This is a genomic window from Achromobacter sp. 1012554356 (assembly GCF_059760815.1).
This window is the reverse complement of sequence record NZ_JCBANC010000002.1, coordinates 112,337-170,007: the sequence shown is the minus strand read 5'-3', so window position 1 is coordinate 170,007 and position 57,671 is coordinate 112,337. Positions and strand designations below refer to the sequence as shown.

At 67.5% G+C, this 57,671-nt stretch carries 44 protein-coding genes and 1 pseudogene (2 of these 45 running past the window's edge); 20 read left to right on the top strand and 25 right to left on the bottom strand.

From position 1 onward, the window contains the following. The 4 genes in view from AC6LJW_RS01765 to AC6LJW_RS01750 are tightly spaced (at most 25 nt apart) and all read left to right on the top strand, a layout consistent with a single transcriptional unit that may run on beyond the window. Positions 1–1,595, top strand: partial view of a baseplate J/gp47 family protein gene (locus AC6LJW_RS01765; protein ID WP_498086328.1) — the 3' portion only. It extends 862 nt beyond the left edge of the window; only the last 1,595 of its 2,457 coding nucleotides appear in the window; its start codon lies beyond the left edge, outside the window; it ends in the stop codon at positions 1,593–1,595. Beyond that, entirely contained in the window at positions 1,592–4,753 is a 3,162-nt protein-coding gene (locus AC6LJW_RS01760) for a putative baseplate assembly protein (protein WP_498086327.1), read from the top strand. The genes AC6LJW_RS01765 and AC6LJW_RS01760 overlap by 4 nt, the downstream gene beginning before the upstream one ends. Then, positions 4,750–6,852: a phage tail protein gene (locus tag AC6LJW_RS01755; protein WP_498086325.1), complete on the top strand. Its 2,103-nt coding sequence runs from the start codon at positions 4,750–4,752 to the stop codon at positions 6,850–6,852. The genes AC6LJW_RS01760 and AC6LJW_RS01755 overlap by 4 nt, the downstream gene beginning before the upstream one ends. Before the next feature lie 25 nt (positions 6,853–6,877). Further along, positions 6,878–10,003 carry a DUF6519 domain-containing protein gene (locus AC6LJW_RS01750; protein ID WP_498086324.1) on the top strand — a complete coding sequence of 1,042 codons (3,126 nt, stop codon included), beginning with the start codon at positions 6,878–6,880 and terminating at the stop codon, positions 10,001–10,003. A gap of 11 nt (positions 10,004–10,014) precedes the next feature. Here the strand turns inward: AC6LJW_RS01750 and AC6LJW_RS01745 are convergent, their stop codons facing one another. Further along, complete coding sequence (locus tag AC6LJW_RS01745; RefSeq protein WP_162253539.1) at positions 10,015–11,406, bottom strand: YadA C-terminal domain-containing protein; 1,392 nt, start codon at positions 11,404–11,406, stop codon at positions 10,015–10,017. A gap of 491 nt (positions 11,407–11,897) precedes the next feature. On the opposite strand from AC6LJW_RS01745, the gene AC6LJW_RS01740 reads away from it, so the two are divergent. Next, positions 11,898–13,118: an MFS transporter gene (locus AC6LJW_RS01740; RefSeq protein WP_056558534.1), complete on the top strand. Its 1,221-nt coding sequence runs from the start codon at positions 11,898–11,900 to the stop codon at positions 13,116–13,118. A gap of 344 nt (positions 13,119–13,462) precedes the next feature. Next, positions 13,463–15,544 carry a DUF8189 domain-containing protein gene (locus AC6LJW_RS01735; RefSeq protein WP_498086323.1) on the top strand — a complete coding sequence of 694 codons (2,082 nt, stop codon included), beginning with the start codon at positions 13,463–13,465 and terminating at the stop codon, positions 15,542–15,544. Between the two features lie 34 nt (positions 15,545–15,578). Here the strand turns inward: AC6LJW_RS01735 and AC6LJW_RS01730 are convergent, their stop codons facing one another. Continuing rightward, positions 15,579–16,370, bottom strand: a complete 792-nt coding sequence (locus AC6LJW_RS01730; RefSeq protein WP_498086322.1) for an enoyl-CoA hydratase — start codon at positions 16,368–16,370, stop codon at positions 15,579–15,581. 145 nt (positions 16,371–16,515) lie between these two features. On the opposite strand from AC6LJW_RS01730, the gene AC6LJW_RS01725 reads away from it, so the two are divergent. Continuing rightward, positions 16,516–17,130: an ABC transporter ATP-binding protein gene (locus tag AC6LJW_RS01725; RefSeq protein WP_498086321.1), complete on the top strand. Its 615-nt coding sequence runs from the start codon at positions 16,516–16,518 to the stop codon at positions 17,128–17,130. 21 nt (positions 17,131–17,151) lie between these two features. Here AC6LJW_RS01725 and AC6LJW_RS01720 read toward each other — a convergent pair whose 3' ends face one another. The 7 genes from AC6LJW_RS01720 to paoA form a co-directional block, all read right to left on the bottom strand. Further along, entirely contained in the window at positions 17,152–17,928 is a 777-nt protein-coding gene (locus tag AC6LJW_RS01720) for a hypothetical protein (protein ID WP_498086320.1), read from the bottom strand. Between the two features lie 85 nt (positions 17,929–18,013). Then, a complete protein-coding gene (locus AC6LJW_RS01715) occupies positions 18,014–19,468 on the bottom strand; it encodes a DUF1254 domain-containing protein (RefSeq protein WP_056558547.1) in 1,455 nt (484 codons plus the stop codon). A 481-nt stretch (positions 19,469–19,949) separates the two neighbouring features. After that, a complete protein-coding gene (locus tag AC6LJW_RS01710) occupies positions 19,950–20,999 on the bottom strand; it encodes a hypothetical protein (protein WP_056558549.1) in 1,050 nt (349 codons plus the stop codon). 201 nt (positions 21,000–21,200) lie between these two features. Further along, entirely contained in the window at positions 21,201–21,650 is a 450-nt protein-coding gene (locus AC6LJW_RS01705; RefSeq protein ID WP_498086319.1) for a DUF6389 family protein, read from the bottom strand. Positions 21,651–21,680: 30 nt separating this feature from the next. Further along, positions 21,681–23,882, bottom strand: a complete 2,202-nt coding sequence (paoC, locus tag AC6LJW_RS01700) for an aldehyde oxidoreductase molybdenum-binding subunit PaoC (RefSeq protein WP_498086318.1) — start codon at positions 23,880–23,882, stop codon at positions 21,681–21,683. A gap of 4 nt (positions 23,883–23,886) precedes the next feature. Next, on the bottom strand, positions 23,887–24,837 hold the full coding sequence (locus tag AC6LJW_RS01695; RefSeq protein ID WP_427985084.1) for an FAD binding domain-containing protein: 951 nt from the start codon (positions 24,835–24,837) through the stop codon (positions 23,887–23,889). Continuing rightward, positions 24,834–25,469 (bottom strand): aldehyde dehydrogenase iron-sulfur subunit PaoA, encoded by a 636-nt coding sequence (gene paoA, locus AC6LJW_RS01690; protein WP_498086317.1) that lies wholly within the window; start codon positions 25,467–25,469, stop codon positions 24,834–24,836. The genes AC6LJW_RS01695 and paoA overlap by 4 nt, the downstream gene beginning before the upstream one ends. A 175-nt stretch (positions 25,470–25,644) precedes the next feature. Here paoA and AC6LJW_RS01685 point away from each other — a divergent pair, with 175 nt between their 5' ends. Next, the gene (locus AC6LJW_RS01685) at positions 25,645–26,295 is read left to right on the top strand and encodes a nucleotidyltransferase family protein (protein WP_498086316.1); all 651 of its coding nucleotides are present in this window, start codon (positions 25,645–25,647) and stop codon (positions 26,293–26,295) included. Positions 26,296–26,341: 46 nt separating this feature from the next. On the opposite strand, the gene AC6LJW_RS01680 is transcribed toward AC6LJW_RS01685, so the two are convergent. From AC6LJW_RS01680 to AC6LJW_RS01665, 4 genes are all read right to left on the bottom strand, one after another. Further along, positions 26,342–27,517, bottom strand: coding sequence for a hybrid sensor histidine kinase/response regulator (locus AC6LJW_RS01680; protein ID WP_498086315.1), 1,176 nt, complete (start codon positions 27,515–27,517; stop codon positions 26,342–26,344). A 20-nt stretch (positions 27,518–27,537) separates the two neighbouring features. Then, entirely contained in the window at positions 27,538–28,119 is a 582-nt protein-coding gene (locus AC6LJW_RS01675) for a chemotaxis protein CheB (protein WP_498086314.1), read from the bottom strand. A gap of 77 nt (positions 28,120–28,196) precedes the next feature. Next, positions 28,197–29,036, bottom strand: a complete 840-nt coding sequence (locus AC6LJW_RS01670; RefSeq protein ID WP_498086313.1) for a CheR family methyltransferase — start codon at positions 29,034–29,036, stop codon at positions 28,197–28,199. 33 nt (positions 29,037–29,069) lie between these two features. Then, positions 29,070–32,492 carry a response regulator gene (locus AC6LJW_RS01665; protein WP_498086312.1) on the bottom strand — a complete coding sequence of 1,141 codons (3,423 nt, stop codon included), beginning with the start codon at positions 32,490–32,492 and terminating at the stop codon, positions 29,070–29,072. A gap of 312 nt (positions 32,493–32,804) precedes the next feature. Between AC6LJW_RS01665 and AC6LJW_RS01660 the strand changes: the two genes are divergently transcribed. Beyond that, entirely contained in the window at positions 32,805–33,248 is a 444-nt protein-coding gene (locus tag AC6LJW_RS01660) for a response regulator (RefSeq protein ID WP_235511993.1), read from the top strand. A 106-nt stretch (positions 33,249–33,354) separates the two neighbouring features. Here AC6LJW_RS01660 and AC6LJW_RS01655 read toward each other — a convergent pair whose 3' ends face one another. The 7 genes and pseudogenes from AC6LJW_RS01655 to AC6LJW_RS01625 all read right to left on the bottom strand — a co-directional run bounded on the left by AC6LJW_RS01655 (position 33,355) and on the right by AC6LJW_RS01625 (position 40,379). Further along, entirely contained in the window at positions 33,355–34,134 is a 780-nt protein-coding gene (locus tag AC6LJW_RS01655; protein ID WP_056558573.1) for a 1,6-dihydroxycyclohexa-2,4-diene-1-carboxylate dehydrogenase, read from the bottom strand. Positions 34,135–34,146: 12 nt separating this feature from the next. Further along, positions 34,147–35,490: an MFS transporter gene (locus tag AC6LJW_RS01650; protein WP_498086311.1), complete on the bottom strand. Its 1,344-nt coding sequence runs from the start codon at positions 35,488–35,490 to the stop codon at positions 34,147–34,149. Between the two features lie 84 nt (positions 35,491–35,574). Further along, positions 35,575–36,510, bottom strand: coding sequence for a catechol 1,2-dioxygenase (catA, locus tag AC6LJW_RS01645; RefSeq protein WP_427986851.1), 936 nt, complete (start codon positions 36,508–36,510; stop codon positions 35,575–35,577). Between the two features lie 88 nt (positions 36,511–36,598). Beyond that, positions 36,599–37,744, bottom strand: coding sequence for a muconate/chloromuconate family cycloisomerase (locus AC6LJW_RS01640; protein WP_498086310.1), 1,146 nt, complete (start codon positions 37,742–37,744; stop codon positions 36,599–36,601). 222 nt (positions 37,745–37,966) lie between these two features. After that, positions 37,967–38,146, bottom strand: a pseudogene (locus AC6LJW_RS01635) (cation:proton antiporter domain-containing protein); the annotation flags it as partial. Positions 38,147–38,193: 47 nt separating this feature from the next. Beyond that, positions 38,194–39,156 (bottom strand): Bug family tripartite tricarboxylate transporter substrate binding protein, encoded by a 963-nt coding sequence (locus AC6LJW_RS01630; RefSeq protein ID WP_498086309.1) that lies wholly within the window; start codon positions 39,154–39,156, stop codon positions 38,194–38,196. A gap of 80 nt (positions 39,157–39,236) precedes the next feature. Further along, positions 39,237–40,379, bottom strand: a complete 1,143-nt coding sequence (locus tag AC6LJW_RS01625; RefSeq protein ID WP_427986856.1) for an L-talarate/galactarate dehydratase — start codon at positions 40,377–40,379, stop codon at positions 39,237–39,239. Between the two features lie 238 nt (positions 40,380–40,617). Between AC6LJW_RS01625 and AC6LJW_RS01620 the strand changes: the two genes are divergently transcribed. The 8 genes from AC6LJW_RS01620 to AC6LJW_RS01585 all read left to right on the top strand — a co-directional run bounded on the left by AC6LJW_RS01620 (position 40,618) and on the right by AC6LJW_RS01585 (position 50,479). Then, on the top strand, positions 40,618–41,619 hold the full coding sequence (locus AC6LJW_RS01620) for a LacI family DNA-binding transcriptional regulator (protein ID WP_498086308.1): 1,002 nt from the start codon (positions 40,618–40,620) through the stop codon (positions 41,617–41,619). A gap of 190 nt (positions 41,620–41,809) precedes the next feature. Then, the gene (locus AC6LJW_RS01615) at positions 41,810–42,724 is read left to right on the top strand and encodes a GAF domain-containing DNA-binding protein (protein ID WP_235511994.1); all 915 of its coding nucleotides are present in this window, start codon (positions 41,810–41,812) and stop codon (positions 42,722–42,724) included. A gap of 152 nt (positions 42,725–42,876) precedes the next feature. Then, on the top strand, positions 42,877–44,022 hold the full coding sequence (gene ampH, locus AC6LJW_RS01610; protein WP_498086307.1) for a D-alanyl-D-alanine-carboxypeptidase/endopeptidase AmpH: 1,146 nt from the start codon (positions 42,877–42,879) through the stop codon (positions 44,020–44,022). After that, positions 44,019–45,188 (top strand): hypothetical protein, encoded by a 1,170-nt coding sequence (locus AC6LJW_RS01605; protein ID WP_498086306.1) that lies wholly within the window; start codon positions 44,019–44,021, stop codon positions 45,186–45,188. Before ampH ends, AC6LJW_RS01605 begins: the two co-directional genes overlap by 4 nt. Before the next feature lie 7 nt (positions 45,189–45,195). Further along, entirely contained in the window at positions 45,196–46,773 is a 1,578-nt protein-coding gene (locus AC6LJW_RS01600; RefSeq protein WP_498086305.1) for a serine hydrolase, read from the top strand. Positions 46,774–46,960: 187 nt separating this feature from the next. Next, the gene (locus tag AC6LJW_RS01595; RefSeq protein WP_056558595.1) at positions 46,961–47,908 is read left to right on the top strand and encodes a sensor domain-containing diguanylate cyclase; all 948 of its coding nucleotides are present in this window, start codon (positions 46,961–46,963) and stop codon (positions 47,906–47,908) included. 185 nt (positions 47,909–48,093) lie between these two features. Beyond that, positions 48,094–49,890: a methyl-accepting chemotaxis protein gene (locus AC6LJW_RS01590; protein ID WP_498086304.1), complete on the top strand. Its 1,797-nt coding sequence runs from the start codon at positions 48,094–48,096 to the stop codon at positions 49,888–49,890. Between the two features lie 202 nt (positions 49,891–50,092). After that, a complete protein-coding gene (locus AC6LJW_RS01585) occupies positions 50,093–50,479 on the top strand; it encodes a VOC family protein (RefSeq protein ID WP_427985589.1) in 387 nt (128 codons plus the stop codon). Positions 50,480–50,515: 36 nt separating this feature from the next. Here the strand turns inward: AC6LJW_RS01585 and AC6LJW_RS01580 are convergent, their stop codons facing one another. The 4 genes from AC6LJW_RS01580 to AC6LJW_RS01565 form a co-directional block, all read right to left on the bottom strand. Then, positions 50,516–52,144, bottom strand: coding sequence for a caspase family protein (locus AC6LJW_RS01580; protein ID WP_498086303.1), 1,629 nt, complete (start codon positions 52,142–52,144; stop codon positions 50,516–50,518). A 68-nt stretch (positions 52,145–52,212) separates the two neighbouring features. Next, the gene (locus tag AC6LJW_RS01575; protein WP_498086302.1) at positions 52,213–52,887 is read right to left on the bottom strand and encodes an anti-sigma factor family protein; all 675 of its coding nucleotides are present in this window, start codon (positions 52,885–52,887) and stop codon (positions 52,213–52,215) included. Beyond that, a complete protein-coding gene (locus tag AC6LJW_RS01570; protein WP_056558603.1) occupies positions 52,887–53,552 on the bottom strand; it encodes an RNA polymerase sigma factor in 666 nt (221 codons plus the stop codon). Before AC6LJW_RS01570 ends, AC6LJW_RS01575 begins: the two co-directional genes overlap by 1 nt. 49 nt (positions 53,553–53,601) lie before the next feature. After that, positions 53,602–54,186 carry a hypothetical protein gene (locus AC6LJW_RS01565; RefSeq protein WP_498086301.1) on the bottom strand — a complete coding sequence of 195 codons (585 nt, stop codon included), beginning with the start codon at positions 54,184–54,186 and terminating at the stop codon, positions 53,602–53,604. A 307-nt stretch (positions 54,187–54,493) separates the two neighbouring features. Between AC6LJW_RS01565 and AC6LJW_RS01560 the strand changes: the two genes are divergently transcribed. The 3 genes from AC6LJW_RS01560 to AC6LJW_RS01550 all read left to right on the top strand — a co-directional run bounded on the left by AC6LJW_RS01560 (position 54,494) and on the right by AC6LJW_RS01550 (position 57,547). Further along, positions 54,494–54,949, top strand: a complete 456-nt coding sequence (locus AC6LJW_RS01560; protein WP_056558609.1) for a hypothetical protein — start codon at positions 54,494–54,496, stop codon at positions 54,947–54,949. 91 nt (positions 54,950–55,040) lie between these two features. Next, the gene (locus AC6LJW_RS01555) at positions 55,041–55,940 is read left to right on the top strand and encodes a hypothetical protein (RefSeq protein WP_235511998.1); all 900 of its coding nucleotides are present in this window, start codon (positions 55,041–55,043) and stop codon (positions 55,938–55,940) included. 2 nt (positions 55,941–55,942) lie between these two features. After that, positions 55,943–57,547 (top strand): hypothetical protein, encoded by a 1,605-nt coding sequence (locus AC6LJW_RS01550; protein WP_498086300.1) that lies wholly within the window; start codon positions 55,943–55,945, stop codon positions 57,545–57,547. A 3-nt stretch (positions 57,548–57,550) separates the two neighbouring features. Here AC6LJW_RS01550 and AC6LJW_RS01545 read toward each other — a convergent pair whose 3' ends face one another. Continuing rightward, on the bottom strand, positions 57,551–57,671 hold the final stretch of the coding sequence (locus tag AC6LJW_RS01545) for an HpcH/HpaI aldolase family protein (RefSeq protein ID WP_056558612.1). Its footprint extends 668 nt past the window's final position; the window shows 121 of its 789 coding nt (coding positions 669–789); its start codon lies beyond the right edge, outside the window — the gene reads right to left on this strand; it ends in the stop codon at positions 57,551–57,553.

The window sequence follows — 57,671 nt, the reverse complement described above, 5'->3', positions numbered from 1 at the left end:
AGACGCTGCACGACCTGACGCTGCACGCCGCACACAGCCGCATATTTCTGCATGACTTCGCCGATCCCGCCTACTGCCTGCCGCGCGGCCAGACGCAGGCGGCGCTGATGAACGATCCGCCGCTGGCGCTTGCCCCCGGCGACGTGCTGGTGTTCGAAGAAACGATCGACCCGTTGACGGGCCGCAAGGCCGACGCGGACCGCACGCATCGCGTGGCCGTGCGCCTGACCGAAACCCGCGCCGGCCGCGACGACCTGACCGGCACCGACCTCCTGCTGATCGCCTGGCATCCGGACGACGCGCTGCCGTTTCCGCTGTGCGTCAGCCGCGAATTCGACGACGGCGGCGCGCTGGTCAAGCGGGCGGTATCCGTGGCGCGCGGCAACGTTGTCCTGGCCGACCACGGCATGCAGCGCGACTGGACGCCGTTGCAACCAGACACCGCGACCGCGCGCGACGCGCCCGCCTCGCGGCCCTACCGCCCCCGCCTGCCTGACCCGGGCCTGGCCTGCGCCGAACCCTACCGGCATGACCTCGCCGTGTCCGCCCTGCTGCCCGCCGGCGCGGCGCTGGCGCAGGACCCTCGCCGCGCACTGCCCAGCGGCATGTCGCTGCAGGCGGACGACGCCAATCAGCCCGGCGACGTGCCCGCCCCCGCCAGCCCGGCGTGGTCGCCTCAGCGCAGCCTGCTGGCCAGCGCCCGTGACGCGCGCGAGTTCGTCGTCGAAACGGAAACCGACGGTGCGGCGTGGCTGCGGTTTGGCGACAACCGCTACGGCGCCGCCCCCGTTGCGGGCGAACGCCTGCTGGCGCGCTACCGGCTGGGCGGCGGCTCGGAGGGCAACGTGGGTGCCGAGGCCATCGGCGCGCTCGTCACCGACGATGCGGACCTGATGCTGGGCGTGGCGCGCGTGCGCAATCCGCTCCCCGCGCAGGGCGGCGCGGCGCCGGAACCGGCCGACGCCATCAAGCTCAACGCGCCCGAGGCCTTCCGCGTGCAAGAGCGCGCGGTCACGGCCGACGACTACGCGCGCCTCGCGGAGCGCCATCCGCAAGTGCAGCGCGCGGCGGCCCGGCTGCGTTGGACGGGCAGTTGGCACACCGTGTTCCTGACCGTGGACCGGCGCGGCGGGCTCGCGGTGGACGCGCCCTTCCGCGCCACGCTGCGCGCCTTCATGGAGCGCTTCCGGCTGGCCGGGCAGGACCTGGAATTCTCCGATCCCGTGCACGTGCCGCTCGACATCCTGGTGCGCGTCTGCGCGGCGCCGGGCCACTTTGCCGCGGACGTCAAAGCGGCGCTGCGCGATGTCTTCACCGCGGGCTTGGACCGCGCGGGCCGGCCGGGCTTCTTTCATCCCGACCGCTACACCTTCGGCACGCCGCTGGCGCTGTCGGCGCTGATGCGCGCCGTCATGGCGGTGCCGGGCGTGGCATCTGCGCGGGCCGAACGCTTCCAGCGCTGGGGCCGCGACCCCGCGGGCGAGCTGGACACGGGCCGCCTGCTGGCCGCGCCACTGGAGGTGCTGCGTGCCGACGGCGACCCGAACTTTCCCGAGAACGGCCGCATCGACTTCATCGTGGAGGGCGGATCATGACAACCCCCGCCGATTGCGGCTGCTGCGCCGGCCAGCCTGCGCTGACGCCATCAGACCTGGACAACCCGCCGGGCCAGCCCGCCTTGCGCCTGCGCATCGGCACGCATGGCCGCTTTCTTGCCAGCCTGACGGCGGACCTGGCGCGATCGCCGGCGCTGGCCGCGCTGACCACACGCGACCGCGACGACCCCGTCATCGCCCTGTTCGACGCGTGGGCCGCGGTGCTGGACGTGCTGGCGTTCTATCAGGAGCGCATCGGCAACGAGGGCTATCTGCGGACCGCGACCGAGCGCCGCTCGGTGCAGTCGCTGGCGCGGGCCATTGGCTATGAACTGCGGCCCGGTGTGGCGGCAACGACGTGGCTCGCTTTCTCGCTGGAAACCGCGCCGGGCGCGCCGTTGCGCGCGCGGGTCGAGCCCTGGACGCGCGCGCAAAGCGTGCCCGCGCAGGACGAACGCGCGCAGACATTCGAGACCCTGCAGGCGGTCGAGGCGCGCGCCGCCTGGAACGCGCTGGAACTGGCGTGGCTCGAACCGGCGATGCCGCGCTTCGGCGCGCGCACACTATGCCTGGCCGGCGCCGCCACGCGCCTGAAGGCCGGCGACGCCGTGGTGATCGTCGGCGACGAACGCGCGCGCGACCCGGGCAACGAAAACTGGGACTTCCGCCGCCTGACGCAGGTTCGCGAGTACGCGCCGGGCCCCGGCGAAGACGGAGCGCCCGCCTACACGCTGATCTCGCTGGAACGCGGCTTGGGCAGCGCGGCCCCGCACGTGCAGCCCGCCCGCCGCAATCCTCGCTGCTACGCGCTGCGCGCGCAATCGCGGCTGTTCGGCTACAACGCGCCCGACTGGCGTGCCATGCCCGCCACCCTGCGCGCGGCCTATCTGGGCATGGCCGACGACGCCAAACCGTCCTTCGGCCAGTTCCCGCAATGGCCGGGCTACACGCTGGCCGAGATCTCCGATCCGCCGGGCGCAAGCGGCGCGGGGTCGGGACTGTACGGCGAGTATTACCGCGGCCGCAGCTTCAGCGAACGGGTAATGACGCGCACCGATCCGCAGCTGGATTTCCGGTGGGCCGCGGGCGGCCCCGGCGATGGCATGCCGGCGGACAACTTCTGCGTGCGCTGGACCGGATGGGTGCGCGCGCCGGGCAGCGGCAGCTACACCTTCCACGTCACGGCCGACGACGGCGTGCGACTGTGGGTGGACGGCAACCTGCTCATCGACCAGTGGCGCGAGCAATCGCCCACCGAATACAGCGCCAGCGTCCGGCTCACGGCGGGACGCAAGCACGACATCCGCATCGACTACTACGAAGCCAGCGGCGACGCCACCCTTGCGCTCGCATGGTCCGGGCCCGGCCTGGCGCGCCAGACGATACCCGCGGCCAGCCTGTTCCCCGGCGACGTGCACGGCGTGCATCTGGATGCCGTCCATCCGAAATGGGTGGCCGGCGGCTGGGCCGTGCTGTCCATGCCGGGGTATGAAGAGCTTTACCGCATTGCCGACGCCGGGCCCGACGCCCGGACGGGCTTTGCGCTTGCCGGACCGACCACCCGCCTGACCTTGCGGGGGGAACGCCTGCGCGAACAGTTCAACGACGCCGTGCGCGAGACCACCGCCTATGGCGAATCCGACGCGCTGGATTGGGGCGTGCGCCCCGCGTCCGGCCTGACGCAGGGCCATGCGCTGGTGCTGGCCTCGTACGAGCCCGACCTGCCGCACGAGCGCGTGCTGGCGGTGTCGGGGCTGATCCTGGACGAGAGCGACGCCGCCAACATCGCGCCGCGCGAACGGCTGTTGCGCGGCGACGCGCTGGCCAGCGTGCGCGTGGCGCGCGACCGCGCCAGCGCGGATCTGGAATTCGAGGACGGTGCGCGCGCCACCGTCACGCTTTCTGACGCCAGCGACATCGTGCGCATCCAGCGCAACGACAGCGCCGGCGGCCGCACGTCGCTGCTCCTGGACGCCGATCTGGCGCACGCCTATCTGCCCGCCACGGTACGCATCAACGCCAACGTCGCGCCGGCCAGCCACGGCGACAGCCGGCAGATGCGCATCCAGCCCGAGGTGCTGGGCAGCGGCGCCGGCAACCGGGCCTTCCAGCGCTTCACGCTGCAGCAAAAGCCGCTGACGTTCGTGCCCGCGCCCACGGCGAGCGGCGCGGCGAGCAGCCTGGAGGTTCGCGTGGATGGCCTGCTGTGGACCGAGGCGCCGCGCATCACGGAACTGGCGCCGGACGATCGCGCCTATCTGCTGCGGCTGGACGACAGCGGCGGCGCCACCGTGCAGTTCGGCGACGGCCTGCACGGCGCGCGCCTGCCATCCGGCTCCGGCAACGTGGAGGCGCGCTATCGCGTCGGCCTGGGCCGCGAAGGAAACGTCGCGCCCGGCCAGTTGAGCGTGCTGCTCACGCGAGCGCCCGGCGTCAAGGCGGTCGTCAATCCGGCGCCCGCGACCGGCGGCGTGGATCCCGAAGCCGGCGACGCCGCCCGGCGCAATGCGCCGCTGCGCGTGCGCACGCTGGACCGCATCGTCTCGCTGCGCGACTTCGAGGATTTTGCCGCCGCGTTCACAGGCATCGGCAAGTCGCAGGCGGTGTGGCTGTGGGATGGGGAACAACGGCTCGTGCATCTGACCGTCGCCGGCGAGGATGGCGCCGCGCTGGACCCCGCCGGCGCGCTGTACCGCAACCTGCTCGCCGCCATCGACGGGGCGCGGCCGCCCTATCAGCCGCTGCGCGTAGCGCCGTGCCGCTACCTGGATTTCGGCCTGCGGGCCGGTCTGGGCATCGATCCCCGCTACGAGACGCCCAAGGTATTGCAGGCGGCAGGCGCCCGCGTGCTGGAGGCCTTTGGCTTTGCCGCGCGCGCATTCGGCCAGCCGGTGCACGGCGCGGAAGTGCTGTCCGTGCTGCAAGGCGTGCCGGGCGTGCAGTGGGTGGACCTGGATTCGCTGGTGCTCGATGGAGGACTGGATGCGGGGCTGAGCGCGGGGCCAGGTTCGGCGTTGTCCCGTTTCACCGCGCGGCGCAGCAACGGGCCCGACGCCACGCTGCCCGCCCGCACCGCGCGGTGGCAGCAAGACAGCCTGCAACCGGCCGAACTGCTGCGCCCGAACCCGGCTGGCATCCTGTTATCGGAGCGCACATGAACACCCGCCTGGATGCCGATGCGCTGATGGCCTTGCTGCCGGCCTTCTACCGCGAGCGCGACGCGGCGGCCGGCGGCCCGCTGCGCGCGCTGCTCGACGTGCTGGCGCGCCAGGGCGCGCTGGTGGACGCCGACGTGGACCGGCTCTACGACAACTGGTTCATCGAAACTTGCGACGACTGGGTGGTGCCGTACCTGGGCGATCTGCTCGGCGTGCGCGCGCTGTACCCCGTAGGCACCGCCTTCTCGCCTCGCGCGCTGGTGGCCAATACGCTGCGGCTGCGCCGCCGCAAGGGTACCGCGCTGGTGCTGGAAGAGCTGGCGGCCGACGCCACGGGCTGGCGCAGCCGCGTGTCCGAGTGCTTCGAGCGCGTCGCCACCACGCAGCACGTCAACCACCCGCGCCCGCACGCGCTGCGCACACCGGACCTGCGCGATTCCCGGGCGATGGAGCGGGTCGATGGTCCCTTCGGCGCCGAGCTGCACACGGCCGACGTGCGCGCGCTGCCTGCGGGGCGCTACAACCTGCCCAACGTCGCGCTCTTTCTGTGGCGGCTGCAGTCGTACACCGTGCAGCGCGGCAACGCCGCCCCCGCCACGACGCGCGACGGCTTCTATACCATCGACCCTTTGGGCCGCGACCAGCCCCTGTTCAACCGGCCCCGCACGGAGACCGACATCGACCATCTGGCCGAGCCGGTCAACGTGCCCGAACCGCTGTCCTGGCGCGATCTGCATGCCGAACTGCAAGCGCGCCGCCAAGCCCTGACCGACGGCGACGCGCCGCCGCAAGGGTGGTTTGCCGCGGGCGGCGGCGGCCCAGTTGTGCAGGTGTGGCTGGACGGACAGGCCGTGCCGCCCGAGCATCTGGTCATCTGCAACCTGGCGCCCATTCCCGGCGTCGCCCCCGAGGACTGGCGCCGGCCCGACGCCTCCCTGCTGGTCAAGGCGCGCAAGCCCGGGCGCCCGGACCGCAGTTTTCCCGCTACGGGCGGCGTGCTGGTGGGACTGGACCCGCGCCGTGGACGCCTTGCGCTACCGCCCGGCGTCACGGCGCAATCGGTGCAGGTGCGTTATGCGTATGGCTTTCCCGGCGACATCGGCGCGGGCCCGTACGACCGCAGCGTCCCGGCTAGCGATGATGCACACGCGGCATTCGAAGACGCCTTCGACATCGAACTGCGCGTGCCCTCCGCGGCAACGCCCACGTTGGCGGCGGCGCTGACCGCGGTGCAGGCGGGCCAGCGAGTGCGCATCGTGCTGGACCACGACGGCACGGAAGCCATCGCCCCCGATCTGGTGCTGCCCGACACGCATCTGTCGATCGAGGCAGCCCCACTGCGCCGGCCCGTGCTGCGGGGGGATTGGCGGCTGCGCGGCAATGCCAGCACGCGCGTGCGGCTTGACGGGCTGCTGGTGGACGGGCGCCTGCGGCTGGAAGGCGCGTTGCGTGCCGTGGCGCTGCGCCACTGCACGCTGGCGCCCGCGCGCGGCGGCGTGCGACACAGCGGCGCGGCACCTGAACTGGAGCTGAGCCTTACTCGCTGTCTCTGCGGGCCGGTGCGCTGCGCCACGCCGCTCGCCTCGGTCGAACTCGACGCGTGCCTGATCGACGCGCAAGGCAGCGCCGCGGCTGCCGTCGACGTGGACGACAGCGCCTTGCGCGTCCTGGCCTGCACACTGTTTGGGCGCGTGGCGGCCGGACGGCTCGACGCGTCCAACACGCTGTTCGGCGGGCCGCTCGCCATCAACCGTCGCCAGGAAGGGTGCGTGCGCTATTGCCACGTGCCCATGCCGTCGGTCACGCCGCGGCGCTACCGCTGCCAGCCGGACCTGGCCATGCAGGACCTGGGCGCTGCCGCCGCAAAACGCGCGGCGGCGCGCGTGGCCCCGTCGTTCACGTCCACGCAATTCGGATCGCCCGCGTACGGCCAACTGGCGCGCGGCTGCGCGCTTGAGATCCGCGAAGGCGCGGACAACGGCGCCGAAATGGGCGCCTGGAATTTCCTGCTGCAAGCCCAGCGCGAAGCCAATCTGCGGCAAGCGCTGGAAGAGTATCTGCGCTTCGGACTCGAAGCGGGATTGATCCCCGTGAACTGAGCCCCCTGTCTTCGGGAACAACACCATGAAAGCCGATCTCAGCCGCCTCACATTCGACCCCGTCCGGCGCTACCGGGCCGTCCGCATGCAGCAGGGCCGCGTGCAGATGGATTCGGACTGGAACGAGCAGCAGGACATCCTGAACCGCCGCATCGAAACCGAGACGGCGGACATCGTCGGCCCCGTGGGCGTGCCGCTGGAGGCGCCGGGCTTTGCGCTGGCCCCCGCGGGCAAGGACCTGTCGCTATCGGCCGGCCGCCTGTATCTGGACGGGCTGCTGTGCGAAAACCCGCAGCCCGCCACCGTGGCCAAGCAGCCCGACATGCCGCCGACGGCTTCGCCCGTGCTGCCGGCTGGCGCGTCCGTCCTGCCGCTGCCGCCGCCCGCCCTCACGCCGGCCGACATCGACGGCGTCGTCGTCTTTGGATCGGGCGGACAAGCCGCGCCGCCGCCGGAGGGCATGTACCTGGCCTATCTGGAAGCGTGGCAGCGCCACCTGTGCACGCTGGACCTGCCTGCCGGCGACACCAGCATGCGCGAAGTCGCGCTGGGCGGCCCCGACACCGCCACCCGCGAAAAGACGGTGTGGCAGGTCAAGCTGATGCAGGTGGGCGCGCCGGACGCCGCCCTCACCTGCCTGTCGGCGTTGCCGGCGTGGGATGCGCTGACCGCCCCGCCCGATGCGCGCATGGCCGCGCGCGCCGAAGCCAGCGTGCCGCCCAAGACACCCTGCCAGTTGCCGCCCGACGCGGGCTACCGGCTGCTGGAAAACCATCTTTACCGCATCGAGATCCACCACGACGGCGCCGGCGCGGGCAAGGCACGCTACAAGTGGTCGCGCGAGAACGGCAGCATCCTGTCGCGCGTCGTGCGCTGGCTGGACGACCCCGTAGCCAACGAATTCGAGGTCGCCAGCATCGGCCGCGACGACGTGCTGGCCATCACCGCGGGCTGCTGGGTCGAGTTCCTGGACGACACGCACGAGCTGCTGGGACAGCCGGGCCCGCTGGCGCAGGTGGTGCGCACCGACGGCAACACGGTCACCATCGACCCGGCCAGCCTGATTGGTCATCCGCTGGACGCGGCGCGTTTTCCGTCCAATCCGCGCGTGCGTCGTTGGGACGGCGTCGCGGAAATCACGCCCGCGCCCATCAACAGCGCCAACGCCGGCTGGGTGGAGCTGGAGCAGGACGGCGTCGAGATCAAGTTTTCCCCCGGCCGCCTGCGCGTGGGCGACTACTGGCTGATTCCCGCGCGCACCGCCACGGCCTCCATCGAATGGCCGCAGATGCCCGACGGCAAGCCCGCCTTCAATGCGCCCGCCGGCGTCCTGCGGGCGTTTGCGCGGCTGGCCCTGCTGCGCTGGCAGGGCGGCGCATGGACCGCCGTCAGCGACTGCCGCCCGCTCTTTCCCGCGTTGACGGAACTGACGCAGCTTTACTACGCGGGCGGCGACGGACAGAGCGTCAAGCCCAATCCCGCCATGACGCCCGACGTGGTGCCGCTGCCCGCCGAATTGCGCGCGGGCGTGGCCAACGGCAGCGTGCCGGTGACAGGCGCCGTGGTGCGCTTCACCGTGGACGCCGGCCGCCTGCCCAATGGCACAGCCACACAGGACGTGGCCACCGGCGCGGATGGCGTGGCATCCATTGCCTGGTCGCTCGCGTGCGATGCCGCCCGCCCCGTGCAACGCGCCACCGCGCAACTGCTGCGCGCGGGCCTGCCCGTGTCCGACCGCTACCTGCCGCTGCGTTATACGGCGACCCTGGCGCTCGCATCCGAGGTGGCCTACGACCCCCGAAACTGCGCGGACCTGCTCGCGGAGCAAGCCTATTCGGTGCAAGAAGCATTGGATGCGCTGTGCCGGCGCACGCACGGCGGCGGATGCTGCCTCACCGTTGGCCCGGCAGGCGATTTCCCGACGCTGGACACCGCGCTGCGCACGCTCATCGGACAGGACCGCATGGACATCTGCCTGTGCCTGACGCCGGGCGAACACAAGCTGGATGACGACCTCATCATCAAGGGGCCGCGCGTGCGCCTGATGCTGCATGGGTGCGGAGCCGCCAGCCGGCTGTTTCTGGAAGAACGCATGTTCAGCCTGGACGGCTTTGCCAGCGTTTCCATCGCCGACCTGGTGATCACGCGGCGCGGCCAACCCGGCGCGATCGCCTTCAACCAGTGCGCCGACCTGCGGCTGTCGCGCGTCGATTGCGCGGGACCGGCCGGCCCCGGCAACAGCCTGGTGCGTGTCGACGGCAGCCGGCGCGTGCAGATCGAGACCTGCCGTCTTTATGCCGCGGGCCGCGGCAATGCCGAACGCCTTGACCAGCTCTTCACCCGCGCCCCGACGCTGGCCGCGCTGAAGCGCGCGCTTTCCCCCGATACGGTGCTGGACGATGACGACGATCGCGCCGCCTCGGCGCTGTCGCGCCAGCCCATGGACGCGCGCAAGGCCATGACCACCGAGATCGCCGCGCTGTTGCGCGCCGGCGCCGCCGGCAATGCGTTGACGATGACGCCACGCATCCAGTCGGCGCTGACGACGCTGGCCACGCAACTTGGCCGCGAAACGCCCGCAGCCAAACGCTTGCGCCCCGCCATCGCCGCGCTTGCCGCCGCGCTGCTGGCCGATCCGCTGTCCTGCGCGCTGGCGCTGCTGGACAACGACGCCGACACCACGGTGCGCGACAACCGGCTGCGCGGCGGCATCGCGCTCTTTGCGGAGTCAGGGGATTTTCCGGAGCTGACGACAGATCAGTTGAAGCTGCTGGGCGGCGGCATCCGCACGGGCAAGATGGTGCCGGAAGGCGACGGCACGTTCATGCTGCAAAGCAACCAGCTGTCCAGCCTGCGGCTCGGGGCCGAGGCGGCGCGCGCCATGCTGAACATCATTCAGACAGGCGGCGAATTTGCCGCGTGGCGCTGCCTGCGCGCGGCCGACAACGCGCTGGAGGCCTACAGTCATTTCCCCGCGTTCGACGCCGCCGTCACCGGCAACAACCTGCTGACCAACGGCGACGCCGGCGCCCTCATCGCCACGCAGGCCAAGGTGATCGGCAACTTCGCGCATAACGATTTCCGGTTGTTCGTGTCGGGCGCGAATCCGGAAGTCCTGGCCAATGGCGGGTTGAATGTGGTGACGGTGTGATCCCGCGATCATCACCACTGCATCGAAGCCCCGATCCCCGCCGTGGGTCCGCCCGAGGCCATGCCCACGCCGGCCTTCAGCTTGACGCGGTCGTTGACACGCGCCGACGCGCCCACCGCAACCGCTTGATAGCCGCGATACGTGGCCGCGCCCACACCCAGTGCGAACCGCTTGCCCGGGTCGACTTCCGGAATCATGGTCAGCGCCGTGGTGGCCGCAATGCCCGAATAGGCGTTGCGCGCGACTTCGTCGATGGCGCGGTTGGTCTGATCGATGCGGTTGTCCAGGCGGGCCAGCCCTTCGCGGTTGCGCTGCACGGTGGTGTCCAGCGAGCCGAGCGCATCGCCGACGTTGTAGTACGTCTGGCCATCGAGCTGATACGCCGGGCCGGTGACGGCGCCGGTGGCCGCGTCGATATGAGCGCCGCCGCCCAGGCCGGCCACCACGGGGTTGAGTTGACCCACATTCACGGCATCGGTGCTTTGCGTGCCCGCGGACACGTTGGTCACCTGGCGCTCGGCGCCTTGCGCACCCACCGAGACCGAGTTGGCGCGGTCAGCCACCGAGCCCCCACCCAGCGCCACGCTGTTGGCCGCAGCCGCCGATGCGCTTGCGCCGATGGCCACGCCGTTGGACGCGGTAACCGTGGCGTTGGCTCCAACCGCCGTGCCCATCGTGCCCGCGCCTGCAGCGGCGTTGTCGCTGCCATCGCCCGCCCCATCGACGCTGACGTAGGCATTGGCGGCGTTCAGTTGGCCGACCTGTTGCGAAAGGGCGTAGAGCTGGCTGCCATTGACGGCGTCCGTGCTGGTCGCGGAGATGACCCCGCTGGCGACGCCCGTGATGGTGCGCGTGCCGTCCGTGCCCGCCATGTCGATGACATTGCCGCCCGTGGAGGCGGCCACGGAGATGGCGCCGGTGACCGCATCCTGCCGGACCAGGCCGACGGTGCCGTTGTTGAGGTTGGTGGTCAGCGTGTTCAGGTTGGCCGTGTTCTGCGCGACTGTTGTGCCCAACGTCGTGATGGCCGCGCTGTTGGACTGCACTTGCTGGTTGGTGGCGTAAAGCTGCGATCCATTCACCGCCTCCTGACTGGTGGAAGACAGCACACCCGCGCCAACCTGCGTGATCCGGTTTCCGTTCATGTTGACGCCGTTCAGCATGAAGATGCCATTCTCGCCCTTCAGTTCCAGCGTGCCATCGGCGTAGCCGGTGATCCGGACCGTCGCGGCGGTCAAGCCTTCCTCCGTATTGAGGCTACGGATGTTTTGCAGGGTGAAGGACGGGCTGCCGTCGGGGCAGGGCAGCAAAGAGTTCGGGCTGCCGACATTCAGGGCGTTCCCGAACGCCGTGTCGGGACTGCATAGCTGCAATTGGCCGCTTGCGTGGGTATTCGTTGCCAATCCCAGGCTGCCCGCGCAGGCTAGCGCAACCGTTGCGACAGAGGCAGCGCACCGCGCCCTGCAGGGCGTGCCCCGTCGGCGCATGGCGGAAGACAAGGCCTGATGCGGGCTTTGCGCGGGGATCGGGGTTGTATTCGGGACGTACGTAAAGATGTCATTCATGACGATTCCACCCAGCGCCGGAGCGCGCTCATTGCCGAAAAAGCGGCTTTAAGAAAGCCCCTTAACCACTTGAGGTATAAGGTTTTTTTCAATCTACTTTTCGACCAGCGACGCAACCATCGAAGCTTTCTTATTGTTTGGGCGAGCGATGCAACAAATATCAACAAACGTCAAGATCGTCACTCGCGCCCCCGACAAGACCTTTCCACGCATCGCCGTTGACACTGGATGACCATGTCCGGATTGCCCGACATGCAAATGACAGGTTCGGCCCTCTACAATGGCCCTGTTGCATCGCAGCATTCCGCAATCCTCTCTTCGTAGTCTCCATGTCCCATTCCGTTTCCGCGCAGCACCGGCCCGCCCTGGTGCTGCTGGCGCTTGCCGTTGGCAGCTTCGCGATCGGCACCACCGAATTCGCGACGATGAGCCTGCTTCCCTATTTCGCCCAATCGCTGGGCATCGACGCCCCCACCGCCGGCCACGTCATCAGCGCGTACGCGCTGGGCGTCGTGGTGGGCGCGCCCATCCTGGCCGTGCTGGGCGCGCGCATGCCGCGCCGACGCCTGCTGATCGCGCTGATGGGCCTGTTTGCCATCGGCAACGGCCTCAGTGCCATCGCGCCGAACTACCACTGGATGCTGTTTTTCCGGTTTCTTAGCGGGCTGCCGCATGGCGCCTACTTCGGCATCGCGTCGCTCGTGGCCAGTTCCATGGTGCCGGCCAACCGGCGCACCGTGGCCGTGGGCCGCGTGTTTCTGGGCCTGACCGTAGCCACCATCGTCGGCGTGCCGCTGGCCAACTGGCTGGGCCAGGTCATCGGCTGGCGCTGGAGCTTCGGCCTGGTGTCGCTGCTGGCGGTGCTGACCATGCTGAGCGTGCGCGCGTACGCCCCGGACACCGCCGCCGATCCCAACGCCAGTCCGCTGCGTGAACTGAGCGCGCTGGGCCGCGGCCAGGTCTGGATCACGCTGGCGATTGGCGCCGTCGGATTCGGCGGCCTGTTCTCCATCTATACGTATCTCGCCGACACGCTGACCGCCGTCACCCAGGTGACGCCCGCCATGGTGCCGCTGGTGCTGAGCGCCTTCGGCGTCGGTCTGACGGTGGGCAACATGGTCGTGCCGGTGTTTGCCGATCGGGCCGTCATGCGCACCGCGGGCCTGCTGCTGCTGTGGTCTGCCGTGGTGCTGGCCCTTTTCCCGTTCATGGCGCACAACGTCTGGCTGATCACGCTGAACGTGTTCCTGGTGGGCGTCGGCGGCGCGCTGGGCACCGTCTTGCAGACGCGCCTGATGGACGTCTCGGGCGATGCGCAGGGGCTGGCCGCGGCGCTCAACCATTCGGCCTTCAACACGGCCAACGCGCTCGGGCCGTTCCTGGGCGGCCTTGCGATTGCCGCCGGGTTTGGATGGACGTCGACCGGCTGGGTCGGCAGCCTGCTTGCCATCGCCAGCATGCCGCTGTGGCTGTGGGCGGTGATGCTGGAACGCCGCACGCGCACGGCGCGGGCGGACAACCTGACGGTCAGCACCGAATCGGCTCGCTGAACGAATGGGGGACACCATCAACGGTGTCCCTTTTTTATTGGCCCGTTCCCCTCGGCGTCGCGCTCTGCAGGTCGTCTCCAAGGGGTATCAGACCCCCGCGCGAGACACCTGCGCGTGCTTGGAAGGTGTCTGACACCCAACGAGAGCGACGTCATCCTGCAATGTCGTCTCAAGGGTGTCAGACACCTTCTTAACGCGTCCCCCATTTATCCTGTCACAAACCGTCGGCCCCGCACCACACCGGGCAAGCGCCTATTGCAGCCCGCGTCCGCGCGGCAGCTATACTTTCCGCACTCTTTACCACCTCAAGACGCGCTGCACCTTCAACATGCAGCGCTTTTTTTATGCCCGCTTTTACTGCCTTGCTGCGCCCGCTGTGCCAGGCGCTTTGCTGCCTGGCCGCAGCCCTGATCTCCACCCAATCCTTGGCCGCGCCGCCGTCGCTGGCCGAGTGCCACGGCATCAAGGACCTGGCCTTCGTCGCCCATCTGGATGACGACCTGCTCTTCATGAATCCGGACGTCGCCTCGAACATCGAGGCGGGCGGCTGCGTGCGCCTGGTGTACCTGACCGCCAGCGACGCTGGGGAAGGCGAAGGCTACATGCTGGGCCGCGAGCGGGGCGTGCGCGCTGCCTACGCCTACATGGCGCACCAGCCCGACGCATGGAAGGAAGACACCGGCATCGTCGCGGGCCGTCAGATTGCACGCTTCACGCTCACCGGCAACCCCCGCGTGCAGCTCTGGCACATGCGCCTGAAGGATCCGTGGCTGGGCAAGGGCTGGGGCAGCCTGACGCCGCTGAGCCGCACGGAATCCGAACCCAACCAGAACGTGGACACGCTGGGTCCGCACGCCGAGGTCTACACCCGCGAGCAACTGGTGGACACGATGGCCGAACTGATCCGCCAATACGGCCCCACCACCGTGCGGCACCTGGACGACACGATCAGCGTGCCGTACACCCAGCTCTGCTGGCGCTGCGCGGGCCACGGGCACCCCGACCACATCGCCAGCGCAAGGCTGGCGCGCGAAGCGATGCTGCGCGCGCCCGGCAACTATGCCGAGACCGGGTACATCGACTACCCCAGCCAGGAACGCGCCACCAACCTGGCCGACGCGGAAATCGCCAGCAAGTCGGTGATCTTCCAGCACTACGCCTGGAACGACTACCACTATTGCGCCGGCCCCAAGGGCTGCCAGGAACCCGCCGGCCCTGCGGCCGCGTGGGTGCAGCGCGCCTATTACGTGTCCCGCCACGACATCGCCCCGCAGCTTTACCCCGACGGACGCGGCGGACTCGTCGTGTTTGCCGCAGGCGAGACCAACGCCGCCGTGAACAGCTGGGATTCCGGCGAAAAGCGCTGGCACAGCCTGGGCGGCCGCACGACCGGTCCCGTGGTGTCGTTTGCCCACGCCGACGGCACGGCCGGCTTGATGGCGCGCGACCCGCTGGGCGGCGTCTGGGCCAACAAGCAGCGCCATGACGGCAGCTGGCAGGGCTGGCAGGCGCTGGGCGGCCTGCGTGTCACGCAAATTCCGGCCGTCGCCCCCCGCGGCGAGGCCGCCGCCGTCGCGCTGGGCTATGACGGCGTGCTGCACTGGATCGCGCCGTCCGGCATCGACGGCAGTTGGAGCACTTGGCAGGCGCTGCCGCCGCTGGAGGGCGCCTCGGGTTCCCCCGCCGCCGCGCGCGGTTCAGATGGGCGCTACGTCGTGTTTGCGATCGCCGCCAAGGGCGAACTCTTCTATACCCGCCAGCTCCCGGCCGCCAAGGGTCAGCGCTCGGAATGGCAAGGCTGGCGCCGCGTCGCCGCCCCCGAGGCCGCCGGCGGACTGGCTGCCATCCGCAACCACGAAGACCGCGTCGAGCTTTACTTCCGCCAGCGCGCCAACAACCACCTGACCAAGCTGGTCGAAGCCGGCGACACCACCGATCTGGACATGGACTGGAGCGCACCCGCGGACCTGGGCGTGCCCTACATCGGCCGCCCCGCCATTCACGCCGACAACACCGGCAACGTCGTGCTCGCCATCCTGGAACGCGCGGGCGGACAGCTCTGGCTGCTGGAACACGGCAAGCTCGGCAAGCTGGACGCCGAAGCCGCATCGCCGCCCGCCATCAGCCTGGTGGACGGCACGCTGTACGTCGTTGCGCGTGCCGCGGGCGCGCCGCAGCGCTATCAGGTGCTGTCGCGCCGCAGCGGCACGTGGGCCGCCAACCTGACGCTGGACGGCGTCCCGGCCAGCGGCGGCGGTCCGTTTACTGCCGTGGCCGCGCGGCCGACCGACCTGCCCAATCTGGGCGCAACCAGCGCGAACAAGGCCGTGGTGGTCCGGCCGTCCACGGCTGAACCGGATGCGCTGACAGTCGAACGCATGCCCGCCCAGACCTCGCGCGTGGCAACACCGACCCGCGTGCAATGAACGGCGGCGTGGCCCCACCCGCGGGGCCACGCCTTCAAGCCTTGTGACGCCCCTTGCGCGCCAGGAAAGGCGCCATGCACCGACGCGGTTCATCCGTGGTGAAAGCCTCACCAAAGGCCTCCACGCTACGGTCCAAACCCGCCTGGATCGACGATTCGGTCCAGTCACGCAGCAGGGCCTTTTGCGCGCGCACGGCGCGCGGGCCGCTGGCGGCAATCGGCGCCACGGTCCGCTCGACCAGCGCGTACAGCCCGCCCGGCTCACACATGAATTCCAGAAAGCCCCAATCCCGCGCCTGCGCCGCATCCACCGTTTCGCCGGTAAGCAGCAGCCAGTTGGTCCGGCCCTGGCCGATCAGCGCGGGCAACAGCAGCGCATGGATCACCGAGGGAATGCCAACGCGCACCTCGGGCATGCCGAAAACACCGTCCGCCGAGCCCAGCCGGATGTCGCAGGCGGCCGCCAGCTCCATGCCGGCGCCCAGGCAGAAACCCGGCAAACGCGCGATGGTCGGCACGGGAATATCCGCCACCGCCTCGCACAGGTCGCGCAGCCGCGTGATGAACGCACGCGCGCCCGGCGGATCCAGCTCGGCCATTTCATAAATGTTCGCCCCGCCCACGAATGCCTTTTCGCCGGTCCCGCGGATCACCACCGCGCGGGCGTCATCCTGCGCCGCGATCCAGCGCGCCGCCTCGGTCAGGCTCAGCGTGACAGCGGACGCCAGGATGTTCAGGCTCTTGGCATCGTGGATCTGCAGGGTATAGACGCCGCGGGCGTCGCGCGTCACGACGGCATGGGTGAATTCAGGAATGGGCGCAGTCATGAAGTCTCCGGTTCTTTTTTTGGCGGGTAGCCGCCGATGCTAACGGCCGGGTCCGGACACGACAACCCATGGCCCGCTCGAACCGATCGAATACGGCCTCGCCTTCCAATGGCCGCGGGACGCGTTCCTCTCGTACACTTGCCGCATGCTACGCATCGAAAACCTCAGCAAGCGCTACGGCGACTACATCGTGTTCCAGGGCCTCACGCATACCTTTGCGCCGGGCTGCGTGGCGCTGTGCGAAGAAGACAGCACTGGCAAATCCAGCCTGCTGAACATCATCGCGGGGACCCTCGCGCCGGACAGCGGCGACGTGCTCATCGGCGGCCATTCGCTGCTCGACGCGCCGCAAGCCGCACAGTCCCGCCTGGCCTACGTGCCGGACAACTGCATGGCGTTTCCCGAGCAGACCGGACGCGGCCTGCTGGAACAGGCGGCCCAGGCCAAAGGCGTGACGCTGGACGACTCTATCTGGGAACTGGCCCGCCAGCTGGGTCTTGAGCCGCATCTGGACAAGCGTTTCGAGCAGATGTCCACGGGCACGCGGCGCAAGGTCTATCTGACCGCGGCCGCGCTGGGCAATCCGGCGGTCGTCGTGGCCGACGGCCCCAGCAATGGGCTGGACGCGCAGGCGCGCGGCGTGCTGGCGGACGTGTTCAAGCGCTGGGCGCAAGATCGCGTCGTACTGTTTGCCAGCCACGACCCTGAACTCGTGCAGGCCTGCGGCGCCGCCACCGTCAACGTCGCCGACCTGCGCTGAGCGCACCGCGGGGCACGTTGCTCAAAACCGGATCGTCAGCCCCGCGATCGGTCCCTGCAGCACCACGTCGTACTTGAAGCCATTACGCTCGTAGTCGACGCCCATCGCGCGGTAACCCACCGTGGCCGAAACCGACTTGTTGAAGTTGTAGCCCACGCCAAGCCCCAGGTCCCAGTCGGCTTGAGCGCCCCCTGCCCCGATCATGCCCCAGCCCGTCAGATAGGCTTTGGAATGAAAGTTGTAGGTGCCGCGAACGCCCACCATGGCGTCCACCCACGTCGCGCTGTCGCTGTACTTTGTGCCGCGTGTCAGCCGGCCATTGAACGTGATGCTGTTGTCCACCGACCAGACCCGCAGCCCGCCCACCACGTCCAGGCTGTGTTCCGACCGGTCCAGCACCGAATAGCCCGCGCCGATCATGCCCGTGAACGACTCGTTCTTGACGTCCGCGCTGTCGGCCAGGATGCCCCGCGGCGTATTGCCTTGCGCGCCGACCTTCACGTACAGCAGGTCACCAAAGATGCTGTACCGGCCCTTGCGCGCATCGCCCATCAGCATGGCCGCGAAATCCAGGTTGTCGAAGATCTTGTCAAAGCTCGCATCGACGTCCACGGGCGGTAGCCGCCGATGCGTGATCTTTCCCGACAGCGCGGGTGCCCACAGATAGGGCGACACCGAGAACTTCCATTCGTCGGAAGCCCCCGCGTCGATGGCGGCTGCCGCGTGTGGCTCGGCCGCGATCGCGGTCCCGGCATGCAGCACCGTGCATGCCAAACAAGCAATGACGTGCATTTTCATCGCGCACCCTCCGGCCCGAAGGCCTATCGAGACATGAGAGTGCGCCCCGGAAAGGCCCGGGGCGCACCCTGCCGCCATGACTGCGTCAGCTCACGCGCCGCACCGGCGGCACCGTCCACGAGCCATTGATGATGGAAGGATCGCTTTCATTGGGCCAATACAGACGCATCATCAGAATGAACCGCCCCTTGGGCGCCGGCAGCCAGTTCGACTCCATCTCCGGACCCGGCGATTCGTTCTGGATCAGCAGATCAATCGACCCATCCGGCTTGCGCTTGAGCGGCTGGCGTTCGCTGATGGAATAGCGGTTGAGCGGGTTGTCGACAAAGAAGTAGTTCTGGTCATACATGGTCAGCGACCAGAACCCCGACACGGGCGGCGCCATCCCCTTGCGGAAGGTCAGCACGTACTTTTCCGAGCCGTTGTACTCGCGCTGGATCGTGCCGTTGGATGACCGCAGCGAGGTCGGATAAACGGCGTCCTGCGGCCGGTTCGCGCCCAGCCCGATCGCGGTGACCAAGGCCCGCTGCAGATAGTTCGTGCCATAGATCCCCGTCTTGGTCGTGAAGCCCCAGCCGTCGATGTGCTGGATGTCGCCGTCGTTGGAACGGAAGTGCGCCATGATCCGTGCGAACCCGGTCTCGGGAACCCGCTTGGCAAAATCGGCGGGCAGTTTCGACTTGTCGAAATCCTGGCCCGGCACGATGCCGATCGTCGCCAGTTTCTCGACCATGGGCGCATCGGCCACGGTCGGCGGATTGCGCTTGAGCAACTGCGCGAACAGCGAGAAATACTCGGTCGCATCCATGTTGTTGACCTGGTCTCGCACCGGCGTCTTCATGTCGATCGCCGAATCGACCTTGCCCTGCGGCGCCTTCCAATCCTTGCCCCACCCGCTGAGCGGCGCGAGCTTCACCTGGTCCTGCAGCTTGTGCACCTCGGCGTAGTCTTCGGGCGTGCCCGTGCAATAGATGCGGCCCAGCAGCCAGACGATGCTCGTCGGCGACTTGTACTGCTTCATCCCTTGCGGCACGGTCCCTTCCCAGCCGGGCCCCGTCACGATGAAGGTCTGCGCGCCCGTGCCCGTCGTGCGCTTGCCGGGCACGTCGAACACGGTGGTCCAGCCGTCCAGCAGCGGAAACAGCGCGTAGCGGCCGTTCAGGTCCGGCAGGCTGACCACCCAGGGCTCGTCGCCCACATCAAAGAATGCCGTCGTGTACAGCGTGTCGGCATTCGGCGCCGTCACGTCGCGGAACTTGGCGTCCGGATACTGACGCAGCTTGATGAGCTGGCCCATCGGCGCGCGCGTGCCCTTGGGTTCCGCGACGTTGGTGATCACCCGGCGGGTCATCTCCATGGTCACCAGCGGGTAGGCGTAGATGTAGGCGTCGGTGGCCAGGACGAAACGGTCATCGGCTTCGGGCAGATTGGCCACCAGCCCTTCAGAGGCGGCGGCCGAGGCCCGGAACGCCGGTCCCAGCGATCCTGCAGCCAGCAGGGCCAATCCCCCTGCGTTCAGTTTGCGGCGAGTTAGCTTCATTGTTGTCGCTCCCAATGGATGTGTTTGGCGAAGTTCACTAAGGGGACTTCCAACATGCACGACGATGTTTTTTCTAGCTAATGCGCATTCGGTGTCGTTGTGGCGGGCACGCTCCGTGGATCAAGGCCAGAGGGAAGAACGGGATTCGGGCGGCAGTCCGCCGCCACCGCACGAGGCGGCGGCATCATTTGGCGCGAACGGGGATAGACGGCTTGTGCATGAGGCGCACAGGTATGCAAGAAGGGGGGGGACGTCCAAGAATGGGCTCCCTGAAAAAGACAAAGGAAACGCACCACTGAAGGCATTCGACTGCGGACCACCCATGCGGCCATTCAGCACGAGGGCAAAAGGCCTTGGTCAATCTATGCGCAGTCATTCGGCTGCTCAAGTAGCCGGAATGACTACGACCATCCGCCGTTGGTAGCAATCCGGCAAACCGCCCGCGGCACTTGACCAGCGGCGCGCAGCTTTCGGAAGCGCCCTACTTCCCTTTGCCCAGCGACAGCGGCACACCCCACACCGGGTCCTGCATGCCCTGCTTTCCCAGCGGCGTGATCTGCATCGGCTTGAGCTTGGCCAACAGCTCGCGCTGCGCGTCGGTCAGGTTCGTGCGCTGCGCGAAATATTTCTGCGCAAAGTCCATCGGCGCCGGCCACGTGTACACCGTGAAGTCCTCCAGCGGGCACTCAATCATCTTCGGATCGACCGCGCGGCAGGCGGACTGCTTGAACTTGTAGCTGGGCGTCCTCATGTGCATGCGCTGGCTCAGCACCAGGTCGCCGCCCTTGAGCGTGAAGCTGGCCAACGCCAGCTTGGGCACCACGCGCGACTGCACCTTGATCGCAGGAATGTCGCGCGATGTGGTGTCTTCGTAGTAGCCGGCACGCGATCCCGGCGTGGTCTCGGTGATCTGCTGCTCGCCCCAGGCCACGCAGGCGCCGGACGCGCGGTGCACGGCCGTGCAGACCTTCTCGGTCCTGGTCTGGCTACCCGTCGTGCCTTCGTGCCAGTTGGTCTCTTTGTAGAACTCGCGATACAGCTCTGGCGACAGATACGTGGTGCCGTTGGCGCCGCGGCCCGAGCCAACCGGTCCGGCTTTCGCGCCGATCTGATTCAGCGTGGCATTGAGCTTGTAGTCGTCCCCGCCCGTCAGCAGGTACTTGCCGGGCGGCAGGATGTGGACCTCGAAGGCCTTGAACAGGTAGGTCGTGTCCTTGTCGCGTTGCAGCGAGTTGTTCTGGAACTTGCGGCCGAACGTGATGCGCGGATCGGGTTCGAACATCCAGACGGTGTTGCCGGTCCATGTCGTCATCTTCATGGCGTCCTTCAGCGTGGCATGCGGCATCAGGTCCGCCACCAGCACCACCGACATGCCGTCCTTCAGCGCCTCGCCGATCAGATCGACCAACTGCCCATAACGCTTGTCGTCCGCAGTGCCCTCGCCGTTCGAATCCGGAATCGTGACGCAGCCCGACAGGGTCAGGGCAAGCGTCAGGGCAGAGAGGGCAAGTCGCGAGCGCGGCAGGGACATGGGATCGATCCTTAAGGGATTGGACTGGAGCAATGTGCGCGCATCCTACCGGCTCTGGTACGGTTCGCAATATTCAGTTTGTCCGCTGAAACACATGGTGATGCGTCCAACACTGTGGGAAGCGCATCTGCTCGTCGATCCGGGAACAAACAGGCGTAATTTATTGTTGCGATTGTTTCTGACACCCGGAATGAAACCCGGTTATGCCCCAGGCAATGCGCGCGGCAGATCCGTGCCGTAATCGTCGTGCGCATAGACCATCGCCGGCAAGGGCGACACGAGGCGGCCGCCCTGCGCCCATAGCGCTTGGACCCAATCGGCTGCCACGTCGGCAATCGCGTCCTGCACGCAGAACGCCGGCTCGCTGGAGAACATCGGCACCGGCGGCTTTAATCCTTCTTCGCCGTGCACGACGTCAAAGAGATCGCGGTAGCCCTCGATGGCCTTGTTGAGCACATACAGATCCGGCCCTTCCAGGCCAATCACCACCGAGAAGGTCCCCTCGCCGCCCTGGTCGGGAAAGATGCCGAACTGGATTTCGCGCGCCTTCTCGGGCAACCGCGCGAACATGCCGGCCAGTGTGCGCAAAGCAGCCGCCGTGTGCGCGTCCAGGATGCGGCGCAGCGCGTCTTGATAGTCGTGTTTCGTCATCGCGCCAGGATAGCGCATCGCGGCACGGCATCACGCGTCGAACGGCATCTGCGCCAACAGCTTGTCCAGCGTCACCGGATAATCCCGCACACGCACGCCGGTCGCGTTGTAGACGGCATTGGCAATCGCCGCCGCCACGCCGCACAGGCCGAGTTCACCGACGCCCTTGGCTTTCATGGGCGACGACACTGGATCGTCTTCGTCAAGAAAGATCACCTCCTGACGTGGAATGTCGGCATGGACGGGGACCTCGTAGCTCGCCAGGTCGTGATTGACGAAGAACCCCGCGCGATGGTCAACCGCCAACTCCTCCATCAACGCCGCGCCCACGCCCATGGTCATGGCGCCGATGACCTGGCTGCGCGCCGTCTTGGGGTTGAGGATGCGGCCCGCGGCGCAGACGGCCAGCATGCGGCGCACGCGGGTCTCGCCGGTGGCGGCGTCCACGGCCACTTCCACGAAGTGCGCGCCGAACGTCGACTGCTGGAATTTCTTATCCAGGTCGCCGAACTCGATCGCATCCTCACCGATGAGCTCGCCGCCCGACACCGCACGTGTCAGCGGCGCGCTACGTCCGCTGGCGTCCGACACCGAGCCATTGGCAAACACCGCGCCCTGCGCGTCGAATCCCAATCGCTCCACGACCAGCGCCCGGAGCTTTTCACAGGCGGCATACACGCCCGCCGTGGAACTGTTCGCGCCCCACTGCCCCCCCGAGCCCGCGGACACGGGAAAGGCCGAGTCGCCCAGGCGCACCACCACGCGGGACAGCGGCACGCCCAGCATCTCGGCGGCCGTCTGCGCAATGACCGTGTAGGTGCCCGTGCCGATGTCGGTCATGTCGGTCTCGACAATGACGCGCCCCGCCGCGTCCAGCCGCACGCGTGCGGCAGACTTCATCACCAGGTTGTTGCGAAACGCGCTGGCCACGCCCAGCCCAATAAGCCAACGCCCATCGCGCCGAGCGCCGGGCTTGGAATCGCGCTGGTCCCAGCCGAAATGCCGGGCGCCCGTCTGCAGGCATTCGACGAAACGCCGCTGGGAGAACGGCCGCGACGGATCGGTGGGATCGACCTGCGTATCGTTGAGCACGCGAAACTGCACGGGATCCATGTCCAGCGCCTGCGCCATCTCGTCAATTGCGATCTCCAGCGCCATCATTCCGGGCGCCTCGCCAGGCGCGCGCATCGCATTGCCTTCGGGCAGATCCAGCGTCATCAGGTTCAACGCGGTGCGCTGGTTGGCGCCCGCGTACAGCAGCTTGGTCTGCTGCACGGCCTCTTCGGGCTGGCCATCCGGCAGGTCGCCGGACCAGCTCTCGTGCGAAATCGCCGTCAGCTTGCCGTCGCGCGCCGCGCCCAGCCGGATGCGCTGGATGGTGGCCGGCCGGTGCGTCGTGTTGTTGATGATCAGCGGGCGCGGCAACGCCACCTTGACTGGCCTGCCGGCCGCGCGAGCGCCCAGCGCCGCCAGCAAGGCGTCCGCCCGCACGAACAGCTTGCCGCCAAAGCCGCCGCCGATGTAGGGCGAAATCAGCCTAACGTTCTCCTTCGGAATGCCCAACGTCCGGGCCACGTCGGACCGCCCCCACGCGATCATCTGATTGGAGGTCCACAGCGTAAGCTTGTCCCCCTTCCAGACCGCAAGCGATGCGTGCGGCTCCATCATGGCGTGCGATTGGTCGGGCGTGGTGTAGATGTGATCGACCGTAACCGGTGCCGCCGCAAACGCAGCGTCGAAATCGCCCGCATCCGTCTTCGGGATGTGCTTGCCGGACTCGCCGTGGTCCCGCTTCTGCGCTGCCAGATCGAACGCGCCGTGCTTGCGGGCATATTGCACGCGAATCAGCTTGGCGGCCGCGCGCGCCTGCTCGAACGTATTCGCCACCACCAGCGCAATCGCCTGGTGATAGTGCTGGATTTCCGGGCCGCCAAGCAGCGTGGCCGTGTTCATCTTGCCCTTGCCCAGCTTGCCGGCATTCTGCGCGGTGACGATGGCCAGGACGCCCGGGGCGATGCGCGCCGTTTCCGTATCAATGGCCGTGATGGCGCCCTTGGCAATCGCCGCGCCCACGATGTAGCCCACGGCGGGATTCGGCGCGACATCGTGGTGTTCATAGGCGTAGGCGGCCTGCCCGCTGGTCTTGAGCGGACCGTCGATGCGATCGACGGGCTGGCCGACGACCTTGAGCTGGTCGATGGGGTTCTGTGTCGCGGGAGTATCGAATTTCATGGGTTCACGTCCTCGCTTCCGTCAAGACTGAGCCCAGCGCGCGCCGGGCCAGCGTCAGCTTGAAGCCGTTGTCCGGCGTGGGCTTGGCGTCGGCCAGCAGCGCGTCGGTCACGCGCGCCGCGCCGTCCGGCAGATGCGCTTCCGCCGCCTCCACGCGCCACGGCTTTGGCGCCACGCCGCCCAGCGCCACGCGGCCGGTGCCGTCGTCCTGCACCACGGCGGCCACCGCCACCAGCGCAAAAGCGAACGACGCGCGGTCCCGCACCTTGCGGTAGATATGCTTGCCGCCCAGGGGTTTGGGCAACACCACCCCGGTGATCAACTCTCCGGCTTCCAGATTGGTCTCGATGTGCGGCGTATTGCCAGGCAACCGGTGGAAGTCGGCAATGGGAATCACGCGTCGCGTGGCGTCGGGACGTACGGTCTCGACCTTGGCGTCCAGCAGACGCATGGCCACGGCCATGTCGCTGGGGTGCGTGGCGATGCAGGCGTCGCTGGCGCCGATCACCGCCAGTTGGCGCGACACCCCGCCGATCGCGGAACAGCCGCTGCCGGGCACGCGCTTGTTGCAGGGCTGATTGGTGTCGTAGAAATACGGGCAGCGCGTGCGTTGCAGCAGATTGCCCGCCGTCGTCGCGCGATTGCGGATCTGCGCCGATGCCCCGGCCAGCAGGGCGCGCGCCAGCACCTCGTAATCGCGGCGCACGGTTTCGTTGGCGGCAAGGTCCGCATTGCGCACCAGCGCGCCGATGCGCAGGCCGCCGTCGCCGGACGGCTCGATCCGATCCAGTTCCAGGCCGTTGACGTCAACCAGATGGGCGGGCGTTTCGACCTCGATCTTCATCAGGTCCAGCAGGTTGGTGCCGCCCGCGATGAACCGCGTGCGCGGCTCGCGCGCGGCGCTGGCGGCCGCCTCGGCGTCGGTGCGGGGACGCTCGTAGGTGAAGGGTCTCATGCCTTGCCCTCCGCAACGTCTTCGATGGCATCGAGGATGTTGGAATATGCCCCGCAGCGGCAGATGTTGCCGCTCATGCGTTCGCGGATTTCCTCGGGGGTCAGCAGCGGGCGTTCGTTCAGTGACGCGGTGACATGGCTGGGCATCCCGCTTGCAGCCTCGTCCAGCATGCCGACGGCCGAGCAGATCTGCCCCGGCGTGCAGTAGCCGCACTGATAACCGTCATGTTTGACGAACGCGGCCTGCAGCGGATGCATCGCGCCCGGCGTGCCCAGCCCCTCGATCGTGGTGATCTGCTGGCCATCGTGCATGATGGCCAGCGTCAGACAGGCGTTGATCCGTCTGCCGTCCAGCAGCACCGTACAGGCGCCGCATTGGCCATGATCGCACCCCTTCTTGGTGCCGGTCATGTGCAGGTGCTCGCGCAGCGCATCCAGCAGGCTGGTGCGCGGGTCCACGGACATCTCGTGGGACTTGCCGTTCACATTCAGCGTGAACGATGCGGTCATGCCTTGCGCCGGAGTGGCGTTCTGGGTGGCGGACATGGCGGTTGTCCCGATGGCGGTGGCGGAAGCGGCGCCCGCCTTCAGCAGATTGCGCCGGGATATCTTGATGTCGATGGAATTTTCCAAGGGTGGAACTCCTTTGAACGTCTGGCGGGCCGCGGCCTGCCATTCAGCGCCCGTTGCCAGCAAATGGTGTGCCTGGCCGGCGTGGCCCGAGGGCAAGGTTTCCCGATAAGATCGTCTTCGTCATCCGATGATAGTCACCCGGCTCGCCCGGCCGCCATGCCTTCCTGACAAGAAAATGTTCGATCTCGAAACCAATCCGGACAACGCCGCCCGAGCGCGCTGCATGGGCATCCTGCTTGCTGCCGGGCGCGGCCGGCGCTATGCGGGCGCAGCCGCGGGGCAGGACAAGCTGCTTGCCCCGCTGCCTGACGGCACGCCCGTGGTGGTGGCCGCCGTGGCATCGCTGCGGGCCGCTGTGTCGCGCATCGTGGCGGTCACCCGCCCCGGCAACGAACGCGTCGCGGCGCTGCTGGCGCAGGCAGGGTGCGACGTGGTGGTGGCCGATCCCGATGCCAACGGCATGGGCGACAGCCTGGCCGCCGCCATGCGCCACGTCATGCAGACGGCGGATCACGGCATCGAAGCTTGCCTGGTGGCGTTGGGAGACATGCCCTGGATTCGCCCGGACACTTGCCTGCGGGTGGCCGCGGCGTCGCGCCAGCATGCAATTGTGGCGCCATTATGGAATGGCCAGCGCGGCCATCCGGTGGCCTTTCAGCGGACGATCTGGCCGGCGCTGGCGGTGCTGGCGGGCGATGTGGGCGCGCGGGCCGTGGTGGCCCGATACGGTGCGACCGAGCTCGCGGTTGATGACGCCGGGGTGTGCGCCGATGTGGATACGCCCGAAGACCTGATGACCGCCGGGCGTCGCGGCGAACCGGACTGAGCGCCCGGCCGAGCGCAAAGGGCGCCCGGCGTCAGCGCGGCGCCTGCTATGCGGGCGAGGCGTTGCCGAGGGAGCGTCCGATCACCGGCGCGTCAGCCGCCGCCGTCTGCCGCGGCAGGACCACCCGGAAGCTTGTCACGTCGTCGCGCGAATCGGCGCTGATGCAGCCGCCATGCGACGCCACGATCTGCTGCGCAATGAAAAGTCCCAGGCCCAGCCCGTGATGCCCGCCGGGCCGCCGGGCGCCACTGCGGAACGGGTTGAACAGGTGGGGCAGCAGCTCTGGCGGGATCGAGCCGCCATTGGAAACGGTGACCACCACCTCGCCGGCGTCTTCGCCATTGACCTCGACCCGGACCGGGGCGGTCTTGCTGCCATGATGCAAGGCGTTGCCGACCAGATTGGCGATCACCTGCGAAATGCGCTGGCCGTCCCATGAACCGGCCGCGTCGCCACGGCAGTCCGACTCCACCTGGCGCTCGGGAAAGCCGGTGCGCACCTCGTCAAGCGTCCGCTCGACCAGCGCCCCCATGTTCAGCTCCGTGGGCGCCAGCGTCAGACCGCCCGCCTGGCGGATGCGCGTCACATCCAGCAGGTCTTCGATCAGGCACGACATGCGCTCACTGCTTTGCAGCATGCGCCGCGCCAGATTCGACACGCGTTCGTCGTCGCCCTGGCGCTGCAACACGGTAGCGCCCATGATGATGGCCTGCAGGGGCGTGCGCAGATCGTGGCTCAGCACCGCCATGAACATCTCGTTGACCCGCAGCGCTTCGGTGCGCTCTTCCAGCTGCTGCGCCAGCGCGCGCTTGCGCTCGTGCAGCTCGAAGAACACGTTTGCCTTCGTGCGCAGCATGTACGGGTCGACGGGCTTGTACAGAAAATCCACCGCGCCGGTTTCGTAGCCGCGAAACTGCCAGTTCTGTTCCCGCGAGCCGGCGGTGATGAAGATCAGCGGAATGTGGCGCGTGCGCTCACTGCCGCGGATCAGTTCGGCCAGTTCAAAGCCGTTCATGTCGGGCATCTGCACGTCCAACAGCGCCAGCGCGACGTCGCCGTGGCGCAGCAGCAGTTCCAGCGCCTGCGGGCCGGATTGGGCCTTCAGCACCTCGACACGGTCGCTGGCCAGCAGCGCCTCGAGCGCAATCAGATTTTCCGGAACGTCGTCAACCAGCAGGCACTTGATGCGGTCGTCGTGGGAAGGGGCTGATGTCGAAATCATGGTGTCAATGCGTTTGGGTTTCAGGGCAGCCGCCTTGTGGGCAACTGCGCGAAGACGGCGGCAATTTCGTCGGGCGTCAGCGCCCTTACCGCCGGAACCAGGGCCAGGGCGGCGCCGGGCATCGCGGGTACCGCGGCCGACGCCGGCGCCTGCACCAGCGCGTGGCCGCCGGCGGCATGGATGGCGGCCAGGCCTTCGGCCCCATCCTCGTTCGCCCCGGACAGCAGCACGCCAAGCAGCCGCTCGCCATAGCAATCGGCGGCGGACTGGAACAGCACATCAATGGATGGCCGCGAAAAATGCACTGGTGGGTCGATCGACAACGCCAGGCGCGGCCCCCGGTCCACCAGCAGGTGGTAGCCGGGCGGCCCGAAATACACGTGTCCCGGCTGTATCGTTTGCTGGTCCTGCGCTTCCTGCACCGGCAATGCGCAGCGATAGCTGAAGATGTCGCTCAGCAGGCTGCGGCGGTCGGCGGGCAAATGCAGCACCACGATCACGCTGGCCCGCAGGCCTGCGGGAAGCGCGGGCAGCAGAATGCTCAAGGCGTCGATGGCGCCCGACGAACCGCCGATGACGATCGCGTCCCAGGCGCAGTCCACGGCGGCGGCCCCCGGTGCGGCGGCCCCCGGTGCTTCGGCCCCCGGCACATCACCCGGCAGATCTGGCCCGCGCGGCGTCACAGGTCGGCCTTTTTACGGTAGATGCGATCGGCCATCACGAATTCGTCGAAGCCGTCGGCCTGCGCCGTGAATCGCACCGATTCCTTGGACCCCAGGCCCAGAAATCCGCGATGGACCAGTGCCTCGTGAAAGAGGCCCAACGCCCGGTCCTGCAGATCGCGCTCGAAGTAGATGAGCACGTTGCGGCACGACACCAGATGCACTTCCGCAAACACGCTGTCGGTCGACAGGCTGTGGTCGGAGAACACCATGTGCTCGCGCAGCGTCTTGTCGAAAACCACGCGGCCATACCGCGCCGTGTAATAGTGCGACAGCGAATTGCGGCCCCCGGCCTGCGCATGATTGGCCGTGAAGGCCGCCGCGCGGTCCAGGTCGAAAACGCCCTGCTCGGCCGCGCGCAGCGCATGCGGATTGATGTCGGTGGCGTAGATCAGCGCGCGGTCCAGCAGCCCTTCCTCGTGCAGCAGGATCGCCATTGAATAGACTTCCTCGCCCGTGCTGCACCCGGCCACCCACACCTTGATCGAGGGATAGGTGCGCAGGATCGGCACCACCTCGTTGCGCAGCGCCAGGAAGTAGCTGGGATCGCGGAACATGTCGCTGACCTGCACCGTCAGGTACTGCAACAGGCCCGTGAACACGGCGGGTTCGTGCAGCACGCGGTCCTGAAGCTGCGACAGCGTCTTGCAGTGGAATTCGCCCAGCGCGGTGCGCAGGCGGCGTTTCAGCGAGGCCTGCGCATACTCCCGAAAGTCGTAGTGGTACCGGTGATAGATCGCATCGAGCAGCAACCGCTGCTCGATGTCTTCGATGTGCGCCTTGTTCTGAGTGGGCATGGGCGTGATCGCTGTGTCTTGATCCGGTCGGGCCTATTTGCGCATCCAGACGCGCACGAGCGACAGCAGGCGCTCGACGTCCAGCGGCTTGGCGATGTAGTCGTTGGCGCCCGCGGCCAGGCACTTTTCCTGATCGTCCTTCATGGCCTTGGCCGTCAGGGCGATGATCGGCAGGCGGCGCCACTCGGGCCGCGCGCGGATCTCGCGCATGGCCGTGTAGCCATCCATCTCCGGCATCATGATGTCCATCAGCACCAGGTCGACGGCGCGGTTGCCATTGACGCCGGCGCGGCCCAGGGCCTCCAGCGCCTCGCGTCCGTTGCGCGCAATCTCCACGTGCAGGCCGGTGGGCTCCAGGATGCTGGACAGCGCAAACACGTTGCGCACGTCGTCTTCCACCACCAGCACCGTGCGGCCCTCCAGCGTGGTGTCGCGGCTGCGCGCCAGCTCCAGCATCTGGCGCTGCTGCGGCGGCAGCTCGGCTTCCACCTGGTGCAGGAAGAGCGTTACCTCATCCAGCAGGCGCTCCGGCGAGCGTGCGTCCTTGATGATGATCGACTTGGAGAAGCGGCGAAGCTGCTGCTCCTCGTCGCGCGACAGCGCGCGGCCGGTGTACACGATCACGGGCGGGAACGACACGCTGTCCTGATCGGCCATTTCGCGCAAGAGTTCGTAGCCGCTCATGTCGGGCAGGTTCAGGTCCATCACCACGCAGTCATAGGTGGTGTCGCGCAGCAGCGCCAGGGCGTCGCCGGCATTGGCCGCGGGCACGATCTCGACGTCGTCGCGCGCCAGCAGTTCGCGCACGCTGTCGCGTTGGCGGTCGTCGTCCTCGACGACCAGCACGCGCCGCACGTTCTGCGTGAATTTGGCTTCCAGGCGCTGCAGCGCGTGAACCAGTTCCTCGCGCTTGACCGGCTTGAGCGCATAGCCCACCGCCCCCCGCACCAGCGCCTCTTGCGCGTAGTCGGCCACCGACACGATGTGCACCGGGATGTGGCGGGTGTTCGGATTGCGCTTGAGCTGATCCAGCACGCCCAGGCCGGAGAAGTCTGGCAGGTTCACGTCCAGCACGATGGCATCGGGCCGCCGCTGGGCCGCCAGCGCCAGGCCATCGGTCGCGGTGTGCGCGGCCAGGCAGCCAAAGCCCATCTCATGCGCCAGATCGGCCAGGATGGCGGCAAAGCGTTCGTCGTCCTCGATGACGAGGATGGTTCGGGCAAAGGTCTCGCCCTGTTCCTGTTCGGCCGGCTCGGCTGGCTTGGACAGCGTGGCCGGTTCTGCACGCGCAACGGGCGGCGCGGCAATCGCGCCGCCCGGGCCCGCCAGCGTGACAGGGACATCGGTGCGCTCGCGCGGCGCCGGCGTGGTGGACACGACCAGCAGGTTCATCGGCAGCAGCAGTGTGAACACGCTGCCCTGCCCCGGCGTGCTGACCAGCGACAGCGTGCCGCCCAGCAGCTTGGCCAGGTCGCGCGAAATCGACAGGCCCAGCCCGGTGCCGCCGTGCTTGCGGTGCGAGCTGCCGTCGGCCTGGCGGAATGCCTCGAAAATCAGTTCGTGCTGGTCGGCGGCCACGCCGATGCCGGTGTCGTGCACCGCAAACGACAGCATGCGGCCCGGCGCGCGCGTCACGCGCAGCGCCACGAAACCCTGCTCGGTGAACTTGATCGCGTTGGACAGCAGGTTCTTGAGCACCTGGCCCAGCCGCTGCGGATCGGTCCGCAGGGAATCGGGCACGTCGCGCGCGATGTCCAGCTCCAGCGCCAGGCCCTTTTCCTGGGCCAGCGGCCGCAGCGGTTCCAGCAGACGCTGCAGCGCCGGGATCACGGCCACGTCGTCGACTTCGACCGTCGCCTGGCCTGCCTCGATCTTGGCCAGGTCCAGGATGTCGTTGATCAGCGCCAGCAGGTCGCGTCCGGCCGCATGAATGGTCTGCGCGTACTTCACCTGCTCGACGGACAGGTTGCCCGGCTTGTTGTCGGACAGCAGCTTGGCCAGGATCAGCGTGGAATTGAGCGGCGTGCGCAGCTCGTGGCTCATGTTGGCCAGGAATTCGCTCTTGTATTGGCTGGCTTGCGTCAGCAGACGCGCCTTGTCGGTCAGCGCGCTTTGCACCCGCAGCAACTGTTCGGTCTGCGATTCCAGATTGACGTTGGTCTGCTCCAGCTCGGTCTGCTGCAGTTCCATGCGCGCCTGCGATTCCTGCAGGATACGGCTCTGCTGCTCCAGTTCCTCGTTGCTGACGCGCAGCTCTTCCTGCTGGGTCTGCAGCTCTTCGGACTGGCGCTGCGTTTCCGCCAGCAGCGACTCCAGCCGCGTGCGGTCCATGCCGGCCCGGATCGCGGACGCCAGCATTTCCGATGCGCCTTCGAGCAGGCTGCGTTCGCCCTCGCTGACCGGATGGTTGAAGCCCAGCTCGATCACGGCGTACACGCGCTCGTATTGCATGGCGGGCGCAACCACCAGTTCGACCGGATTCGAGCGGCCCGTGGCGGACGAGACTTCCAGGTGGCCGGCGGGTACGTTGCGCACGTGCAGCAGCTTGCGCGACACGGCCGCCTGGCCGACGAGGCCTTGCGCCGTGGGAATCTTCTGGGGCAGCCTTTCGGGCGGCACCGCATAGCCGCCGAACAGCTCGAGTTCTTCGCCATTGACCACGTAGCCCGCGCCGACGCTGGCATTCAGGTATTCGGCCAGGTAGTCCAGGGCGCGCCTGCCAATCTCGTCCAAGCGATGGTCGCCCCGCAGCCGCAGGCTCAGGCCCGACAGGCCCGTCGTCACCCAGGCCTGCCGCGCCTTGGCGCGGTACTCGCGGATGTTCATCAGGGCCGACGCAAAGATCAGGACCAGCAACACCAGAGCGCCGCCCCAGGAATAGTAGGTCGAGGTCGTGGCCGCATCGCTCCAGGCGTCGCGCTCCTGCTCGACCCGACTCATCTGCGACGTATAGAGTTCGCCGACCAAATCGCGCAGGCGGTCCATCGCCTCCTTGCCCGAATCGGTCCTCACCACCGCCAGCGCGCCTTCGACGTCTCCCGCCCGGCGCATCTCGACGGTGTTGTTCAACTCCGTAAGCTTTTGCTTCGTGATGCCCGCAATGTCATTGGCAATCCGGCGTTGCGTGGCGTCCTGCTGCGCGAATTCCTGCACCACGGCCAGGCGCTGCTCGATAAGCGGCACCGAACGCACGTAGGGTTCCAGATAGGCGGAGTCGCCCGTCAGCAGGTAACCCCTTTGCCCGATCTCGGCATCTTTCAGGGCCGAATTGAACAGGCTGAGCTGGCGCAGCGACTCGGTCGCGCGGTCCATGGACTGGACGGCACGCGTGCGCGTGTCCGCGGAGCGAACGTTGACAAAGGCGATGACCAGCGTGGCCACCGCGGCCAGGATGAATCCGGCCATCAGAGTGCGGGGAAAGGCCAGACGACTGGCCGGCTGCGGCGATTTCAGCATGAGATCGTTTACCAATTCAGGGAAAGCGCGCGGATTGCGCTAAGGCAGAGTGCGAAGAATTATAGGGACGGAGAAGCCTGCGGACCATCCTTCGCACGGGCGAACTATACAGGTATGCACGGTCCGGAGTTGCGTCTGGATACAACTACTACACCAACGCGGCGGCGGCATGCCCTAGGATTCGGCTTCCCGATCTGCAGACCGCCTTTCCGCGCGCCGCCCTTGGCCGGCGCGCCCTCCACCCAGCTTGAAGCGGCGGACAGCCGGCGGCGCAGACAACCGAATTCCCGCCGACAGTGGCACCCTATAAAAATGACGAAAATTCTTTTGGTGGACGACCAGCCCACGCTGGTTGCCCTGATGTGCGAGTTCCTGAGCAGCGAAGGCTATGACGTCACGACGCATACCGACGGACTCACCGCGCTGCAGCAGATGATCGACCTGCGCCCCGACCTCGTGATCACCGATCTGTCCATGCCCGGCATGGACGGCGCCGCCCTCCTGACCGCCATGCGGGATAACGCCTATCTGCACGAAACGCCGGTGCTGGTGCTGAGCGGCCGTCCCGAACATGAAATCCTGGAAGCCTGCGCGGGCCGCGCGATGCTGATGCGCAAACCGGCCAGCCCGGACGACGTGCTCAAAGCCGTGCGCGGCCTGATCCACGAACCCCAGCCGCAGTCCCGCCCGCGCACCGGCCCGTTTTCCGGCTCCCTGAGCCGCATCGGCGCCGCACCGCTCGCCCGCGCGGCATGAACGTCGCGCGCCCCCGCCGCAGGGCGGCCGCAAACAGAAAAGGCCGCTGCCATCAGGTAGCGGCCTTTCGTTTTGCGTCAACAGGTGTCTGACACCCCTCGTCTCCTCACCCCACATGCCCCCCCGCCACATACATCACTTGCCCCGTGATGTATGACGCCTCCGGCGCCGCCATAAAGCAGATGGCCGACGCCACCTCTTCCATGCTGCCCATGCGATGCATGGGCGTGCCGGCCAGGCAGTCCGTGTACATCTCGCCTTGCCAGATGCGGTCCTGGTCGGAGGGGGCTTCGGTGTTGCGCGGGATGGCGCGCACGCCGTTGTCCAGGGCGCCCGGCGCCACGCAATTGACGCGCACGCCGGATTCGGCCAGTTCCAGCGCCATGCAGACGGTGGCCGCGTGGACGCCGCCCTTGGAGGCGGAGTACGGCACGCGGTAGATGCCTCGCGTGGCGTTTGAGCCCACGTTGACGATGGCGCCGCGGCCTTGCTTTCTCATCACCGGGATCACCTCGCGGCACGACCACAGCGTCGGCCAGAGCGACCGGTTCACCTCGCGCTGCATCTCGTCCGGCGTGTATTCCCAGAATGGCTTCATCCAGATCGTGCCGCCCACGTTGTGCACGGACACGTCGATACGGCCGTGCGTGTCCAGCGTGTACTGCACCATCCGCTGCGCGCCCGCATGGGTTTCGAGATCGGCGTCGATGAACGACGCCTGCCCGCCCGCCTCGCGAATCTCGCGGGCCACGGCCTCGCCCAGTTCCGCGGCGCGGTCGACCAGCACGACCGCAGCGCCTTCGGCGGCCAGGCGTTTGGCGGTGGCGCGGCCGACGCCCTGGGCGGCGCCGGTAACCAGCGCGATCTGATTGTCAAAGCGATTCATGCAACCTCCCGATCAATGTGCGCGCGACAGCTCGCCCGGCGCGGGTTGCGACGACTTGTTGTCCACAGCCAGCACGGCAAGCAGCGCCCCCGCCAGCGGCACGGCCAGCACCATGAAGAAGCCCGACGGGCCGAACCAGCCGAGGAAGCTGCCGCCGATGGCCGAGCCGATGATGGCGCCCGCGCGGCCAACGCCGATGGACCAGCCCGTCGCCGTGGCGCGCAGCGCCGTCGGATACGCGCCGATGACCAGGTAGTTCAGCGCCAGCTGCTGGCCGCCGATGCCCAGGCCCGCAGCGCCAATCAGGATGAACACGAGCGTCCAGTCCGTTCCCGCGTACCCCAACCCCAACGACACCGCGATGCCCAGCGCGAACATCGCGATCAGCAGCGTCCGCGTCGACACGCGCGGCATCAGGTACGACAACGGGAAGGCGCACACGATGAACACGAGATTCACGGTGAACGTGCCCATCGGCGCCTGGTCGGCCGGCAGGCCCGCGGCCTTCAGCACCGTGGGCAGCCACGACAGCAGCATGAACCACGCCACCCAGTTCAGCAGGTACACCGACCAGATCGCCAGCGTCTTGCGCGCATAGCCGTCGGTGAAAAGCGCCTTGACGCTGGCGCGGATGGTCGCGTCTTCCGGCACCGTGAAGCGTATGCCGGCCGGCAGCGGCTGGCGCGAGATCTTCGCGAGGATGCGGGCGACATACCCCTGCCCCGCCGCGTCGCCGCGCATGGCCTTGAACTGCAGCGACTCGGGCAGCAGCACCACCAGCGCCGCCAGCAGCAACAGCGGCGCCACCCCGCCCACGATGAAGATGCCTTGCCATCCGATCACGGGCAGCATTTTCGCGGCCAGCAGGCCACCCAGCATGGCGCCCGCCGGCAGGCCCAGCAGCACGCCGGTGATCACCGCGCCTCGATGGCGCGCCGGCGCGTATTCCGCCGCCAGCGCCAGCACGATCGGCGTGCAGCCGCCCATGCCCAGCCCCGCGATGAACCGCAGCGCCAGGATCTGCCACGTCTCCGTCGCGGCGGCCGTCAACAGCGTCGCCAGCCCGAAGACGGCCACGCCGATCAGCGCGGCGGGACGGCGGCCGATACGGTCGCCAACCAGGCCCAACGACATGGCGCCCACCGTCATGCCGACGATGCCGGCCGTCAAGATCGGCGCAAGGTCGCCGGCCTGCAGCTTGAATGCCGTCAGGATCGCGGGCCCGGTGAACGCCATTGCCTGCGTGTCGAAGCCATCAAACAGCGCGATCAGAAAACACAGGATCAGGACGCGCCATTGAAAGGCGCCCATCCGTTCCTGATCGATCAGGCTCGGGATGGAGATTGTTGAGGCCATGAGAGTCTCCCCGGGCTCGCGCGGAGCCCGTTATCGGTATGGGTATCGGGTGGCGGCATCGCGCGGTGGCGATGCCTGCCGGGTTCAGGCCTGGGCGGAAGCGCGCAGGCGATTGACGACCTGGTTGTCCTTGCCTTGCAGCAGGCCGGTCAGCACGACGTCGAATTCGATTTCCTTGTACGCGTCGGTCTTCAAGCCCAGCTCGGCGCCGCCCGTCTTGTCGGTCACCGGCGGGATCAGCGCTTCGCGGGTGGCGTAAGCGAAATCGTCCCAGATGAGGGGATCGCCCTCGATGTTGAATTGCGTCGTCAGCTTGCGGTGCTGGTCCGCGCTGACAAAAAGGTGCACGTGCGCCGGGCGGTTGCCATGACGGCCCAGCGCGTCCAGCAGCTGCTGCGTGGCGCCCTGCGGCGGACAGCCATAACCGACGGGCATCAGCGTGCGGAACTCATACTTGCCTTCCGAGTCGGTGCGGACCGCGCCGCGCAGGTTGAAGTCGGTCTGCGCGCCCGTCGGGTCGAAGTGCGAATAGAAGCCCTTGGAGTTGGCATGCCAGCACTCCACCACCGCATTGGCCAGCGGCGCGCCGCTCGTATCGCGCACAACGCCGCGGATCACCAGCGGGCCGGCGTCCGCGTCCGGATCGAGATCGATGCGGGCAACGCCGTCCAGGACGGGCGCGCCTGCGACATACAGCGGGCCTTCGATGGTGCGCGGCGTGCCGCCGTCCAGGCCGGCCAGCTTGTCCTCGTGGTCCATGCGCACGTCCAGAAATTTCTCCAGCCCCAACCCGGCGGCCAGCAGCGCGGCCTCGCCGTCGCGGCCAAGCTGGTTGAGGTAGTTGACGCCGGCCCACACCTCGTCGGGCGTGATGTCCAGGTCGTCGATGGCCTTGAAAAGATCGCTCAACAGGCGGTTCAGGATCTGCTTGAAGCGCGGGTTGCCCTCGCTGCCTGCAATGTTGGTCGCGGCCTTCAGCAGGTCTTGCACTTCCGGGGTGTTGAATACGTCGAGGCTCATGTCTGTCTCCAGGGGTTGTCTATTTGTATGGGTACGGTGTGTGGGTACGGGCAATGCGGCGTCGCCTGCCGCCGCATCGCCTTTTTTTTCAGTGTCTCTTGTCCGTGACCTTGATCAGCCCGTCGCGCGTAAAGCGCTTGACGCGGGCATCGTCGAGCTCGATACCGAGCCCCGGGCCGGCGGGCACGGTCAATTCGAAGTCGCTGTAGTCCAGCGGCTGCGCAAGGATTTCCTCGGTGATCAGCAAGGGACCGAACAGCTCCGTGCCCCATTGCAGATGCGCAAAGCTGGCAAACAGGTGAGCCGACGCGACCGTGCTGACCGCGCCCTCCAGCATCGTGCCGCCATAGAGTTCGATGCCCGCCGCATCGGCAATCGCCGCCACGCGCTGCGCCGCAAAAAGGCCGCCATTCTGCTCGATCTTGATGGCAAATACATCCGCGCCGTGCTGCCGCGCGATCTCGAACGCCGTGTCCGGACCTTGCAACACCTCATCGGCCATCAACGCCACCGAAAACCGGCGCATCAGTCGCGCCAGCGCCGCGGCGCTGGCCACCGGCTGCTCCACCAGCTCGCAACCGGCTTCTGCCAACGCCGGAATCGCCCACGCCGCCTGCGTCTCGCTCCACGCCATGTTCACGTCCACGCGCACCGCCCCGCGGTCGCCCAGCGCGCGCTTGATCGCAGCCACGTGCGCGATATCGACCTTCGGGTCCCGGGCGCCGATCTTCAGCTTGAAGATGCGATGGCGGCGCTCTTGCAGCATCTGCTCGGCCTCGGCAATGTCGCGATCCGTGTCGCCCGACGCCAGTGTCCAGGCCACCGGCACGCGATCCCGGCGCCGGCCGCCCAGCAGTTCGCTGACGGGCACACCCAGACGCTTGCCGTGCGCATCCAGCAGCGCTGTTTCCAGCGCGCTTTTGGCAAAGTGGTTCACCTTGACCAGCTTGCCCAGATGCGCCATCAACGCCTGCACGCGCGTCGCGTCCTGGCCGATCATCGCGGGCGCGAAATAAGCGTCGATAGACAGCTTCATGGCCTCGGGGCTTTCCTGCCCATACGCCATGCCGGCGATGGTGGTGCCCTCGCCGATCCCCACCACGCCGTCGCTGCAATACACCTTCACCAGCATCAGCGTCTGGCCATACATCGTGGCCACCGACAGCTTGTGCGGACGGATGGTGGGAAGGTCGACGAGACAGGTTTCGATGCGTTCGATGGTGGCTGCGGACATGGACGGCGTTGCGTAAAGGATGGTCACGAGGCGTTTATAAGACCCCGCGACTTTTCGCGTCCAATACTTTGGGAATCCGAATTGATACCTTTAAAGCATAAATGTTTTCGCCTTGCCCCAACAAGCGGCGCTCGTTTTTCGATACTTTCCGGGTCTGCCAGCAGGATTAGGCGTTGAAAGCGTGCACGCGCGCGCTACCGCAGGTGCGCTTCGTGCAGGTCTAGCAGCCGCAACCGCAAAGCGAAACGCCACCAGGCCACTGGCGTCGTGGAACAGCGCCTCGCCTTCCAGGATGGCCATCATGCGGCGCGGGATGTGGACGCGCCGCGAGATCGCTTCGACCGCCACCGGGTCCGTCGGCGACACGATGGCGGCGATGGCGAACGCCACGGGCGACGGGACGCGAATGCCCGCGGATCGACGTGACCTTGGCTCAAAGGGGCGCGCAATCAATTCGCCGTGATCTTGCCCACTTCGATCACCTTCTTCCAGCGGGCAAATTCCTCGGCCTGGAATTTGGTGAATTCTGCCGGCGTGTTGCCGACGACCTCAAAGCCCAGTTCCAGCAGGCGCGGTTTCACCGACGGGTCATTCAGCGCGTCGGCGATGCCGGCGCGCAGCTTGTCGCGGATGTCGGCAGGCATGCCCTTCGGCCCGGCAAACGCCTGCCACGACGTCACGGTCACGCCCTTCAGACCCAGCTCTTCCATGGTGGGCACGTCGGGCAGCAGGGGCGAACGCTTCGCGCTCGTCACCGCGATGGCGCGCAGCTTGCCCGACTGGATGTGCGTGAGGCACGTGTTGATGTTGCTGAAACTGGCGTCGACCTGGCCGCCCAGCAGATCCACGATGGCCGGTGCGCCGCCCTTGTATGGCACATGAGTGGCCTGCGTGCCGGTCTCCTGCCAGAAGAGTTCTGCGGTCAGGTGATCCGAAGTGCCGTTGCCCGCCGATGCAAACGTCATGCGGCCCGGGTTGGACTTCAGGTAATCCAGCACGCCCTTCATGTCGCGAAGCTGCGAATTCGCGTTGACCACCAGCACGTTCGGCGCCTGCACGGCCACCGTGATGTATTCGAAGTCCTTGAGCGCGTCGTAGCCCGGCTCTTTGACGAGGTGCGGGCCGATCACGAAGGGGCCCAGCGACGACACCAGCACCGTATAGCCGTCGGGCGCGGCGCGCTTGGCTTGTCCCGCGCCCAGCGTGCCTCCCGCACCGGGCTTGTTCTCGATCACGAAGGTGCCGCCGAACTTTTCCTGCAGCTTGGGCGCAACCGTCCGGGCGATCAGGTCGGTCGAACCGCCCGGCGGAAACGGCACCAGCATCGTGACGGGTTTGGCGGGCCAGTTCTGCGCCTGGGCCGATGCCGTGACGGCCAGGCCGAGCGCAAGCGTGGTGAACCATTTTTTCATGCGAGTCTCCTTTGGATTGGCGTCTGTCGCGCCGTTGGTGGTGCATGTGTCCCGCCGCAACACGGCGGGACCGGAATGGATCAGATCCGCTTGCCGACCTCGACCGTGTCGCGCGTCCACGCGCGCGCCTGATCGCTGAGCGAGATGCCCAGGCCCGGGCGGTTCGGCACCAGCATGCGGCCGTCGCGGATCTCGAGCCGCTCATTGAAAAGCGGTTCCAGCCAGTCGAAATGCTCGACCCACGGTTCGGTCGGATAGGCGGCGGCCAGGTGCACGTGCAGTTCCATCGCAAAGTGCGGCGCCAGCATCGCGCCAGCCTGCTCCGCTTGCGAAAGGATCTTCAGGAACGGCGTGATGCCGCCCACGCGCGGCGCGTCGGGCTGCACGTAATCGGCGGCGCGGTGGCGGATCAGCTCGCTGTGCTCGGCCGCGCTGGTCAGCATTTCGCCGGTGGCGATCGGCGTGTCGAACTGGGCGGCAAGCGCGGCGTGGCCTTCGTGGTCGTAGGCGTCCAGCGGCTCCTCGATCCACACCAGATTGAACTGTTCAAAGATGCGGCACATGCGCTGCGCAGTCGGGCGGTCCCACTGCTGATTGGCATCGACCATCAGCGGCACGTCGTCGCCCAGGTGTTTGCGCACGGCTTCGACACGCCGGATGTCCAGTTGCCGGTCGGGCTGGCCGACCTTCAGCTTGATGCCGCCAATGCCGCGTTCGCGCGACGCGCTGGCGTTGACCAGCAGTTGCTCGAGCGGCGTGTGCAAAAAGCCGCCGGACGTGTTGTAGCAAGCGACCGAATCGCGATAGGCGCCCAGCAGCTTGGCAAGCGGCAGGTTGGCGCGGCGGGCCTTCAGGTCGTACAGCGCCACGTCGAAGGCGGCGATGGCCTGGGTCGACAAGCCGCTGCGGCCCACGGACGCGCCGGCCCAGCACAGCTTGGTCCAGAGCCGGCCGATGTCGCTGGGGTCTTCGCCGATCAGGACGGGCGCGATTTCCTTGGCGTGGGCAAATTGCCCCGGGCCGCCGGCGCGCTTGGAGTAGCTAAGGCCGATGCCCTCGTCGCCGTTTTCCGTCTGCACCTCGACAAACAGCATCGCGACCTCGGTCATCGGCTTTTGCCGGCCCGTCAGCACCTTGGCGTCGCTGATCGGGGTGGCCAGCGGCAGATAGCACGACGAGATGCGCAACCAGGCGATGCGGTCGGCGTGGGAAGTGGCGGTCATGGAAGTCTCCGGGTATTTAGGCGGTCCTGCATGGACCAAGCGAAAGAATCGTCACGTCATGAAGGGTCACGCCGACGAATGGACAACGTTGTCATTTGCGACCAAATAAAAAGCGCCGGTTATGCGGAGCTTGGCTGGCGGCGGGAGGAAAACGTTGCAGCTGACGTTCATGATAACGTTGTCCAAATTGCGCGGCAAGCCAGCACGCGATCCGTACAAACCCGCACTTTCCGGTTCCATGAAGCCCAAATCCATCACCTTGCATGACGTCGCCCGCGCGGCCGGCGTGTCGCTCATCACCGCGTCGCGCGCCCTCGGCAACCCGGGCCGCGTTTCCGAGGCCACCATCGCGCGCGTCCAGCAGGCCGTCGCGGAAACGGGGTACATCCCCAATTTGCTGGCGGGCGGTCTGAAGTCGCGGCGCAGCCGCACCGTGGCGGCGCTGGTGCCCATCATCTCGGTCCCGCAGTTCCTGCCCACCATCGAAGCGCTGACTGCCGAACTCGACCGCGAGGGCTACCAGCTCATCCTCGGGCAGATGGGCTATGACCGCGGCCGCGAGGAAGCCTTGCTCAACGCCATGGCGGGACGGCGCGTGGACGGCGTGGTCGTTGCCGGCCTGTTGAGCGACATCCCCGCCGCGCACCGCCTGCGGGAGATCGGCATCCCGGTTGTCGAAACCTGGGACCTGACCGAGCGCCCCCTCGACATGTTGGTCGGCTTCTCGCATCGGCAGGTGGGCAGCGCCGTCGCCGAATTCTTCCTGTCCAAGGGGTGGCGCAACGTGGGCCTGGCCACCGGCGACGATCAGCGCGCCGCGGTGCGCCGGGCGGCCTTCCTGGAAACCCTGGGCCATGACGTGCCCACGGCGGTCGTCCCGGCGCCCAGCAACGTGGCGTCCGGCCGGCGCGCCGCCGCCGAACTGTTCGATAGGTCGCCCGGCCTGCAGGCGATTTTCTGTAGCGCCGACGCGCTGGCCGAAGGCGTGCTGACCGAGGCACGCGTGCGCGGCCTGCGCGTGCCGCAAGACCTGGCGGTCTGTGGATTCGGCGGGGCCGACTTCGCCGCGCACCTGGCGCCTTCGCTGACCACCGTGCAGATCGACGGCGCAGACATCGGCGCCCAGGCCGCGCGCGTGCTGATGGCGCGTTGCCGCGGCGAGGCTCCACCAGAGCCCGTCATCGACGTGGGATTCCGGATCGTCGAACGCGAATCGACGGGCACGTCCGCTGCAACTTGAAAAGGTGTCTGACACCCGTTGAGACGGTGCCGCAAGCTGACGATCCTCTCCGGAGGGTGTCAGACACCTGGCTGGCCACCTATCGCAACAGGCGGTTGTCAGACCGCGCCGCCGGTAGGAAAATCCCGCCGAGCCGCGCGCGTTCGACAGCGCGTCCCGAAGCGCCCTGCCGCCTCAGAAGGAACCGCCCGTGAAGGATGATGTTGGCCAGTACCAGACTCACCCCGTCACCCTGCTCAACCCCAACCCGACGTCGGACTGGCTCTATCACTGCGCGATGAGCCTGCTCAAGCTGCCCGCGGACGATGCGATCTCGGCGCAGCTTGCGTACATGGGCGAAACCTCGGACATCGACCGGGCGTGGATGATCGAATACCGCCCCGACATGCTGCGGCTGCGCAATACCCACGAGTGGTGCCGCGGCCAGACCGAACCGTTCGTCGCCGAACTGCAGGACGTGCCGACCACGCTGATCGCCTGGCTGCACCGGTTCATGGTCAAAGGCCAGGCGGTCGCCATCCACGACGTCAACGACCTGCCGCGCACCGCGCGCGCCATCCAGGCCGAATTCCAGCGCCAGGGCAACAAGAGCGTGCTCAGCGTGCCGGTCTGCCATGACGGCAAGCTGCAAGGCATCATCGGTTTCGACACTACCGCGCGGCACCGGCGCTGGTCCGCCAGCGAGGTCGGCGCGCTGTACCAATGCGCCAACCTGATCGGACAAGCCAAATACGGAAGCGGCCGCACGCGGGCGCCGCTGGGCAACCCCGCTGCATCGGTCGTCTACCTGAGCATGCGCGGCGTGGTCCGGGGCGTTCAGCCGGAAGCCATCGTGGGCGTGCGCTCGGCGGGAAACTATAGCGAAATCTGGCTGGACGACGGCTCGATGGTGCTGGACTCGCGCGCGCTCGGCGTCTGGTCGACGCTATTGCCCGAGAAGACGTTCTTCCGCGTTCACCGCACCGCCATTGCCAACGCGTTGCATGTCATGGACGTGGACCGCAGAAGCGTCGACCGGTGGCAGATCCGGATGCGGGCCGTGGACGACGCGTGGCCGGTGTCCCGCGCGTACCGCAAGCCGCTGCGCGAACGCATGGGAATCTGAGCCCGGACCGCCGGCAGAAACGCCGGCCAATATGCCATTCATCACGCCGGGATGTTGTTTCGTCCTGACGCTGGTGGCTACGCACCGGGATTTTGGGATCATCGCGGCATGCGGAGGGACACCCGTTCCTCGCCGTCTTCAGAGAGATCCGCATGCTGACGTCCCGCCTTCTCCCGCGCATCCCCGTTCTTGCCCTGAGCGCCGCCTGCGCACTGGGCGCAGGCCAGGCCCAGGCCGCCGACCTGGCCTTGCAGGATGCCGTGTCCATGGCCGGCATGCAGATGTATCTGAACGGCGGCGCGCCGGGCCTCATCATCGCGGCGGTCCGCGGCAATGAGGTGGTGGTCCAGGGTTACGGCGAAACCGCGCCGGGCAGCGGCATCGAACCCGACGGCCAGTCCATCTTCCGGATTGCGTCGGTGTCCAAGGTGTTCGCGGGCGACGTGCTGGCGTCGCTGGCAGCCAAGGGCAAGCTCAAGCTGACCGACCCCCTGTCGAAGTACGCACCCGACAACGCCAAGGTCGACGCCAACGGCCGCCCGATCACGCTGCTGGACCTGGCGACGCATTCCGCAGGCCTGCCGCGCGAACTGCCCAACCCCGACGCCAAGCCCGCCGACAATCCGTTCGCCGCCTTCGACCGCGCCTATTACTGGAAGTGGATGGGCAGCCACAAGCCCGCCTACGCGCCCGGCACCACGACACTGTATTCCAACCTGGGCTATGGCCTGCTGGGCGACGCGCTGGCCAAGGCCGGCGGCGCGGACTACTCGACCGTGCTTGCCAACGAGGTCTTCAAGCCCGCCGGCATGACCGATGCCACCAACGTGCTGAACGAAGCACAGAAAAAGCGCCTGATGACGGGTCTCGATCCCTTCGACAAGCCCGACCCCAATGCGGTGGCGCCCGACATCATGTATGCCAGCGCCGGCGTGTACGCCACGGCCGACGACATGGTGCACTGGATGCGCTGGCATCTGGATGGCGCGCAGCAGGCCCGCGAGAACGCCCTGCTGGCGCACACGATGTGGCTGCCGTACGACGGGCTTAAATCCGTTGTGGGCACCGAGGTCACGGACGCCGACGGCATGGGACTGGGATGGGTGGTCACCCTGCCGCGCAACGGCACGCCACTGCTGCTGGGCAAGAGCGGCGGCATTGGCGGCTTCATGTCGTACGTGGTGCTGTCACCCAACCGCGACCTGGGCGTGTTCGTCGTCGCCAGCCGCGTGAATTTCGGGATGTTCAACAACATCCATGCGCAGGTGCGCGAACTGGCGGCTGAGCTGGCGCGGTGAGGCGTCTGCATCGTGCGCGGCGCCAGGCCGCGGCGGCGCTGCTTGCCGCCGCCGCGCACGGCGCGTCGGCGCAAGAGGCAAGAGACATCTTCAAGACCGAGATCTTCCTCACGCCCTACAGCGATCTGGCCGACGGCGATGAGTCGTATCCGCGCCTGAACGGCAGGTTTCTGCTGATGACCGGCTACACCGGCTTTTTCGGCGTGCACGACGACAACGGCCAGCTTCCGCGCTCGCACTGGAGCAGCGTGCAGCCCACCGCCGAGGCCGCGCTGGTGCTGCAACTGACGCGCGAGTTCTCGATCCGCACCAAGGCCACGTTCAACTCGTCCACCAACGACACCAAGGACAACGCGTTCTCCGATCTGGGCGTGAACCTGGACAACCTGTTCGCGGCCTACACCGCCGACAACTACGCGCTGTACGGCGGCAAGATGGACCTGGGCTTTGGCGACGCCTGGCACGTGGTGGACGGCCTGTACTCGGGCTTTAACGAGAGCTCGGAATTTCGCGGATCGATCGGCGTGGGCGGACGCTACACCCTGGGCACGTCGGGCCGCGGCACGCATTCCGTGGCCGCCCTGCTATTCAAGCGCGACAACACCGCCATGAACCGCAGGTTCAGCCTGGACGGCGGCCTGCTCGGTCCCGACGAGCCGCCAAGATTCAGCGACCAGTTCAAGTCGTTCATCCTTTCGTACGACTTCCGCGACCTGCCCGGCTTGCCCGGCATATCGGGCGGGGTGGACGCGGGCCGGCTGCACCTGGATCCGGATCAGGGCAAAAGCGCCAACACGATGTCGGCCCGCCTCAGTTACGACACGCCGCTGGGCAACGCATGGAACCTGAACTGGTTCAACGAGGCTACGTATTCCAGCGCCTTTCGTGGCGCGCCGGTTTCCAACGGCAATGGCGTAACCTCGGTGTCGTTGTCTCGAGACCGCTGGCAGATCACCGCAACGGCCGCCGTGCGCAAGCTGACCGGCGGCGGCCAGACGCTGGCCCGGCATGGCCTGCTGGACAGTACGGATTGGGGAGTATCGGGCGCAGTCACCTACGTCACGCCCGTGGGGTTGATCGTGCAGGCCGGGATCACGCACCAGCGCGACCAGGCCCTGCGCCTCAACCAGGGCGTCTTTCGCATCGCTTACCAAGCAGGATTCTGAGGCCAACATGCACAGCACAACCACGCGCATCACCGCAACGATCGTTCTTGCCCTGGGCGGCGTCACGTCAGCCTGGTCGCAGCCCGTGCCGATTACCCCCGCCGACTACCCGCCGGCTGACGCGGTCGCCATACCGGCCGGCAGCCGCGAGCGCGCCGTCGCGGAACTGCCCGGCGTCATCAAGGACATCATGGAACGCAGCCAGGTGCCGGGCCTGGCCGTGGCGGTTGTCATCGATGGCAAGACGGTGCTGACGCAAGGCTACGGCACGCGCGAAGTGGGCAAACAGGCGCCGGTGGATGCCAACACCGTGTTCCAGATCGCGTCCATTTCCAAGTCGCTGTCGGCAACGGTCGCCGCCATCGAGATCACCCAGCGCAAGGCCACGTGGGACGACCCCGCATCGCGTCATCTGCCCGGCTTTGCGCTCAGCAACGCCTATGTGTCCGAGCACGCCACCATCGGCGATTTCTTTGCGCACCGCACCGGGCTGCCCCCCACGGCGGGCGACGATCTGGAAGATCTGGGCTTTTCCCGCAACGACGTCATCGCGCGCCTGCGCCTCTTGCCGCTCACCCCCTTCCGCACCTCCTACCACTACGCCAACTTCAGCACCACGATCGGCGCCGAGGCCATCGCCCGTGCAGCAGGACGCCCGTGGGAGCAGCTGGCCGACGAACAGCTCTTCAAGCCGCTGGGCATGGCGTCGACCAGTTACCGCTATGCGGACTTCGAGTCGCACGCCAACCGCGCCTTGTTGCACGCCTACCAGAATGGCCACTTCGTGCAGGCGGGCAAGCGCAACGCCGATGCGCAGGCGCCCGCGGGCGGCGTGTCCTCCACGGTGGTGGATCTGGCGCAGTGGCTGAAACTGCTGCTGGCTGATGGCCAACATCAGGGCAAGCCGCTGGCCGCGACCGGCGCGCTGCTGCCCGCACTGTCGCCGCAGGCCTTCAGCGCCCCCGCGCCCGATTTGAAGTCGCGTTCCGGCTTCTACGGCTATGGCTTCAACGTCAACACCGAAACCGGCGGACGCCCTGCGATGGGGCATTCCGGCGCCTTCCTGGTGGGCACGGGAACCACCTTCCGCATCGTGCCCTCCGCAGGCATCGGCATCGTCGTGCTGACCAATGGCGCCCCGGTCGGCGCGGCGGAAGCCGTGGTGGCCACGTTCACCGACACAGCGTTGTACGGCAAGTCCACGCGCGACTGGTATGCGGCGTACCACGGCGCCATGAAGAAGCTGTTCGAACCGCAGGCGGACCTGACCGGAAAGCCCGATCCCGCCAAGCCCGCGGCATCCAAGGCGTTGTCGCAGTACACCGGCACGTTCGACAACCCTTACTACGGCCCCGCCCGGATCGAAGAAGCCTACGGCGCGCTGACGCTGGTGCTGGGCCCCAAGGACATGCGCTTTCCCGTGCGCCACTGGGACGGCGACACGTTCGCGTTTTCGCCGGCCGGCGAAGCCGAAATGATCGCGTCGCGGGCATCCATCGTCTTCAAGATGGACAAAGGGCAGGCCCAGGGTTTTGACATCAAGTACTACAACGACAGCGGGCTGGGGCACTGGGTCCGGAAATAGCGCCCCCCTGCCCGCGAGGCGCGCCGGACGCATCTACGACTAAAGGCGGATTTGCGGCGATTCGGGGTCCTTGAAGCTGGCGGTGCCGTTCTAGTCAACCTGACCGCAAACTGTCGTCGAGCAGGTTCCCGTCGCCCCCCGCTTCGGGCTACAGTGCTCGTTCCTCGGGATCCCGAAAGGATTGAGCATGGCCGACGACAGTACGCTTCTCAACGACAACGCGGTGTACAGGACTTTGCTGGAATCGACCAAGGCGATTCCCTGGAAGATCGACTGGGCCACGATGAAGTTCGCCTATATCGGCCCCCAGATCGAGGCGCTGCTGGGCTGGCGCACGGATAGCTGGGTCACCGTCGAAGACTGGGCCATGCGCATGCACCCCGAGGACCGCGAATACGTCGTGAACTTCTGCGTCTCGCAATCCCAGGCCGGCGTCGACCACGAAGCGGACTACCGCGCGCTGACCAAGGACAACGGCTATGTGTGGATCCGCGATGTGGTTCACGTCGTGCGCACGGAAAGCGGCGAACCCGAAGCCCTGATCGGCTTCATGTTCGACATCACCGAGCGCAAAAAGACCGAAGAAAAACTGCTCAGCCTGCAGAAAGAACTGGAGGTGCTGTCCTTCAAGGACGGCCTGACCAATATCGCCAACCGGCGGCGCTTCGACAGCAGTTTCGAACTGGAATGGGAGCGCGCCCGCAGCGAGCGCCAGCCCTTGTCGGTCTTGCTCTTCGACGTCGACTTCTTCAAGCAATACAACGACCTGTATGGCCACACCCAGGGCGACAAGTGCCTGATCGAGATCGCCGAGACGCTGAGCCTGGCGCTCGATGGCCCGCGCGATCTGGTTGCCCGCTACGGCGGCGAAGAATTCGTCGTGCTCCTGCCCGAGGCCGATGCCGAGGTGGCCCGCAAAGTCGCCGAACGATGCCAGCGACAGCTCCAGAAGAAATCCATCGTGCACGCGCTGTCGCCGCACGGCCGGCGCGTCACGGTCAGTGTGGGTGCGAGCACGGTGGTGCCGGATGACCAGCATGCGCGCGGCAGCCTCATCAAGGCGGCGGATCAGCAGTTGTACCTGGCCAAGAACAACGGGCGCAACCGCGTGGAGCATGTGCAGTTGGGCGCGTAGCGTCCTCCTGGGAACGCGGCCGCGTCCGGTCACCCGCCGCGAAAAATCCCGCATATCGGAACAGGCAGCCGGCCAACACCGCCGACCCGCCTTTTTCGCCCGCAGTTCCCCGTATTGCACCGCAACATAATGTGCTGTAGTGCCCGGGTGGAGGGCGCATTCCGCGCCCCCGTCGCGTGCCCATCATGTCCAAACTCAGAAATCTCTCTCTCCGGAGCAGCCTGACCGCACTGGTGCTGTTCTTCATCGTGATGCTGGTGGCCGTTGGCGCCATCGCCATGCAGCAGCTCTGGAGCATCAGCCAGAAGCAGCGCGCCATGTACACGGAAACCGTCATGCCGCTGCGCGTCGTCGTCGACGCCGCCCGCCAAGGCGCCACGCACTTCCGGCGCATGTATGTCTATATCTGGAACACCGACCCGCAAGGCCGCCAGAACGAGCTGCGTCTGAACGAAGAATCCGAAAAATCCGTGTTGCAGGCGCGTGACCGTCTGCAGCAGGAGCAGGACCCCGCCCTGCGCGCGCTCGGCGGCAAGCTGGCCGACACCTGGACCCGCTACAAGGCGGCCGTCAACGACGTGAAGGGTCTGGCCGACCGCAACGATCCGACCGCGATGACCGTGCTGCACAAGGACTCGGCCGAGCTGCATGTCGCCGCGCGCAACATCCTGATGGAAGCGGCCAAGCGCCAGGAAGAACTGGCCCGCCTCGACACCGAAGACGCGGCCGCGGCGGTCGAACGCACGTTCTGGACGCTGACCGCGCTGATCGTGCTGTGCGCGCTGATCGGCAGCATCCTGGGTCTGGGCCTCGTGCGCTCCGTCATGCGCCGCCTGGGTGGCGAACCCGCCTACGCCGCGCAGATCGCCCAGGAAGTCGCAAAGGGCAATCTGGCCGTGCGCGTGCAACGCCGTGAAGGCGATCAGACCAGCGTGCTGGCCAACATGGACGCCATGCGCGCGAACCTGGCGCAACTGGTGAGCCAGGTGCGCCAGTCCAGCGAGTCCATCGCCACGGGCGCCACGCAGATCTCGTCCGGCAACGCCCACCTCAGCCAGCGCACCGAAGAACAGGCCGCCAACGTCGAAGAGACGGCGGCCTCGATGGAAGAGATGAACTCGGCGGTAAAGCAGAACCTGGAATCCGTGCAGATGGCCGGCAGCCTGGCCGGCTCGGCCAGCGAAGCCGCCGCGCGCGGCGGCGAAGTGGTCGGCAACGTGGTCAGCACCATGGATGCCATCTCGGCCAGCTCACGCAAGATCGTCGACATCATCGCCGTCATCGACTCCATCGCGTTCCAGACCAACATTCTCGCCCTGAACGCCGCCGTCGAAGCGGCCCGTGCGGGCGAACAGGGCCGCGGCTTTGCGGTCGTGGCGAGCGAAGTGCGCGCGCTGGCCCAACGCAGCGCCAGCGCCGCCAAGGAAATCAAGCAGCTGATCAGCGACAGCGTGGGCAACGTCGAAGCCGGTTCGAACCTGGTCGGCGAAGCCGGCAGCACCATGAACGACATCGTGACGCAGGTGCGCCGTGTTGCCGACCTGATCGCCGAAATCGGCGCCGCCGCGCACGAGCAGGGACAAGGCATCTCGCAAGTGGGCGACGCCATCAACCAGCTCGACCAGACCACGCAGCAAAACGCCGCGCTGGTGGAGGAATCGGCCGCCGCCGCGCACAGCTTGAATTCGCAGGCTGCCACGCTGGTGAAGCTGGTCAGCGTCTTCCGTCTTGCTGAAGACGACGCGCCGCGTTTCGTGGCGCAGCCGCAGGTTGCTCAGGTGCGCGAGGTGCAGCCGGCAGCGCCACAGCCCGCAAAGCCGCAACGCGCGCTGGCCAAGCCGGCGTCTACCCGGCCGGCAGCCGCCAAGCCGGCGGACACTCTCCGCGCCCAAGCCAAGCCCGCCCCGCAATCCAAGAGCCCGCTGCGCGTGCCCGGCGACCACAAGCCCGCGCAGTCGAATGATGATTGGGAAAGCTTCTGATCGCCGTGGCGCGCCGGGGGTCGAACTGATGGTTGGTGCGTCATTGACGCACCCTCAGTAGCGCTTCGCTACCGATTGGCGGCGTGCCGCGCTTAGCGCCCAACCGCGTATCGCCACGTTGCAAATCGAAGCGACCTCGCCCTGCCCGCTCACCTATGCTGGTCCTTCCGGCCCACGCGGCCGCCTTTCCGAGGAGCAGCGTATGTTGGACCACATCGAGATTCACGTCAGTGACTTCGCGCGCAGCCGGGCGTTCTACCTGAGTGCGCTGGCGGCGATGGGTTATGTGCCGCGCAAGGCGCTGGCGACGGGCATGGGCTTTGGCATCGGGGAGCCCGACGACGCGGGCGACCCGGGCGGCGAGTTCTGGATTCATCAGGGCACGCCCAGCACCCCGCGCGTGCATGTGGCGTTCCGCGCGCGCAGCCGCGCCGAAGTCGATGCCTTCCACAGCGCGGCGCTGGCGGCCGGCGGCCGCGACAACGGCGCGCCCGGTTTACGCCCGCAATATCATCCGCACTACTACGGCGCCTTCATCCTGGACCCCGACGGCTACAACGTCGAGGCGGTGTACCATCGCCCCGCCTGATGCGCCTGACACGCCATACCCGCGCCGCCCCCGGGTTCAGGGCTGACCGGGCGGGCGCACACCCAGCGCGCGCATCCACGGGTTGTCCGCCATGCCTGGAATGGGCGCCATGCCCGGCATCGGAAAGCCGACGGGATTGAGCGCGGCGTCTTGCAGCACCTTGGCCCACTCGCGCGGATCGATCGGTTCGCCCATGCGCGCGCGGACGTCCAGCAGATCCAGCGCCGCGCGCCGGTGCCCCGCCTCGGCTGCATCGCGGAACAGTCGTTCGGCCACGGCGTAATTCTTGGGCACGCCCCGGCCCATGCCGGTCAGCTCGCCCAGATAGGTTTGCGCGGGCGCGAACCCCTGATCGGCGGCGCGCTGATACCAGCGGGCGGCCACGGGGTAGTTCTGCTGCACGTGCTCGCCATTTTCGGCGATCAGCCCCAAGGTGGTCATGGCGACCACATCGCCCGCCTTGGCGCGCGCCTGCAACGACGCCAGCCGGGGCTCGTCCACATACTGCGCGCCCCGCTCAATCTCGTATTCCCAGGCGCTCATGCGCGCCTTGATCAGATCGCGTCCCAGCGTGGGCGACGGGCCTCGGCCTTGAGCCGTCTGACCGGCGGATGCCCCCGGCGTCGCGGGCGTCTGGGCGTCCGCCAGCGTGGTGAAGGTGACGGTGCCGACCAGGCTGCTGGCGTAGTGCGGTATCTGCCGGTAGGCGGTGGCCACCTGCACGTCGGCGGTCAATTGCTTGAAGAAGGTCTCCACCGGCGCGGAGCCGGGCAGCGCGCGCAGCCCTTGCGCGAAGTAGTACGCGTAGGGGCTGTGGCGGGGGCCGTCGTTGCCGAAACCGTCCTCGGCGGTGGCTCCGGGCTGCGTGGAGAAGGCGATGAGCTCGCCGCCCGCGGGCACCGCGTGCACGAGCCCCGAGGCGGGCGTACCCCGCGTCAGGTTGGTGCGGCAGGCGTCCAGCACCATCAGGCGGGCGCGCACGTTGGCGCGCCGGAGCGCCTGCGACACGCGCTTGAGGCTCAGCGAGCTTTGCTGCGCCGTGCGGATGCGCACTTCACTCAGCGGCAGCGGCAGGTCCACGCCGAACAGATAGTTCACGTCGTCCACCGCGACGGCGTGTCCGGCGAAGTACATCAGCGCCAGGTCCCCGCCCGTGGCGCGAAGGGCAAAGTCGTCGACGGCGGCTTCCATCTGCGCCGTGGTCAGGTCCGTGAGCAGGGTCACGTCGATCTGGCGCTGGCGTAGCGAGTCGGCGATCAGGCGCGCGTCGTTGACCGGGTTGACCAGCGCGTTGGCCGGGACGGCGTAGCGCGCGTTGCCGATCACCAGCGCGTAACGGCGCTTGGCGGGTTCGGCTTGCGGGTCGGCCTTGGATTTGGTGTCCGATGCGGTCTTGGGATCCGACACATTGGCGGAGGGATCGTCCTCGGGCGCGGGCGCCGGCGTGGTCGGCTGGGGAGCCGGCGCGCCCGAGCGGGCCGGCTCCTCATCCATCATGTTCCGGTTGTTCAGCCCCCGCGCATTGGCGCCCGCCGCAAACACGGCGCCAGCATGCCCCCCGCACAGCCCCGCGCCGATCAGCGCGGCCAGCAAGCGCCGCCGCAGGAGGGGTTGCGCGGGCGCGTCCGCCACGTTGGCGTCTGCGAGTTCGTTGATGGGCTTCATAGGAAACTTTGGGTCTGACGTGGTGGTGGGCTTTGCGTTGGGATTGACGGCGGGCTTGCGCCAGCGCCTCACGGCTTGGGACACGCGCCGGCCGGCGCACCGGTGGCAGACAGCGCGCCCAGCGCCGTCGCGGCATCGCGCAGCGACGACTCACGCGCAGCAGCCAGGACGTATCGCCCGTCCGCATCGGGTCCATCGACGATGGACACGGCGTACTGGGACAAGGTATTGCGCAACTGCCGCGCCGTCAGGGCGTCGGGAAGATCCACCACCAGCCGCGGACATGACGCACCGCCGCGCGACAGCACATCGTCGGACATGACTACCTCGGGTCCTCCCACCGGCGCCTGCTGCACCACCACGACGGACAGCAGGATCGCCAGCGCCCAGCCCAGCGGCATCAAGGGGCTGGCGGGCGTGGGCCACAGCCACTGCCACAAGCGCCGCAGGCGCGACACCGGCGCAGGCGCAGGTGCAGGCACAGGTTTGGAAGCAGGCGCGGGTGCCGACTCGTGCGCCGGCGCGGCCTCCACGCGCTGCCCCAGCGCACGCAAGAACGCAGCCTCGCGCTCGCCCCGCCCGATCTCGTTATGCGCAAGCTGCCGCGCCTCGGCCAGGTTGCGCCACGCCTCCAGTTCCTCCCGCAATGCGGGATCGCGCGCAAGATCGGCTTCAAAGGCCCGGCGGGCATCGGCGTCCAGCTCGCCGGACAGATAGGACAGCACTCGGTCTTCAGCCATCATCAGTCCATCCCCTTGCGGGTGCATTCCGTCACCAGCTTGCGCGCGGCATGCAGGCGGCTCTTCACGGTTGGCACGTGCAGGTCCTGCTGCCGGGCGATCTGTTCCATCGGCATGTCGTCCAGATACAGGAACATGGTGGTTTTCAGCGTATCGCTGAGTTTGTTGAGGCAGTCGCGCATGCGCTTGACCACCGACAGGTGCTCGTACGCATGCGCGGGGTCGGCAAAGGGCGAGGCATCGGCCACCTCCCGGGCGTCGTCAAACGCCACGTCATCCAGATCCCCGCCATCCTCGGAACCCGACCACTGCACCTCATGCCGCGTGCGGCGATGAAACTGGATCAGCTCGTGCAGCGATCCGCGGTACAGGTAGCCGCCCAGCTTGCTGACGGCCAGTTCATGCGCCGTCCATCCGCCCTCGGGCTGGCCGTGCAGAAAGCCCTCGTCCTTGAACGTGCGCGTCTGCAGAAACTTCATGAGCGCGTTGTTGAACGCGTCCACCACGCCTTCGGGCGGGACATTGAAGAATTTTCTGCGCAGTTTCAGCGTGATGTGCTGCTCGGCCTTGTTCCGAAACTCCAGCGCATAGCGCGGGTCGGTGTGCATGATGCGCAGCAGCGCGTCGACGTTGTTGATGACGTAGCGCTTGGATTCGAGCGTGTTCATGGTTCAGGTTCTTGGGGCTGCGGCACCTTAGCTGCGCAGGCGCGGAAAATCAAGCGCGGCGGCGCAACGCGGCGACCCCGCGGACAGTGAAGGCCAGCGCAATGGCGGCAGACAGATAGAAACCGAATCCGAACGACAGACCGCTCCACAGGTTGGATGCCATGTCGCCCGCCAGGCTGCGGCCGGCGCGCGAATTGCCCATGATGCCCGCAAACTGCCGCGTCGCATTCATGAACTCCTGCACCTGCGAGACCACGCCCGCCAACGCAATGACCCACAACACCAGCGGCGCGAAATAACCCAGGCGCGCCGCGCGATGCTCCAGCAGCGAAGGCAGCAGCGGCCCCACGACGGCCAGCAGCCAGAGCAAGGCATAAAAGCCCGCGCCGGACCCCTGCCCTGCCATCGCGCCCTGCACGCTGCCGCCGTTCTGCAGGCGCAAGAGGTCGTAGAAGCTCAGGCTGGCGCTCGATCCCATCATGCGCACGGACACCACCGCGAACAGCGTGGTGCCCAGAAGGAACAGCAACGCGCCCGCCGCGTCGCCCCGGTTGACGCGCTGAACCGCGATGGCCGCCAGCCGTGCCGCGTGGGTCTTGGCCTGCGTCAATACGTCTTGTGCTTTGTCCTGCATGGTGTGTTTCCTTGTTTGGGTGAGGCGGGTGCCGATATGGACGGCCAGTATGGACGGCCGGTATGGACGCCGATACTGAGCCCTACGCGCAGCGGCGCAAAAGGTTCGATTTTTTTTCTGCCCTTTCTTCGGCCGATTGATTTGCCGGGTTCGGTTTATCCTTCGTCGCTAAATTTTTTCCGAACCTTTTTCAAGACGGCGCGTAGCAAGGAGCAAGGGCTCGCCATTTCAGCCCCGCACGCTGGAATGCCCCCCGCGTCTTCCACGTGCCGATATTTCCCACTTATCAAGAACGGAGCGTTGAATCATGTCCACCCCCACCCCGCTGTCCGCCCTGTACCAGACCGTGGTGCAAGAAGAACTGGGCCTGGTCGCCAGCTTTGACGAGCAAGGCGATGTGGTCTTCAAGCATCCCGACATGGGCATCATGTACTTCAGCCTGAGCGATTCGGACCCGGAATTCCTGCGCCTCGTCTACCCTAGCTTCGTGCAGGCCGACGAACTGGAACTGACCCGCGAGCAATTCCTTGAAGTCATCAACGTCGTGAACAACCGCTGCAAAGCCATCAAGCTGACGCTGCCGCAAGAGGACGCCGGTCGCCCCGCGCGCGTGTCGGCGTCGGTGGAAAGCTTCGTGGCTGCTCCCGACACCCTGCCCGACCTTGCGCTGCTGCGCGCCATCGTGGCCCGCTGCGTGTCCGCCGTCCGTCACGGGGCGCACGAGCTGGTGAAACAGTCGATGGAACTGAAGCAGGGCAATTGAAACAAGTCTGGCCCTGCGTTGTAACTGTGAGATACATTGCAGGGCTTTGACAAAAATGGCGCCCGCGAGGCGCCAGGTTTTTAGCCTTCCCATGATGTCATTGCGCCTGCACGTCTCTCGTTCGTTGATCCTTCGCCTTGGGGCCAGTTTCCTGTTGCTGGCGGGCTTGTCCGCCTGCGCGGTCAAGACCAATTCGAGGGGCAACCTCGTGTACGGCGTGGACACCGCCGCCCTCTTCGGCACCGAGATCGGCCAGTTTCCGCTGCAAGACGGCGGACAGGGCACGCTGCGCCGCGAAGGCAAGAACTTCTCGGTGAAGCTGTCGGGCAACCAGCGCGTGGTGCCCCTGAACAACGTGGAATCCGCGCGCATCGCGCGTACCGAGAACATCGGCCCACGCACCGTGGTCGTCATCGAGACCCAGCGCCGCAACTGCGATTACCGCTATACCGTGCTGGCCATCCAGGGGTCCGACGTGCTGTCGTGGGACGTGGGAAATTGCCGCGACCGGCCAGTCGTGCTGGTCCAAAATGACGGCAGCGCCCTGACTTTCGACTTTCCCAAGGGCTCGGCGATCGAGCGCTTTGTCTACACGCAGGATGGCCGGATGCGCCGCGGCGACGTGAAGAGCGTCGCGGGCTTGAATCCGCGCGCCAAGCCGTTTGCCGACGAGTCGCTGTATCCGCCCGGGTATATGGATTCGATCCGGCTGCATGGCGTCTATCCGCCGCCCTCGGCGCCGGCAGCTCGATCGGGCAAGGCGGCAAAGCCCGCCAACAGCGGCCGCCGTGCCGCCCCCAATGCCCCCGCTGCGGTTCAGACGCAAGCGGCGGGCAGCTCCGCTGGGCGCGTCGCGCCACCACAGCAGCAGCGCGTGCCCGCCGGCGATGCGCCGGCCGCACCACGCTCGGGCGCGGCCTCGCGCGTGCCGGCCAAGCTGGATCTGCCCGACGAGGAAATCACGTCGACCCGTCTGGATCTGAGGGATTGATCGTGCGCCAAGCCCAGATTCGCCAGATTCTCTTCCTGATCGTCCTGACGGTCATCTACCTCAGTTTTGAACTGGGCTTTAACGCCCGGCTGCTCGATGTCGTTGGCAGCCGCGCGACGCCCCACGATATCGAGGAACTGGAGTTCTTCGGCCGCACCCTGTCCGGCATCGCCGCCGCGCTGGTGGTGCTGCAGCTCATGCTGGCCCGGCGGCTCGCCACCGGCGGCCGGCCGTCGTACCTGAAGATCGCCGTTGCCTGCGCCGTGACCGCGCTGCTCGTTTTCAGCGCCATCAAGATGATGGTGAACGTGCTGGTCGACTCGCGCGACGGCGAGTTCCGCCGCATTGCCACCAACGCCGGCCTGCTGCAACGCTCGCTGGTGCAGGGCGACCTGCATCTGGAGGGACTGGTCGACGACGGCGTCTACGCGCGTCCCGAGGGCAAGGCGTTCCTGGCGGTATTCCAGGTGCTGCTGTCCAACATCGACAATCTGGACGACAAGGTCGAACCCAAGAAGCGCCAGGTCATCCGCACCGACCTGCAGCGCCAGATGAAGACCTTCACCTTCGATGACCGCGAAGTGCGCATGACGTCGCCGGGCATCCGTGGCTATCACCAGGTCTACACGAGCGTGATGCAGTCCGTGGCCGAGCGCTGGAAGCAGTACGCCGGCGTGCCGGTCGCGTCGGATATCGGCCTGGCGCGCGAACAGGATCGCGCGTGGGGCGACTACCGCCGCAACCTGTCGCGCCGCGGCTGGACCCCGGAAAGCGTGCCCGCGCGCTATCAAGGCCGCGTGGTGCAGGACGTGCGCAAGCGCATCCCCGTGCCGGCTGGCTGGCAGCCACACGACCGCGCCACCTTCAATGAGGCGGTCGCGCAGCAATACTGGAAGACCATGCGCAGCCGCACCGTGCATGTCGAGGGCGACGCCATCCCGCCCGGCCTGTCGTACGAAGACTTCGTGGCGCGCCCCGGCGTCCAACGGCTGCTGCGCCAGACCTTGATGGTGCCGGCCACCATGAGCGTCGCGCCCAACTACACCGACGCCGCCGGCTTCAAGCGCCTGTACGACGGCATGCTGGACCGGGCGGTGGACGAAGCCATGCCGCGCTTTTCCGCCAGCAGCGCGGATTTTGCGCGCGGCGGGCAGCATCACAAGCTGGGAGAGGACGCCGCGCGCGCGGCCATCGTGCCGCCGGTCGCGCTGCTGTTTTCGCTGCTGGGCGCGGTGGGCCACTTTGGCAAGCTGCTTTACCTCATCGTCAAACTTGTCGTCTGGCTGCGCACGCCGGCCGGCCAGCGGCCGGGGCGCACCGCCACGCGCGCGGCGGGCCTGGCGCTGGTGCTGACGCTGGCCTGCGTCTGGACCGCGTTCTCGTTCATGCAGAACGGCGTGACGCAAAGCGAACTCTTCCAGCAGATGTCGCGCGTGGAAGCCGGCCGCGATGACGAATCGATCGGCCAGGCGCTGCGCCGCCGCGTGCTGGCCAACGTGGCGCATGTGATCGTGGTGGGCCAGGCCTACACCTACCCCTTCAACGAAGCCGTGCGCACATATTTGCTGGGCGGCTTCCGATTCGGATACCACGGCAATGCGGGCTAGCCGTCAATAGGCGGGCGGCTTCGCCTCGCGTCCGGCAGAAGCGGCGTGCGCCAGCGCGCGGGTGATGATGCTGGTCGACACGTTGGCAAAATAGCGCGCGCCCATTGCCCCGTACTTTTCCTCG

What these genes read in the sequence shown, in the direction of transcription:
- AC6LJW_RS01585 (WP_427985589.1), top strand. Translation starts at nt 50,093, where the DNA reads ATGTTGGACCACATCGAGATTCACGTCAGTGACTTCGCGCGCAGCCGG.
- AC6LJW_RS01755 (WP_498086325.1), top strand. Translation starts at nt 4,750, where the DNA reads ATGAACACCCGCCTGGATGCCGATGCGCTGATGGCCTTGCTGCCGGCC.
- ampH (WP_498086307.1), top strand. Translation starts at nt 42,877, where the DNA reads ATGCTGACGTCCCGCCTTCTCCCGCGCATCCCCGTTCTTGCCCTGAGC.
- AC6LJW_RS01760 (WP_498086327.1), top strand. Translation starts at nt 1,592, where the DNA reads ATGACAACCCCCGCCGATTGCGGCTGCTGCGCCGGCCAGCCTGCGCTG.
- AC6LJW_RS01555 (WP_235511998.1), top strand. Translation starts at nt 55,041, where the DNA reads ATGATGTCATTGCGCCTGCACGTCTCTCGTTCGTTGATCCTTCGCCTT.
- AC6LJW_RS01735 (WP_498086323.1), top strand. Translation starts at nt 13,463, where the DNA reads ATGCCCGCTTTTACTGCCTTGCTGCGCCCGCTGTGCCAGGCGCTTTGC.
- AC6LJW_RS01620 (WP_498086308.1), top strand. Translation starts at nt 40,618, where the DNA reads ATGAAGCCCAAATCCATCACCTTGCATGACGTCGCCCGCGCGGCCGGC.
- paoC (WP_498086318.1), bottom strand. Translation starts at nt 23,882, where the DNA reads ATGAAATTCGATACTCCCGCGACACAGAACCCCATCGACCAGCTCAAG.
- AC6LJW_RS01705 (WP_498086319.1), bottom strand. Translation starts at nt 21,650, where the DNA reads ATGACGAAACACGACTATCAAGACGCGCTGCGCCGCATCCTGGACGCG.
- AC6LJW_RS01695 (WP_427985084.1), bottom strand. Translation starts at nt 24,837, where the DNA reads ATGAGACCCTTCACCTACGAGCGTCCCCGCACCGACGCCGAGGCGGCC.
- AC6LJW_RS01750 (WP_498086324.1), top strand. Translation starts at nt 6,878, where the DNA reads ATGAAAGCCGATCTCAGCCGCCTCACATTCGACCCCGTCCGGCGCTAC.
- AC6LJW_RS01720 (WP_498086320.1), bottom strand. Translation starts at nt 17,928, where the DNA reads ATGAAAATGCACGTCATTGCTTGTTTGGCATGCACGGTGCTGCATGCC.
- AC6LJW_RS01600 (WP_498086305.1), top strand. Translation starts at nt 45,196, where the DNA reads ATGCACAGCACAACCACGCGCATCACCGCAACGATCGTTCTTGCCCTG.
- AC6LJW_RS01715 (WP_056558547.1), bottom strand. Translation starts at nt 19,468, where the DNA reads ATGAAGCTAACTCGCCGCAAACTGAACGCAGGGGGATTGGCCCTGCTG.
- AC6LJW_RS01680 (WP_498086315.1), bottom strand. Translation starts at nt 27,517, where the DNA reads ATGATTTCGACATCAGCCCCTTCCCACGACGACCGCATCAAGTGCCTG.
- AC6LJW_RS01650 (WP_498086311.1), bottom strand. Translation starts at nt 35,490, where the DNA reads ATGGCCTCAACAATCTCCATCCCGAGCCTGATCGATCAGGAACGGATG.
- AC6LJW_RS01740 (WP_056558534.1), top strand. Translation starts at nt 11,898, where the DNA reads ATGTCCCATTCCGTTTCCGCGCAGCACCGGCCCGCCCTGGTGCTGCTG.
- AC6LJW_RS01625 (WP_427986856.1), bottom strand. Translation starts at nt 40,379, where the DNA reads ATGACCGCCACTTCCCACGCCGACCGCATCGCCTGGTTGCGCATCTCG.
- AC6LJW_RS01575 (WP_498086302.1), bottom strand. Translation starts at nt 52,887, where the DNA reads ATGATGGCTGAAGACCGAGTGCTGTCCTATCTGTCCGGCGAGCTGGAC.
- AC6LJW_RS01580 (WP_498086303.1), bottom strand. Translation starts at nt 52,144, where the DNA reads ATGAAGCCCATCAACGAACTCGCAGACGCCAACGTGGCGGACGCGCCC.
- AC6LJW_RS01725 (WP_498086321.1), top strand. Translation starts at nt 16,516, where the DNA reads ATGCTACGCATCGAAAACCTCAGCAAGCGCTACGGCGACTACATCGTG.
- AC6LJW_RS01730 (WP_498086322.1), bottom strand. Translation starts at nt 16,370, where the DNA reads ATGACTGCGCCCATTCCTGAATTCACCCATGCCGTCGTGACGCGCGAC.
- AC6LJW_RS01595 (WP_056558595.1), top strand. Translation starts at nt 46,961, where the DNA reads ATGGCCGACGACAGTACGCTTCTCAACGACAACGCGGTGTACAGGACT.
- AC6LJW_RS01670 (WP_498086313.1), bottom strand. Translation starts at nt 29,036, where the DNA reads ATGCCCACTCAGAACAAGGCGCACATCGAAGACATCGAGCAGCGGTTG.
- AC6LJW_RS01630 (WP_498086309.1), bottom strand. Translation starts at nt 39,156, where the DNA reads ATGAAAAAATGGTTCACCACGCTTGCGCTCGGCCTGGCCGTCACGGCA.
- AC6LJW_RS01665 (WP_498086312.1), bottom strand. Translation starts at nt 32,492, where the DNA reads ATGCTGAAATCGCCGCAGCCGGCCAGTCGTCTGGCCTTTCCCCGCACT.
- AC6LJW_RS01565 (WP_498086301.1), bottom strand. Translation starts at nt 54,186, where the DNA reads ATGCAGGACAAAGCACAAGACGTATTGACGCAGGCCAAGACCCACGCG.
- AC6LJW_RS01640 (WP_498086310.1), bottom strand. Translation starts at nt 37,744, where the DNA reads ATGTCCGCAGCCACCATCGAACGCATCGAAACCTGTCTCGTCGACCTT.
- AC6LJW_RS01655 (WP_056558573.1), bottom strand. Translation starts at nt 34,134, where the DNA reads ATGAATCGCTTTGACAATCAGATCGCGCTGGTTACCGGCGCCGCCCAG.
- AC6LJW_RS01560 (WP_056558609.1), top strand. Translation starts at nt 54,494, where the DNA reads ATGTCCACCCCCACCCCGCTGTCCGCCCTGTACCAGACCGTGGTGCAA.
- catA (WP_427986851.1), bottom strand. Translation starts at nt 36,510, where the DNA reads ATGAGCCTCGACGTATTCAACACCCCGGAAGTGCAAGACCTGCTGAAG.
- AC6LJW_RS01660 (WP_235511993.1), top strand. Translation starts at nt 32,805, where the DNA reads ATGACGAAAATTCTTTTGGTGGACGACCAGCCCACGCTGGTTGCCCTG.
- AC6LJW_RS01570 (WP_056558603.1), bottom strand. Translation starts at nt 53,552, where the DNA reads ATGAACACGCTCGAATCCAAGCGCTACGTCATCAACAACGTCGACGCG.
- AC6LJW_RS01710 (WP_056558549.1), bottom strand. Translation starts at nt 20,999, where the DNA reads ATGTCCCTGCCGCGCTCGCGACTTGCCCTCTCTGCCCTGACGCTTGCC.
- AC6LJW_RS01590 (WP_498086304.1), top strand. Translation starts at nt 48,094, where the DNA reads ATGTCCAAACTCAGAAATCTCTCTCTCCGGAGCAGCCTGACCGCACTG.
- AC6LJW_RS01685 (WP_498086316.1), top strand. Translation starts at nt 25,645, where the DNA reads ATGTTCGATCTCGAAACCAATCCGGACAACGCCGCCCGAGCGCGCTGC.